Raw genomic sequence first — 57,671 nt, 5'->3', positions numbered from 1 at the left:
TCGAAGTCGACGTGGGGGATGGTCTTCCGGGCCGGCGCCGGTTCGGTGGGGGACAACAAGAGCCTTTCGGTGGATCGGTGCAGTTCAGCGCCGCTTCGCTGGAGTGGACGGCGGGGCGCCGGGGCGAGCCGGGCTCGTAGGCGCATGCGTTGCAGGAGTCCGGCGGGCGTCCAGCAGTGCGGCTCGTCCGGCGTCGGTGAGGGAGACGGGCTGGCCGGCGTGCACAGGGTGGCTGGTGTCCCGGACGGTGAGGCCGGCGCGTTCCAGCTGCTGCATCTGGGGATAGGGGATGCGGGTGCCGGAGGAGGCGGTCACGGACAGTCGGCCTGTCAGCAGGTGTTCGTGGAGCTTGGCACTGCCAGCGATGGCGAGCAGTGCCGCCCGGTCGTCGGTCGAGAGTCGTCCTTCGTCGGGCGTCGATGCTGCGGCGGCGGCCTCGATGGGCTCCAGGGCGGCGAGCACCTCTTGGGCGGCGGCGTCGCGCGCGTTGGCGGCTTCCTCCAGCTGGTCCACGGTGCGGTCGATGCGTACGAAGAGGGCACCGTCGACAGGGAACTCACCGCTCGTGAGACGGTTGAGCAGCTTGAGGTAGAAGGTGACGCCGATCTGGGCGTTGGCCAGGGTGCGGTGCCGGTCGACCAGCTGGGTGTGTGGCTCGTCGAGGGTGCCGCGGTCGCGGTAGGTCCACAGGGTGTCGATGTCGTGGCCGGTGACCGCTTCGAGGCGGTGGTCGAGCTGCGTGACCGCACGCCGGGTGGGTGTCGGCGCGGGTTGAGGGGGCATGGGCGGCGCTCCGTGCGTTCAGCGGGTGGGATGGTGCGCGGGGTTGGGTGCGGGACGGGGCAGGCCCGGCAGTGCGGCAGGCGGCGGACCGGGCCGGGGCTTGGGAGGACGGGTGGTCAGCTGCGGGGAACGCGAGCGGGCCGCGTGCGTCCGAGCGCTCAGCGGCCGGCGGGTCATCCCCAGGCGGCGGCCGACCTCGTCGTAGACGTCGTTGCCCGCACGCGGCCGTACCGCGACGACGTGGATCTCCTTGGGGTGGGCGGATTCCGCGGGCGCCGGGCGGACGCCGTAGACGACGCGCCAGTCCTTGCGGCGGTCCACGAACAGCTTCCGGAATCCCTCCAGGTCGCCGTCGAGACGCTGTCCGAAGCGCTGGGCGTTCACGACTTCCTGCAGGTAGGCGAGGGTGAGGTCGCGGATATCGCTGGGGGCCTGGAGGAGATCGGTCAGCGCGCGGGGGTCGAAGCTCAGTCCGAAGGCGGGCTGTCCCGCTCCCGCGGTCATGGCGTCGGCTCGCCCGGCTCGGCAGTGCCAGCGCCATCCGCCGTGGCCGCGGTCTCGGTGCGTACGGACGGCGGCGGGCCGGGCAGGAGACGGTGCGCGGGCCGGTCGGGGGAGGTCATGCAGGCCGACAGCGGTCCGCCCGGCGCGCGGATCGCGGCGACGGCGTGGGTGAGGAAGTCGCGGTGCCACACGAACAGGCCGGAGAGCCCGGCTTCGGGGTCCTTGTGCTGCTGGTAGGCGAGCCAAAGGGCGTGGAGCCAGGCCACGACGTCGTCGTGTTCCTGCCACTGCAGGCACCAAGGTGCCGCGGTGGTGACCTCCGCTCCGTAGACCGGGAGGAAGAAGTCGTCGACCCAGTCCGAGAGGGCGTCGAGTTCGTCTTCCCGTTCCTCCCCGTCGAGTTCCAGGATCGGGCGAGGCTCCGGCGGAACGGCGGCCGGAGGCCCGCCGAGTCCCGGCATACCGAACGCGGCGAACGGTGACCCGCTCGGCGCCGGCGCGGATGCGAGGTGGTCGAGCTGCTGAGCCTGTTGCGCCGACTGCTCCATGAGCCGCCGCACGCTCGCCTCGATTCCCTCCAACTGCGGATCCGGAATACGAACCGGCTCCAGCTCCCCATCGTCAGACGGCCTTGCGGATTCGGACATTGAAAGTTCAGCCTCCTACGAGACACGGGTTGGGAGAAAGGCGAAGGCGTCCTTGCACGGACCGGGCAGTGAAATTGCACGTCCGCTCCGGCGGTGCTCCGCCGCCGGCTCAGCAGGGAGCCGGTTGCCTTGGCGGCAGGAGAGGACGCAGCTCAGGTTGCGAGAACCACGTCGTCCTTGGTGAGGGTGGCGCGGATCGTCTCGGTGAGCCGGTCGGCCGCGATCGACGCGTAGTGCTCGGTCTTCTCCACGCCGATGAAGTCCCGGCCTTCCAGCAGGGCGGCGACGCCCGTGGAGCCGGAGCCGGCGCAGAAGTCGAGGACCGTGCCGCCTTCGGGGCTGATCTTGACCAGCTCGCGCATCACCTCGACCGGCTTCTGCGTGATGTGCTGGCGCTTGGACCCCGAGGGCTGCGAAGCCGAGTACATACCCGGTAGGTAGACCGGGTTCCGGGAGCCGTCGATCGGCCCCTTGGACGCCCAGACGATGAATTCGCAGTTCTGGGTGAACCGGCCCTTCTGGGGCCTGGCCTGCGGCTTGTGCCAGGCCAGCACACCCCGCCACAGCCACCCGGCCGCCTGGATCGCGTCCGTCGTCGTGGGGAGCTGACGCCAGTCGGTGAACAGCAGCGCGGTCCCGCCGGTCTTCGTCAGCCGGTGCGCCTCAGTCATGATCTGCGTCAGCCAAAAGCCGTAGGAGCGCTGGTCCATGTTCTCGCCGGTGAAGTCGGCAAGGTCGTTCTTAGAATCGGCGGAGGTGTACTTCTGCTTCGCGGAGCGGGTGGTGCGCTCCTTCGCGGTCCGGCCGCCACTGTTGTACGGCGGGTCAGTGATGACGGAGTCGACGCAGCCGTCCGGAAGGCCGGAGAGAACGGACAGAGCGTCGCCCTGGTGCAGGGAAAAAGGCAAAGAGGAACCCCTATTCGAGTGCGGAATCGCGGAGGGAAACACCGCCTCGCACAAGCGTCCTCGCGGGCCGGAACCGGGCATACAGAAGCCCGTGGCCGCAGACCGAGGAGGGCGAGGGGGAGTCAAAAAACTGTAGAGGCGAATCCGCCGACGACCAAGAAACCCTTACCGATGTACCGGTTTCCGGCACCTCACGCCGAGCTTTTTGGTCAACCGCCGATCCGCACCTACTGTTTTTGAACCGCCCGGCGCACACCGCCGCTGGCTACATCCTCGCCACACCTCATGGAGATACCCCTGCCCCGGCACACCTAGCTCACAGCACGGCCGCGCGGAGCGAGCGGCAACTCCCCCGCACCGGCCCGCCTCCGATCGCCCACCCCGGCTGCCACGCCCTTCCACCACGCCTCGCGCACGCGACACGCCGGACACCACATCCCGAAGGACTCGTTCATGACGTCTGACCACCCATCCATGCCCGAACCCGCTGACCGGCGAGCGGTCCGCTCGGGTTGAAGGCACTCGTCGCCAGCATCGGCGTCGTCTTCCTCTCCCCGATCCTGCTAGCCGGCACCGGCATGATGCTCGCCTCCTCCGCCGAAGCCGTACAGAGCAGCAGCTCCTTCAGCAACTGCCTGACCGACATCGACAGCGACAAGGTCGCCGAGCAGGTCACCAAGGTTCTCGACGGCGCGTCCGGCAAGGACGTTGACATTGAGGGCCTGGACCTGCCCTCCGAGCAGGTCCCCAACGCGGCGACGATCGTGGCCGCCGGCCTCTCGCTCGACGTTCCCAAGAAGGGACAGATCATCGCGCTCGCCACGGCGATGCAGGAGAGCCGGCTGCGCAACCTGGGCTACGGGGACCGCGATTCCCTCGGTCTCTTCCAGCAGCGTCCGTCCCAGGGGTGGGGCAGCGCCCAGCAGATCCGCGACCCAACCTACGCGAGCGAGCAGTTCTACAAGCACTTGCTCAAGGTGGACGGCTGGCAGCAGATGGCCGTCACCCAGGCCGCCCAAGCCGTGCAGAAGTCCGGCCTGCCGGACGCGTACGCGCAGTGGGAGAACCTGGCCACCGCGCTGCAGGCCGCCATCGTCAAGACCTTCCCCGGCGCCGGGGATGCCACGGATGACAAGGACGAGAAGCCGTCGACCAGTACGACCGGCTGCGCGCCGGGCCAGGACGGTTCCGGCTTCGGCCGCATCCCCGAAGGGAGCGTCCCCAAGGGCTACTCGATCCCCCAGGACGCCGACCCGAAGGCCCGTAAGGCCATCGAGTGGGCGATGCACCAGCTCGGCACGCTCTACCAGTGGGGCGGATCCTGCACCAACGCGCACGGCCCCGACCCCATGGGCCGCTGCGACTGCTCCAGCCTGATGCAGCAGGCGTACGCCCATGCCGGCACCACGCTCACCCGCACCACATACACGCAGGTCAACGAAGGCAAGGCTGCCTCGCCCGCTCACCTCAAGCCCGGCGACCTGATCTTCAGCCGCGGTACCGCCGCACGGCCTGAGCACGTCGGCATGTACATGGGCGAGGGCCTCGTGATCGAGGCGCCGCGCACCACCAAGCCGGTGCGGATCACCCCGATCAAGGACTGGGACATTCTCGCCGTCCGCCGCGTCCTCTGACGCCGCCCCGCCCGGTGTCAGCCCGGGCGGGCCGGGCTGACGCGGCCACTTCCGTGCCCTTCGCTCGCCTCTCCCTCCGCTTTCACCTTCCCGTTGGGCCTCGCCGGGCCCGCGTATGCAAGGAGCCTCGCACCACCTATGTCCGTCCCTCTCGCAGACCGCGTCATCCAGCTCGCCTACGACCCAGGAATCACGCCCAAAGGCGGCGGGTTGCCTGGCCTCGCCGTGCTGAAGAACGTGGTCAACAGCATCAACATGTTCGGGATCATCGCCGTCGTCGGCGCCCTCGCCGTCTCGCTCGGCGTATGGGCCTGGGGCCACCACACCGGTGGACACCAGGCCGAGGCCAACGGGAAGAAGGGCGCCGTCGTCGCCGCCGGCGCCGCCCTCGGTCTGGGTGCCGCGAACGGCATCGTGGCCTTCTTCTCCGGCCTGGGATCGCAGGTCCACTGATGCGGAAACGCTTCCCCTCCTCTTCGCTGTCCTCGTACGGGTCGGGCTGGTCGACGAACCAGCGCATCGCGATCGGCGCCACCGTTGTCGCCGTTTTGCTTGCCCTCGCCGGGGTCGTTGCCCTGCTGACCGGCGGTGGCAACGGCCAGCAGACTCCCGATGCCGCGCCACCGGCTCCCACGGGCGGCCCGTCCCACTCCGAGGCTGCTCCCAAGCCTTCCTCCGGGTCCGGGTCGGTGCCCAAGCCGCCCCAGATCGCCGAGCCGGTCGCCTACGCCAAGGCAGCGGCCCAGATGCTCTGGTCCTACGACACCCGCGACACCAGCCGCGACCAGCAACTCGCCGGCATGCGCGCCTGGATGACCACCGAGACCAAGTACGCCGACTGGACCTCGGTCGCAGGCCAGGTCCCCGACCCCGTGCTGTGGTCACGAATGGCCGACCAGGACCAGCACGCCACCGCCCACATCACCGAAGGCCACTACCCCGGCGCGTTCAAACAGGCGCTGGCCGAGGATCCGTCCGCGATCACCGAGGCGTACATCTACGTCGTCACCGTCAACGGCAAGCAGACCCTCAGCTGGAAGAAGGGCGGCGGCGGAGCCGAGGAACGCGCCGTGACCCTGGCCGTCCAGTGCCGCCCGAACCACGACTGCACCCTGGCCGCCATCGCACCGAGCGTCACGCAGTGACCCGCGCCTGAGACACGAAAGGAGGAGTAACTCCTCGTGGGCTTCTGTGATTTCCCCCTGGCGGACAAACTGTGCGCCGTCGGCGACGCGGTGGACTTCGCCTCGGACCCGGGCAAAGCCATCGGTGACTGGATGGCGAAGTCCGCCGGTGAACTGGCAGCCGCCGCAGCCGACCTGGCCGCCGAAGCCGTCAACACCACCACCAAGGTCGATCTGAACGCCGGGTGGTTCCGCGACAACTACGAAATGCTGTTGCCGCTGGGCCTGGTCCTGCTGGTCGCCACCTTCTGCGCGCAACTGGTCCGGGCCGCCATCAGACGCGACGGGCAAGCCCTTACCCAAGCATTCACGGGCACCGCGTCCGGAGTCCTGTTCGCCTTCTGCGCCATCGCCCTGACCACAGTCGCCATCGAGGTCGTGGACGCCGTCAGCGACGGCCTGTTCAAAGCCGCACACCTGAACATCGAATCGGCCGTGCGCCGCGTGGTGAAGGTCAGCCAAATCGGGGCGCTGTCCGGTCTCGGCTGGCTCGTCCCGGTCGTCACCGGGCTCGGCGCCGCCATCGGCGCCTTCCTCTACTGGTGCGTGATGATGGTCCGCAAGGTCGGCATCCTCGTCATGGTCACCCTCGCGGTCTTCGCCTCCGCCGGCGGCGGCTGGGAAGTCGCCCGGCGCTGGCGCAAGGGCTGGATCGAAGCCACCGCCACCCTCGTCGTCTCCAAGCTCCTGATGACCGTCATCTTCGTTCTCGGTATCGCCGCCATGGGCAAGACCGAAGCCAATGACGGCATCGCCGCGCTCGCCGACGTCATGTCCGGCATCGTGATCATGGTCCTGGTGCTGCTGTGCCCGTACGCCGTCTTCAAATTCGTGCACTGGGCAGCCGACGGCACCGACGGCGAGTCCATCCACCGTGCCGGTGGCGCCGGGGCCCAGATCGCCAAGGCCCACGCCGAGAAGGCCGCCCGCAAGGCCGCCGCAGCCGCAGCCACCGCCGGAACCGGTGGCGCCGCAGCCGGAGCAGGTGGCGCTGCCGCCATGGGGAGTGCCGCACCGCAAGGCCCCGACGGCGGCGGATTCCCCGGCGACGTCGCCACCGACCCGACCGGCGGCGAAGGCAAGGACGGTTCGCAGGGCGGTGGTACGGGAAGCTCGCCCGGCGGCGATGCCGTCAAGCCCGGCCTGGAGAAAGCCGTCCAGCCCGCGCCGACCAGCGTGTCCGACGACACCAGCGGCCAGGTGGGAGGCACCCCAGGTTCTGGCGGATCCGGCGCGAATGCCGCGTCCGGCCAGGGCGGCGGATGGCAGACCACTCCGCCGACAACGACACCGCCTCCACAGGGCGCACCCCCGTCCTCCGGCTCACAGGACGCCGCGTCGAGCGGATCGGCACCGCCGCCGCCTCCGACCGGCCTCTGACCCCTGCCCGACGCCCAGGGGCGAGACGTGCACACCACCTCCCGCCCCCGGCCTCCACCCGCGTCTCCAGGACCCGCCCCCATGACTGACCTCTCTGTTGCTCCGGTCACGGTGAAGTTCCCCCACCGGAGCCGCCGCGGCATCCTCCTCGGCCTCTCCCTGCCCCAACTCGTCCTCGTCTCCTGCTCACTGGCCCTGCTGCTAATGACGGTGATCTCCACCGGGCTACTCGGCGCCGTTGCCCTGGCACCGCTGTGGGCGGCATCCGGCGCACTCGTCGCCATCCGCCGCCACGGCCGCTCCCTCATCGACTGGGCACCGATCGTCACCCGGTACACGCACCGCCGCCGCACCGGCCAGACCCTCTGGCTCGCCCGGCCCGTCACCCGACCAAGGCAGGACGGCGTCCTCCACCTTCCCGGCACCGCCGCCTCCCTGAAGGTGGTCACCCCCGGCGACTCCGCCAACCAGGCTGCGGCCGTCCACGACCCGCACCAGCAAACCCTGACCGCCATCGCCCGCGTCACCAGCCGCGCCTTCGCCCTCCTCGACCCCGCCACCCAGAACCACAACGTCACCAGCTGGGGACGCGCCCTCGCCGGCATCGCCCGCACTGGGCACGTCGCCACCGTCCAGATACTGGAGCGCACCGTGCCCGACAGCGGTGACACGCTCACCCGCCACTGGACCCAGAACGGGCAACCCCAAGCTCCCGTCGCTGGGCAGATCTACTCCGAACTGGTCGCCTCGGCCGGCCCGGCCGCCGCTCCGCACGAGACCTACCTCGCCATCTCCCTCGACCTCAAGGCCGCCCGGCGCCTGATCAATCAGGCCGGCGGAGGGCTGCCCGGTGCGTTCACCGTCATGCAGCAGACCACCGCCTCCATCGCCCAGGCCGCCCGCAACGCCGGCCTGATGGTCACCGGCTGGCTGAGCGCGCGGGAGATCACCGCCGTCATCCGCACCGCCTACGACCCCAAGGCGCTCGCCGCGCTCCAGCAGTGGTCCGAGACCGGCCGTGCCGAGGCCGACCCCGCAGCCGCCGGGCCCGTCGTGCAGTTCGAGGAGTACGACCGCCTCGCCACCGACAGCGCGCGGCACGCGACGTACTGGGTGGAGAACTGGCCGAGGACCGAGATGGGGGCAGGGTTCCTGCACGGGATCATGTTCACGGCCGGTGTGCGCCGCAGCCTCTCCCTTATCTACGTGCCGCAGGGACTCGAGTCGGCACTGCGGGACGTCCAGCGCAAGAAGGCCGCGATCATCGCCGACGCCAACGAGCGCGCCCGCCGCGGGCAGGTCGACTCCGAAGAGGATTCCGTCGAGTACGCCGACGTCAAGACCCGCGAACGCCAGCTCATCGCCGGGCACGCGGACGTGGCACTGACCGGCCTGGTCACCGTCACCGCCGAGACCGACGCACTCCTGGACGCCGCCTGCGCACAGATCGAGACCCACGCCGTCACCTCCGGCGTCGATCTCCGCAGGCTCAACTACCAGCAGCCGGACGCCTTCGCCCTCTCCGCGCTCCCGCTCGCCCGCACCGCCCCATGAACCAGAGCGTGCCCTGGCCCACTGCCCTCCGGATCACCCGCGACGGGACTCCCGTCGCCGCCCTGCCGACCGGCAGGAAGGACCACCACCTTTGACCTCTCCCCCGCGCCCCGACGACGCGCACCCCTACCTCCGCGCCGCGAGCGCCGGCATCCGCCACCACGCACGAGCCCTGGCGCCGTCGGACGCAGACCCGCCCAGGCCCGTGGACCGTCTGCACCTCGACGTACTGCACGCCCACCTCACCGCTCTGCTCCAGCTTCTGGACCTGCTCGCCGACCACACCCGGCCCCCGCACCCGGCCGCCGGACGCCACCTGGCCACCGCCCACACCAGGCTCTGGCAGGCCACCACCGAAGTCCACGCCGCCTTCCATCTGCTGCCCGGCACGACCGAGGCCACCACCGCGACGAGCGCCTGTCATCCGGAACGGCTCCCCGAGGGCCGGCCCGTGCTGACGATCTGCCAACGCCACCTCGCCGCCGGACACGTCGTCCGCCGCAAGACCACCCCCACCGACCTCCGCCCGCACGCCACGGCCTGCGTGCGATGAGCACCACCCGCAGAATCGAGGGCCCCCGATGAGCCACCGGCCCGCCCGTCGCGCCCGCCGCGCGTCCGCCAGCCCGCTGTTCACCCCCCACGGCACCGACCGCGCCAGCCGCAAGGCCGCCCGCCGCCAGCTCGCCGAGGCCGCCGCCAAAGCTCGCGCCGAAGCCAGCGCCCACCAGAGCGAAAGCACCCGCCCCGAGCAGCAGATGCCCGTCCCGCTCTACCCACCGAGCGGACGCCCCGGTCCCGCCTCCGCCCGCGGGAACCGGCTGAAACTTCCGGCCCACCGCATGACCACCGCCGTCGCGGCCGGCGCCTATCCCTTCCTCGCCGAAGGCGGACTCGGCGCCGAGGGCATCTACATCGGCCGCGACGTCCACGCCGAGGCGTCATTCGTCTTCGACCCGTTCGCGCTGTACGGCAAGGTCGAGGGGTTCACCAACCCGAACCTGCTGCTCGCCGGCGTGATCGGCCAGGGCAAGAGCGCGCTGGCCAAGTCTTTCGCGCTGCGGTCGGTCGCCTTCGGATACCGCGTCTACGTCCCGTGCGACCCGAAGGGCGAGTGGACGCCGGTGGCCGAAGCCCTCGGCGGCCGGTCCGTCGCCCTCGGTCCCGGACTGCCCGGACGCCTGAACCCCCTGGACGCAGCCCCGCGCCCGGACAGCGTGGCCGAGGCCGACTGGGTCGGCGAGATCCGCAAGCGGCGCCTGCTCCTGCTCGGCTCCCTGGCCCGGACCGTCCTGGGCCGGGACCTGATGCCCATGGAGCACACCGCCCTGGACGTCGCCCTCGACGCCGTCGTCACCCGCGCCGCCGACACACACCGCACCCCGCTCCTCGGCGACATCGCCGCCACCCTCAACAACCCGACCGACCTCGATGAGGCCGCCGGGATGATGTCGGGCCAGCTCGGCGACGCAGCCCGCGACCTGGCCCACGCCATGCGGCGCCTGGTCCACGGCGACCTGGCCGGCATGTTCGACGCCCCCTCCACCGTCGCCTTCGATCCGAATGCGCCGATGCTCACCATCGACCTGTCCCGCCTCGGCGGCTCCGGGGACGACACCGCCCTCGTCCTCGCGATGACCTGCGCGAGCGCCTGGATGGAATCCGCCCTCTCCGACCCCGGCGGCGGCCGGCGCTGGATCGTGTACGACGAGGCATGGCGCCTGATGCGGCACGTCGGCCTCCTCCAACGCATGCAAGCCCAATGGAAGCTCTCCCGCGGCCTCGGCATCGCCAACCTCATGGTGATCCACCGGCTGTCCGACCTGCTCACCGCTGGCGACGCCGGATCACAGGGGCGCGCCCTGGCCGAGGGCCTCCTGGCGGACTGCTCCACCCGGATCATCTACCGCCAGGAGACCGACCAGCTCCACGCCGCAGCCTCCCTGCTCGGCCTGACCTCCGTCGAGATGGACGCCATCGCCCACCTCAACCGAGGGCGCGGATTGTGGAAAGTCGCAGGTCGGAGCTTCATCGTGCAGCACCTCCTGCACAGCCACGAATTGGCGCTCTTCGATACCGACGCCCGTATGCACTGAGGAGCAAAAGGCCCGTGAAGCCCGATTTCCAACGCGACCTGATACCGCGCGACGACGCGCTGCACCTTATCGGCGCACTCAACGCCATGAAGGACAAACTGCACGACGCCGCCCAGCGGTGGGAGCTGCTCGACGAGAACGGGCACGTTCCGGCCGCGCCGTCCTACACCGCGCTGCTCCAGCACGCCACCGATGCGCAGGACCTCTCACGCGAGGTCCTCCGCCTGGCCGACGCCTTCGCCCGGAGCCCTCACCACACCACCCGGACCGGCCGGACCGTCCTGAAGCAACTCGCCACGGCCGCGACCATCTCCAGCCACGCAGCCCCGCACTTCACCGAGACCGCAGAGGCCGCCCTGTCCGTGCCCCGTACCACCAACCCCACCGACCGGCACTACCTCACGAATCGCATGGTCATCGACCACGCCTCAGCGCGAGCCTTTCTGCGGCGTGCCTCGGAATCCCTCCGCGACGCAGCCAAGGAACTCGACGACCACCTCGGCGTCCAGCGCTTCCTTGCGCCTCTGACCCGCCGGGAGGGACCGCCGGAACCACCGCCGTCCCGGCCTGGCGGTCTCCACCGCTGACCGCGCCAGAGCCGTGAACTGCTCGTGCAACAGATCGCCACCTCGGTGCAGTCCGCCCGCAACGACCTGCAGCCCGCACCAGCCCGAAGGACTCCTGCATCATCCCCCGCGACCCAGACTTCGAGCTCTACGACAACGTCGGCCGCGACGCCGACCAGATCCAAGCCGCCCGGTACAACCTCGCCACCCGCGGCGACTTGAAGCGGTGGGCACAACGCGATGCACAGCCCTTCCGCGCCGCGTACCCCCTACCCGACCAGCCCTGGCCAGCGCCCGACCTCACCCCGTACCTGGACGCCCTCGCCGCAGCCCGGACCCCGGCGGAGATCGACGCGGTCACCGACCACGTCCTGGACGCCGCCGAACCCGCACTGCGCGCCCTGAGTGACTACCTCGTCGCCGCAGCACGGTGGAAGCAGGAAAACCGCGACGCGGCCAAGGGATCGCCTTCGCACCTGCTGATGACAGCGGCCAGCCGGGCGCTGTCCGCCCTCGCTCTCGCCGACGAAGCCGGTCTGAACAGGCTGCGCGCCACCTATGACCCGGCCCCCGCCCCCACAGCGTCGGCCGACGCCTCGCGTGGAGCTACCGCGAGCTTGCCGCCCGCTCCCCCCTCCACCGGCCCCGGGCCTCGCCGTTAGCTCTTCTCCATCGGTCGTGCCCGTGCGCGCCCTGACCCACTGCACTCCGGCTCACCCCGACGCCACAGCCGTCGCCGCTCTGCCCGTCGGCAGCAAGGAGCACACCCTTTGACCTCTCCCCCACGCCCCGACGACCCGCACGCCTACCTCCGGGCCGCAAGCGGCGGCAGCCGCAGGAGGAGCCATGGCCGCTGACGAAACGACCACTCCAGAACCCGGCCAGGTACCGCTCGCGCCGCTGCCCGACCACCGCAACGTGCACACGCCGTGGTGGCAGGAGCTGTGGCGTCGCCACGCACACGTCATCACGCCGCTTCGGGCACGCGGGCTGCAGTGCGACATCGAATTCGGCCTCAGCACCTACAACGTGCGCGTCTCGCTCCCCGACGACAGCTACCTGGTCATCAGTCCGCCGCACGACCCGCCCTCCGAGCGACCGCCCGGAGACCCGGAGGGCTGGATCGCCACTCGCGAGCACCCCGACGACCAGACGCTGTTCGAGGTCATCTACGACTCGGCACCCTCCAACGACCCCAGTGCTCCCCAACGGCCCGAAAAGCGCCACGGCGGCAGCACCCAACCCCTGATCGAGGCGATCGACCGCCGCCTCGCCCAGCTCAGGCTGCTACCGCATCCCGTCTTGCCCCACGAAAACTCACACGTTCCCCCAGCCCAGCCGTCACCCCTCCCGCCAGGTGTCCTCCCGCCGGCATCGCCGAAAGCCGCCCCACCGGCCAGACGCACGCCCTGACTTCTTCCCCTTGCGAACCCTTGGAGCCTCCATCCGCACCGCCCGCCGTACTCTGCCGCTGATCATCGGCGTCGCCTGCCTCACCCTGGCCCTCACTGGCTGCTCCGACGAAGACGGCCCAGCCCAGGCCCAGCAGACGCCCAGCGCCAGCACCGCCCCGAAGCCCGCGCCCGCTCTCAGCACCTCCCAGGCCCGCGACGTCATCACCCGCTATTCCAAGATCAACGACGAGGCCAATGCGGACCGCGACCGGCGCCTCCTCGACACCGTCGAGGACGGGCCCCTGTACGCGATGTCCGTCTCGGACTACACCGAGACCGAAGGACTCCCCGCCAAGGACCGCGAGCCGTACGAGCGCTGGTCCTACGACCTCGCCAGCGCCAAGCTGTACATCCCCCGCCTGGCCCACGGACAGGACCGCTGGTTCGCTGCCGCCCTCTCCAGCGAGAAGGGCAAGGCCCCCTCCCGCCTGGCCGTGTTCGCCGAACAGCCCCAGCACAAGCGGTGCGAGATGGTGTCCGTCGTCGACCTCGACAGCCAGAAGCTGCCCGACGTCGCCCTGGACCGCGAGGGATACGCGACGGCGGTCGCCGCCAACGACAACAAGCAGCTGGCCGCCGACGCCGACCTGCTGCGTACTGCCGTGCTGGACAACTTCACCACCGGAGGCACGAACACCGGAAGCAAGGTGTTCGCGCCGACCAAGGCCAGCAAGCGGCAGGTCAAGGTCCACAGCGATGCCGCAACACGCTTCGGCGACAAGGGAACCAGCGTCTTCGACGAAGCCGACAACCGCTTCACGGACGCCTACGCCCTCAAGACGGAAGACGGCGGCGCGCTGGTCCTCTTCTCCCACACGCACACCCAGACCGACGCCGTCGCGCACTCCGGCCTGCAGATCAACCCCGGCAAGGAAGACCGGGCCTGGCTCCACGACGTGCCCCGCATGTCCATCCAGTACACGTTCGTGTGCAACGACGCCGCCACCGTCCCCGCGAAGGCCGAGCCCTCCCGCCTGATCGGCTACACCTGCGCCCGCACCGACGCCTCCGGCCCCCCGGTCCCCTCCTGGTCACACCGCGCGTAGCCGCACCCGCCCGCCACTTCGACGGCCACCGAGGACATCCCCCGCCCCCTGCTCGCTCCGGAGAACTCCCTGTCCACACACTCCTTCATCGCCCGCCCCACCGCCGGCACGGGGTACAGCGGCATCCACGTCCAGCTCGACGGCGTGCCCAGCAACCACCTCCCGCTCCTCCTGGCCGCCTACCAGTACAAGTTCGGACGCGACGTCGAGGCCATGGCCCAGCACTTCATCGACGACATCGCCGTCGGCTGGGACGAACTCGGCACCGATCTCCTCGACGACGCCCCGCCCACGCTCGTGGCCACGCTGACCGGCGGCGAACACTGGCCCAGCCGGACCCTCGATCGCCTGATCACTCCGGACGGCTCGCCCCCGGTGCGCATGACGGTCACCGACACCACCGCCAGCGACCTGGGCATGCCGTGGGGCTACATCCTGCATCCGCAGGGCATCGAAGTGATCAGCATGGCTCGCACAGGCACGGGCCCCCTCGTGGCCTGGGACACCGACCCCAGCACCCCCTTCAGCGACCACCCGGCGCACTGGCCCGCCATCACCACACGCCGGACGCCCACCACCTCGCGCACCGCGCGCCCACCGCGGCCCGCTGCCGGTGCAGCGCCGACCGGGCCTCGCACGGCTGCCCGCCGCTGACCCGCACCGCCCCTCATTGCCGGAGACTTCCCTGCCCGCTCCCCTGATTACGGTCGTCATCGCCACCCGCCTGCGCGACGACCGCCTCGACTACCTGACCGCCATGCACGCCAGCCTCACCCGGCAGTCCGTGCCGTGGGAGGCCGTGATCGCGCTCGACGGCACCACACCCGAGCGCCTGCCGACCGCGCTCGCGCAGGACTCTCGCATCCGCACACTGAAGCTGCCCCGGCCGGTCGGCGCCGCCTGCGCCAGGAATCTGGCCCTCACTCACGTGCGCACCCCCTACGTCAACTGGGCCGATGATGACGACCAGTTCACCGATGACGCCATGTCCGTACGGCTGGACATCCTGGAATCCACCGGAGTCGGCTGGTGCGCGGGCTGGAGCGAGGACCAGCACCCCGATGGCTCGACCCGTCTGTGGCGCTGCCCGACCCCGCCCGGCCGGCACGAGGCCGGCGACGTGTGGACCTATTGGAAGACGCCAACGGACACGATCCCCATCGGGCCGACCACGATCCTCGCCCGCACCGATCTCGTGCGCGCAGCGCCGATGGGCGGCCTCGTCCAGGGCGAGGACTACTGCGCGGCCCTCGGCGTCACCACGCTCGCGCCCGGAATCCTGCTTCCGGTGCCCGTGTACCGCTACCGCAAGCACCCCGGGCAGATGACGGCCCAGGTCGGATATGACCAGCTGGAGGCGGCGGCCCGGGAGCACGCCTGGGCGTACGGCCGCAGCCTGCGCGCCGTCCTGCGCGGTGGCGAGGACCTGGTCCGTGGCTGAGGCGCAGATCATCCTGTCGCACAGCCGGGAGTCGGGGATCGTCGCCATCGCCTCGGGCGAGCAGTATCCGTGGGCGCACACCGCCCTCACCGAGAGCGGCTTCCAGCGAGCCGACGACGGCGTCTGGCACCTGCCCGCGGACGGCACCCAGACCACCGTGGTCGATCTGGTCACGTGCGCGAAGCGGCACCGCGCCAGCGTGCACATGAGCAGCCGGCGGTACATCGGCGACGCCGCCCGTGACCTCGCGCGCCTGCTGCCCGGCCAGTGGCACGCCTCGGTCGAGATCTATGCGCACCCGGCCTGGCAGGAGGACCTGGTCCCGTGGATCTGGGACAGCGGCGACCTCGGCCGCGCCGTCCAGAGCGAGCGGATCCCTTACGCCGCGGTCCTCACCGACGCGGCGCAGGGCACCACTCTGTTGTTCGTCGAGCGGCCCGGCCATCATCTCGGCTACCTGGTGGGCGCCTTCTCGCCGGAAGGGCTGGAAGGAGGCTATGGCGATCCCCACGCTCCGCCCAGCATCGTCCTGCCGCCGTTTCCCGGGCGGGCTGCCCAGGCCCTCACCGACCGGTACCTTCCCGCCTACGAGCAGGCCGTCCATGCCCGCCAGACGGCGGCCATCGCCGGCGTGCTCGCAGACATCCGCTCCGAGCACGACGCCTGGCAGGCCATGAACGCCTCCGGCAGCTACAGCGACGCCACCCCGCTGAGCGCCGCCGCCCTCGGCGCCTCGACGGAGCTGTTCCTCGACCACGCCTGGCGCCGTTTCCTGACCGTCGTCGACCACGCCCCGACGCTGCTCGACCGGTGCCGGCCCGCGAACAGCCCGTGGCCCGACGACGCCTCAGCCCTCTCCCGTCTGGCCGACGCCGTGAGCGATGCCGAAGCCCTGCTCGACGAGATCGTCCACGGTGATGCCGTACCGGAGCATGAGCGCCGAGCACGCGCGTGGCCGGCGATCGAGACGTGGCTCACCGACGGCGACGCGTTCTTGCGCCAGGCCCGCCTGAGCGCACCCCACCGCCGCCCGGCCCTCCCCGTCACAGCCCCAGCCCGCCCCCTCGCTGCGGCCCGGCCGGCGTACCGCAGCCACTGACCGTTCCCCACGACAAGTCTGGAGATTCCCGCCCCTTTGCAACCCGGCACCCACTTCTCCTTCGGCGACCACAAGAAACACGGCTTCATCGCCTCCTTCACTTCCTCGATTCCCCAGCACCTCGCCCACTGGTTCCTGGAGCGCGAGCAGTTCGAGCCCGTTCCCGGTGAACCCGGGCTGTATCGCCTCAGCGAGCCCGAGCGCGACGGAGTCCGCCGCACCCGCCAGGCTGTCCATGACCTGCGGCGCCACGGTTACACCGTGCAGGCCGACATCCGCCTCAATCCGGCCCTCTCCGCCAGTCCGCCGCGCCCTGTCCGGCCCCACGGGCTCCAGGAGCGCCGCAGCAGGCTCGCCCAGGCCGCCGCCGGCCGAACGACGCAGCGCTCCAGCCCGCCCACCACCTACCCTCCGTCGGCCCGGCCGATCCCGCCGAAGCCCACCTACGCTCCCACCGTCCACCTGACGGCCGCAGCCGGCGGGCGGTCCCGATGACACCCACGAACAGCCCAGCCCCCGACAGTCCTTTGCCGACGGCGTCCGAACTGGCCAGCAAGGCACGCGACTTCCGGCTGCGGATGGCCGTCATCGACTGCGAGACCGATGCCGCCCTCGACAGGACACGGGACCGCCACGGCCGCACCGTCCACGCAGACGCCGCCGCAGCCGCACGAGCCCACCGTGACAAGGCGGCGGTGGAGGCGTACGTCACCCACCTCGCCCCGCACGCCGAGGCTCTCCTCGATGCCGCCCGACTCGCGCTCGACGATTTGCCGCCCGCCCGGCACCTGACCGGGTGGCGGGCCGTCCTGGACGGCCTGGCATCGTCCGCCGCCGAGATCCGCCGGGCCCTCGCCCGGCCGGCCGCGCCCGGCTCTCCAGCCGAACGTGCTCAGCACGCCGCTCTGTGGCCGCACCTCACTGCCTGGGCGGACCACAGCCCGATCGCCAGCAACCTCGCCGACCAGCGCGACGGCCGGCACCACCAGGCTCCGCTGACCGACGAGGAACAGCAACTGTGGACCGACAGGGCCCAGGCCGCACAGATACGTGGTGCGCTGGAGCTGACCGAGTCGTGGTACGCCGCCGACGGACAGCCGATCACCCTCGCTTACCTGGTCGAGGACGACGACTCCACAGTGGTCGCGCTGCGCGGCGACCCGGGCGTACCGGGCTGGCAGGTGATCGGGCACTTCGCCCACGAGTACGAGGCGGGCAAGGCCCTGCCCGCTCCGGTTCCGCCCGGCGTGCTGTGCTCGGACATCTCCCGGTTCAACCGTCCGGCTCCGGCCCCGGAGCTGTCCCTGCAGGACCTCATCCGCGACGTCGTCGAAGGCCACAGTGCCGGTGACGCCTCGAACGCTCTCCTGGGAGCTGTCCAGCGCGGCTACGCCGCCGGCCCGATGGTCCGCCTGCAAGAACTTCTGGAGACGACCAGCCAGTTCGCCAGCGCCCTGGAGACCGTGCAGGGCCGCCAGACCGCCGCCCGCCTCTCAGCGCTGGGCCGGCAAATCGAGTTCCTCACCCGCGAAGTCGAAGAGGCAGCCGAGGACCTCGGTGCGACCGTCGCCGTCCTGCCCCCGCACCGCACCCCCGTGCTGCGCACCCGCCCGCGCCCGGCCGTGGACACCACACCGCCCGCGCCGCCGCCCCGCGCCAGCACGACGGCCCGCCACCGATAGGAGATCCGCTTTGCCCGAAGCACCAGCAGAGCCGTTCATGCCGATCCGGCACACCATCACCGGCGAAATCACCACCACCAGCTACAACGCCGCCGCCCGGCGGATCCTGCTCCAGGACGGTTTCGAAGAAACGCCCGGCTGCGCCTGCCGAGCGACGGAACTCGGTACGGAGCAGGCGCACGGGGCTGCCCGGCAACCAGCCAGCTGCTCGTCGCCGGCCGTCCCGTGCCCCTGGACCGAGCCCTCGGCCAGCCGGTGAGCGCCGACGATACGCCCCGATTGGCCCGGTCGCCGATGTCGGCACAGCCCGTGATCCCCTCCGAGAGCGGCCCGCCTCTCCAGCGCATCGCCCACCCCGCCCCCACCCACACCTGTTGAAGGGTTCTCGTTTTGACCACACCCGGGCCTACCAGACCAGCGCGCACCAAGGGCGGCGAACTACGGGCCAAGGTGGCCCGACTGCTGGCCGACAGGCCGGCGGACAAGCTCACCATAGGGGACATGGCCAGGCAGCTGGGCCACTCCCACGGCGCCGTCCGCAACGCCGCCCTCACCCTGGTGCGACGCGGCGAGGCCGACCAAAGCGGGACCGGACAACCGCAGTTCCGCGCGAACGCGAAAACCGCCGCAGCCGCGCAGAGGGCTGTGATCAGCCCACCGGGCACCCACTCTCCCCGCGCCCAGGCGGCCACGACCCGTACGACCTACACCGCAGCAGCCGCGCCCAAGCAGACCGGCCCGATCCGCCGCGCGGGGGGCCAGCTCTACCACCCCCGGGAGCTGGCCGATCTGCCCGACGTCGAGGCGTTGAACCGCTTGCGCGACGCCGACGTGCCCGTGCTGCTCTACGGCCCTCCGGGCACCGGCAAGACGAGTCTGGTCGAGGCGGCGTTCCCGGACCTGCTCACCGTCGCCGGTGACGGCGACACCACGGTCGGCGACTTGATCGGCGAGTACACACAGGACGACGCGGGAGCCTACGTCTTCCAGTACGGTCCGCTGGTCACCGCGATGACCGAGGGCCGCGCCCTGCTGATCGACGATGCCACCTTGATCTCACCGAAGGTCCTGGCGGCGCTGTATCCCGCGATGGACGGACGCCGGCAGATCCAGGTCAAGGCCCACAAGGGCGAGACCATCAAGGCCGAGCCGGGCTTCTACGTGGTGGCGGGCCACAATCCCGGCGTCCACGGGGCGGTGTTGACGGAGGCGCTCGCGAGCCGGTTCAGCGTGCAGATCCATATCGGCACGGACTACGACCTCGCCCTGGCCTTGAGGATCGATGCCCGGGTGGTCCGGGTCGCCCGACACCTCGCCCAGCAGGTCGAACTCGGCGAGCTGGGCTGGGCCCCCCAACTGCGGGAACTGCTCAGCTACCAGAAGACCGAGGCCGTCCTCGGCACCAAAGCCGCGCTCGCGAACCTCGTCGGCATCGCTCCTGTGGAGGATCGTGACGCCGTCGCCGACGCCGTCACGAAGGCTGTCGGCATCAAGAAGATCGCACCTCTCACCCTCGGCAAGCAGCTCCCCGCCTCAGCCGCCCGGCAGCCTCCGGGCAGCACCGGCTCCGCACACCGGGGCCGCCCGCGATGAGCGCCCACCACCACATCCAGTCCACGCCGGAAGACGACGCCGACCTCGCGCGCTGGGACGACGACGGCGCCCCGCCCGCGCAACCCCGCTCCTCCCCGGCCGCGTGGCTGCGGGTTGGAGCCGAACTCGGCGACCGGCTGGTCGCCCTCTCCGGCCGCCAGGACCTCCTCGTCACCTGCAGCCCCGGCACGCGCAGCGGCGCCCCGGCCGCGTTCTTCCCCACGCTGGGCGAGGTCGAGTTCGACGCCCGCCTGTTCGCACCCCTCCAGCCCCACGAGATCCATCCGCGGATCGTGGGCGACGAGGAGCGGTATCCCGCCGCCTGGGGAGTGTTCGTCCACGAGGCCGCGCACGCGGCCCACTCCGTCTGGACACAGCCTGCCGAGGCCAACCCCCGCGTCGTCGAGGCCGCGCTCCTGCTAGAGGAGAGCCGCGTCGAAGGCGCGCACCTGATCATGCGGCCCACGGACCGCACGTACCTGCGCACCAGCGCCCGAACCCTGGTCATGCCCGACATCGCCCACCCCACCCTCCAGGGCATCGAGCAGGCCGCCGCCGCGGCAGCCCTGATCCTCGGCCGCCGGGACGTCGGCATCCTGGACGCCGGCGAGACCCGGGCCGTCGCCGATCTGTGCGAAAAGGTGCTGGGCGCCAACCTGCTGACCACCCTCACCCGCATCTGGACCGCAGCTCACCAGTGCGCCGACCACGACGCCACGACCATGCTCGCGCACGGTCAAGAATGGTGCGACGCTCTGGACGCCGCGGCCCCCGCCCTGCCCGTGCCGGAGGGCCTCTCCGATCTGCTGACCGGCGCCGTGGGGGTCGTCATGGACCACGCGGCAGCCACCGACGCGGCCGACCTCGCGGCGCAGGCCGCAGCGGCCAACGCCATGGCGTCGCGCTCCAAGGCGCAGGCTCAGGACCGCGCCCAGCGAGCCCGCCAGCGACGCAAAGCCGCCGCCACCGCCAAGTCGGTATTCAACGCCCGTAGCACCACCGTCCACCCCGACGGCACACCGGCACCCTCCGGCAACCCGGTCACCGGCACCCGCAGGCCCACCGCCGCCGAGCAGAGTGCCGCCGCGCGCCTGAGCCGCGCCCTGCGTGCCGCCGCCTACCGCGAGCGGACCGAGGAACGGACCACCAGCCCCACCCCGCCCGGCCGCCTCAACATGCGCGCGGCCCTCGCCCGCGACGCTCAGCGCGCGACCGGGTCGGTCCCCACAGCGGAACCGTTCACCCACACCCGCCGCCGGAACTCCCCCACCCCACCACTGCGTGTGGGGATCGCCGTCGACGTCTCCGGCTCCATGCGCGCCGCCTGCAAGCCCGTCGCCTCCGCTGCCTGGATCGTGGCACGCGCAGCAGCCCTGACCGACCCCGACTCCCGTACCGCCACCATCGCCTACGACAGGCACCTGACCGCACTGACCCGGCCCACCCACCGAGCACCCGAGCGCGTGACGACGTTCGATGCCACCGGCGGCCACCACAACCTCGCCAACGCCATCGACGCACTCGACCACGGCCTCGAACTCAGCCGCCCCGGCGCCGGCCGCCTCCTCGTGATCGTCACCGACGCCCACTACGGCAGCGACGAAACCGCTCAAGCCGTCACCCGCGTCAAGCAGCTCACGACCGCCGGCTGCGCCGTACTCCAGCTCACCCTCACCGCGGAATCCCGCCACTTGCCGGGGACCACCTTGCTGCACCTGCCCCAGCCCTCCAGCGCTCCCGCCGCCATCGCCAAGGCGGCCACAGACGCCATCCGCAGGACCCGCTGAGACGACGCAGAAGGCGGAAGCGTCCCCAGGACCACCGCCAAGCACTCCAGACCGCCCCCGTCCGTCGCATGACTCGTGCAACCCCAACCGTCAACGAAAGGCACTCGATTTGAAGCCCCAGAGCAGCAGCCCGACCTCGAACGTAACGCCCATCAAACGGAATTCCCCGGGGGTAAGTACGCACTGGACCGTGGAGCACGCCTGCTCCCACCGGGTAGATCACGACCTGTCCAACCGCCCCGCCGACAAGCGGGCTGGCTTCGCCCGTTGGCTCGCGTCGAAGGACTGCACCGACTGCTGGAAGGCGGCGCGCGACGCCGACTCCGCGTCCAAGGAGAAGTGGCTCGCGGAGAAGCGCGCCGAGGAGCAGGAGGCAGCCGCCACCTGGGCCAAGCAGTTCGACATGCCGCAGCTGGAGGGCCCGGCCAAGGCCCTGGACTGGGGTGAGCGCTCCCGCCATCAGCTGATGATGGCCGCGCACACCGCCCTGGTCGTCGAGGGCAGTTGGGACGAGACGGACTGGGCGGAGCTGGAGGAGAAGGCCCGCTCCATAACTCGTGCCGGTTGGTGGATCGACCAGCGTGACGCCGAAGGCACTGACCTGCTCGAACTCCTCGACGCAGCCACCGAGGCGGACCGCGGGACGGAGAATCCGTTCCGCTGACGGCGGGGCAACATAGCCGGGAAACGCCGGTTAGCCAAACCGGCGTTCCTCCGGACTATTGATGCTCCCACCCCGACAGCCATCGCGTGGAAGGAACCGCGTGCTCCCTCCGTCCTGGGACCATCAGCCCACCCCCGTCACCGCCCGCACCCCCGACCCGCTCACTCCCACTCGAGATATCACTCACGCCCACTTTCAGGCCGGAGACACCGTCGTCGTCCTCAAGGGGGTGGCCGGCGGAGAACTGTGGGGAGACTCCATGCGCATCGTCGCCCCCTCCTGGCACACCCCCACCGACGAGGACGGATGGCGCCTGCGTGACCCCACCGGGGGTGCCCAGTCCTACGTCACCGCTCACCCCCGCTACCTCGTGCACCTCTCGCGCCGCTGCCCGGACTGCCTGATCTACCTGCGGGCCATGGAAGACGCCCTCCTTACGCGGTTCGCCGGCCGCGACGAGCTGATCGACTGCGGCTGGTACACCACCACCGCCCTGGGCCAGCTCGTGCACACCGCAGACACCAGGGGCGGCCGGTGACTCCCCCCACGAACCGCCCCGACCGTGCCGCTGCGCTCCACAAGGCCAGGGCCCGAGCCACCGCAACTGCGGACGATCCTTCCTGGCCGCTGCACCTGGCCGAAGACCTCCACGGCATCCGGGCCGACTGGAAAACCTCAGCCGAGGTGTGCGCGGACGCCGCCTGGGCAGCACGGTCAGCCGGCCGCAGCGTCCTGGGCCTGCTGTCCCCGGAGGATGTCCTCGCGACGCACCGTGATCCGATCACCACCCGCACCTTGGCGCATCTGTACCTGAGCGCCCTGCGGTTCGACTTCCGCTGCCCCACCCTCCAGCGCCTCGTCGAACAGCTCGCGCAGACCGCACGTCAGCCGCTGGACTGCTACACCCGCGCCCTGTACGCCTTCGCGCTGCTTGGCCAGTCCTGCCCCGAGGGCCTGACGGTCCTGGACGAAGTCCTCACCGAGGCCGAGGAGCACCCCAAGACACTGCACGTCCTGCTGCACGGACTGTGGCTCGGCCAGGACCTGAACCAGGGTGCAGAGCGTCTCCTGGCCCTCAGCTCCCGGCCCGCCCTCGCCACCGGCACCGACCCGATCGTCCTCTTCCGCGTGGCGGGTGCCCTGCGCCGGCTGGGCCGGTACGACGAGGGGCTGAGCGCCATCGACAGGGCGATCGACTGTCTTCCGCCAGGAGACATCTCGGTCCACGCCGACCTGGTGCGCGAGCGCTCGCTGCTCTGTGCAGCCCGCGACCTTCATCAGCACCGGTCACCCACCCGCGTGTCGAGCGGGGTGCCGTCGTGATCCCCCGCCTGCATGCAAGGGCCCACTCGCCGCGCGAGCCGCTGGCCGAGGCGCTCGGGCGGTCCCCGAACGAGGGCCTGACGGAGTACACCGTGGTCGCCCACTGGCCGGGCCTGGACTACTACACCCCGGACGACGAGCAGAGGACCTGGACGTCCGTTGAGTGGGCCGAGCACCTCGAAGATCCGTACCTGGAGCATCCGTTCGCTGCCAGCCCGGACGACGACCGGCACGCGATCCTCCATCTCGACGTCCGGCTCCATCCGGACGACCGGGAGCTGACAGGTCCCGAATGGTCCGAAACCGCCCACCGGTTCGCGCGGGCCGCTGGTATCGAGGTACCCGGCGCCGCAGAGCACGGCTGGCGGTGGATCGCTGTCCAGGGCCAGCCCGGACGTCTGGATCTGATCGCCAACCTGATCCACCTCGACGGCACCTGGCGCACCCCTCCCGCCGACATCCTGCGACGGCTTGCGGACGAAGCGCGCCGCATCGAGCAGGACCTGCACCTGATCCCCGTCCGCACCGGCACCACGCAGTGGTCCGCTGCCCGTACGGTCCCGACCGCATCGGCGCAGCTCGCTGGCGTCCTCACGCAGCTCGCCGACGAACAGGCCGGCCCGCTGGCCACGGTCCGCGGACTGGTCGAGCACACCGCTTACCGGATCGCCCGCCAACCGGGGGCTGCCGGCACGGACACGGCGCACCGTCTGGAGCTGATCGCCCGCCGCCTCCACGCGATTCAGCAAGACCTGGACGCCACTGCGGCCCATCTGGCCCAGACCCGGACCGCCGCCGCACCGGCCGCGGCCCGGCGCACCACCCACCGATCTCCGTAGGAGAAACGTCTCTTTGCCCCGCACCACCGGCCGCTTCCTGGACATCCGCCGTGACCCGCACTCCGGCGAACTCCTCGCCCGCGGGGGCGACGCTGAGGCGCACAGCCTTCTCCAGCGCGCGGGATTCGTCGCGGTCGTCCGCCTCCACGAGAGCTACCACCGCGCCCCCGTCGGCCTGACTGAGGACGAGGAGTCCCGTCTCGCCATCGATGCCGTAGGGCGCCTGCGGGCCGTCGGGTACCACGCCGACTGCGACGAGCGCTTCGACACCGAAGCCCGCCCCGCGGCCTATCCCACGCTCGGCGCCTCGGTCTCCCACCTCGCAGAACGTCTCCGCGAGGCCACCGACACCGCCGAGGCAGCCGACATCCTCACCGAACTCACCGCGCCCCACGACGGCATCCTCGCCGGGTTCGAGGAAACCCTCGGCGCCCTGGCGGAGTTCTTCGACGGCCTCGGCGACGCAAGCGATCCGTACACCGCCGGGCGCCTGCGCTACCTCGCCGACGCATACGTCCGCGTCATCCGCTCCGACCTCGCGCACACCCGCGGACGGCTGGCCGACCGGCACGCCCCTCACCCCGGCCGCCGCGCCTGCACAGAGCAGGTTCCCGACCATGAGCCCGAACGCTCCGCGGTGTGCGCCTGCCCGCCCCCGCCGCGTGCCCTGCCAGCCCCGGCACCGCCACCCGTCGGTGCCACCCGCCTGCGCCGCTAACGCCCCTGCAACTGCCCAAGGACACCATGCACGACCACAGCGCCTCCGAGCGCCTCGCCTCCTACGCCGACGTCCTCGCCGGCGAACTCTCCGACACCTGGACCAGCACCCACCTGACGGGCGACGCCAAGGGCGACCTCGCCGACCTCACCGACCGCATCTGGGACCTGGACCTGGTCGCCGCCTCCCTCGCCGAACAGCCCCCGCAGCAGGCAGCCGTCCTCAGCCGCCCCGACGGCGCCCAGCTCGTCCTGATCGACCGGCACGACGAACGCGACGGCTTCCTCCTCGCCGCCGTCGCCCCGCACGCCCTGCCGGACGAGGCGTACCGCGGCGTCCCCGAGCCCAACGGCATCGCCCTGACCGACGACCCGTTCCTCGGCGCCGAGCAAGTCTCCGGCGATCTCCTCGTCCGCTACGACCGTGCGCTCGCCCAGGTGAGGCACAACGCCCTGGACGGCATCCAGCCCTCCCAGCCGGACCGGGTCGTCCTGACTTGGCAGCCGGACGGCAGCGTTGCCACCGCCCCCGCCGACGACCGGGCCGGCACCATCCTCGCCGCCCACGGCTTCATCCAGGACCCGCACAGCGGCATCTACCGCCTGAGTGGCGACGACACCCAGGCCCAGGCCCGCGCGCTGCGCGAGATCGGCCCGCAGCTCGACGCGCTCGGCATCGGCACCGCCCTCCAGCACCCCGCCGGACGTCACGCGCCCACCTCCGCCCCGGCCTCCATTCCGCCGGCCCCCGCCGGCGCCCGTACACCCACCGCCAGGACGCGATGAACCAGACGGAGCCCGACTTCTGGGTCCTGGAGTACGTCACCATCACCAAGGACCCCCGTACCGGCCTGGTCGTGGCCATCGGCGGCACCGAGCAGGCAGCGGACATCCTCCAGCGGACCGGCGGCTTCCTCACCTCTCCCGGACCCCGCGGTGACTACCACCGTCTTCCGCACGGCCTGCCCATCGAGCAGCAGCGCCTGAAGGCGACCGGCGCCTCCCACGCCCTGCTCGCCGACGGCCACAGCGTCCACCTCGACCCCGCCCTGAACATGCTGGCCGCCCCCGACGGCGACCGTGACGCCGCCCTGCGCTACCTCACCCAACTCGCCGAGCGGGCCTCGGCCGCCGAGACCAGCAGCGAGGTGGCCGAACTCCTGACCGAGGTCGCGGCCCCCGTGCACGGGCTGCTGCCCCTGACCAGAGAAGTGATCGTCCGCGCCTGGATCGCCGCCAGTGATCTCCACGGCGCCGCGCCCGGCGAGGAACCTGAGCCCATCGCACGGCTCGGTAGCACCGCCAACTCCCTGAGCGAGGCCGCCCGCGTCATCCCGCGCGCCCGCAACCACGCCGCCCGCCCGACGCAGCCGCCAGCGACCGCACCGGCCCCGACACCGGCAGCGGGCCGTGCACAGTCCCCGGTTTCCCGCCGCCGCTGACCCCGGAGAAGAAACGTATGGCCAATCTGGCCGACGAGTACGGCACAGACGTAGAGATCTACATCAAGGCCCTGACGACCACCATCCACGCCGACACCCCCGCCGGCGCCCCCGCCGGCCTCCACGACCTGCTGGAACAGCTCGGCCTCGAACGCCACGAATACCCCACAGGCGAGCCGCTCTACATCTGGCACACCGTGCCCGACCACCTCGGTGCCGAGGAGCAGAAACACCTGGCGAACGGCGCCATCCCCGCCCTGCTCCTGGCCGGATACACGGTCAACTGCGACCCAGAGGTCTTCGACGAAGCCCTCTACCAGCAGGCCGTGCACCGCCTCCAGCCGCGCGCGGCCCGACCCGCCCCGCAGCAACCGGCGCCCGCCAGTTCCCCCTCGCGCCCCGCACCGGCCCGCCGCACCCCGTAAGGCCGGGCGGCCCCGGCACCACGCTGGGGCCGCCCACCTCCCCGCCGCCCAACTCCACGGAGAAACCCGTAGCACAACGCACACCCGCACCGATCAGCGATCGGCTCAAACCCCGGCTCGCAACCGCCCTGTTCCGCCGCTATCTACGCGCCTGCATCACGGCCGGCCCCGACCGCGCCTCCCCACTGGCCGGCGCCCGCCCGCAAGCCGTCCCCACCGAGGCACAACGCGTCGGGCAGCGCCACCACCACTGACCGTCCACGCACCCGGAGGAGCATGTCCCACCCCGCCCCCTGCCCGGTGAGACTGGCCGACGAGATCACCCGCCAGCTCGGCCAGCTCTCCGACCACCTCTCCCAGCTACCCCCGCCCCAGGCAGCGCAGGTCATCGCCCGCGTCCTCGACCCGGACAACGGAGTCCTCGGCGGCGTCACCCACCTCGTCATCACCGGCAGCCACTTCGCCAAGAGCGAGGCGGAACGAGGCGCCCTGCCAGCGGAGGTATGGCTCGCCATGGGCCGTGCCGCCAACGAACTGCACGACATCAGCCTGGACCTGGACGAGCACCAGGACCTCCTCCAGCACCTCGGCACCCGACCGGCCACCAGCGCGGCGAAGCCTCCGGCTCCTGCCCCGCTCGTCGTACGGCGGCGCCGGTGAAGAAGAAGCAGTGGCAGGGCTGGGGGCCGGGCGAGCAGGCCGAGCAGCACTACCTGGTCCAGCCCCGTGCCCTGGCCGGCGGCGGTGACGTCCGGCACGTCTCGGAGTTCCTGCGCGCCTCGGGCTGGCGGGAGAAGTCCAAGAAGGGCGGCCCGCTGCTCATGGAGAGCCCGGACCGCACCGTCCGCGTCGCCTACGACCCCTACATCCTGCCGGGCGGATGGACCATCCACGGCCGGGCAGGCGGCGCGACCGGTGAATGGTCTGCGCACTTGGGTCGGCAGACTCCGGTGGAGATCGTCGCCGGTCTGACCGACGCCCTCACCCGTCCCCGCTCCGCACACGCCCCCAACGTCTGGGCACCTCTGCGGGAGCAGAACTGGCACACGCGGTTCGAGGGCCAAGACTATTCGGCGAGCAGCCCCGACGGCACCGCGTGGATGCAGTACCGCCAGGGCGTCGGTGGCTCGGCGATGTGGTGGACCGGAGCGCAGGACAAGCAGGGCAACGGCTGGACTGCCCACTTCACGCCGAACACGCCGATGCACCTGGTCCAAGCCTTCTCCACCGAACTTGCCGGCCCGGACCCGGTGATGCGCCCACGCGGACGTGTCCCGCACAGCGACCAGATCCGGACCTGGTCGGTCTCCGTCAAGCCCTCCCAGCTCAGCGCCTGGCAGCAGGCCCGGATTACAGCTGCCCGCGCCGCCACCTGGGCCCGCAACAGCGCCCGAAGCGCCCGGCCCCGCACCACCTCCCGTCCCTACGCCCCGGCCGGCGGTGCCCGGACCCGCCGCTGATCTCCATCCCCATCTGAAGGAGCCCGATGCCTGCCCCCACCCCGGAAACCCTGCGTGCCCTGACTGAAACGCTGTCGGACGTCACCGAGTACCTGCGCGAGAATCCCGACCCCGATGAAGCCCTCGCCCTCGTTGAGCCGCTCCTCGACGAGTACACGGGCCTGCCCGTTCAGCTCGCCGACACGCTGCGTGCACTCGCCCGCACCATCCAGGAACACCAGGCCATCCCACGTACCGCGCACGTCAACGTCCTGATCGCCGAGCTGCGTTCAGCCGCCTGGGAACAGACCGACCAGCACACCCTCCACTACGTCCTGGACGAGCTGCGTGCGCTGCACGATGACGCCGAGAGCGAGCAGGGGTGCAGCCGGTGCCGTTGAGCGAGCGCCAGCTCGACGCCTTCGCCGACAAGCACGCCGGGCAGATCCCCTTCGACACCAGCCCCCGCCACCTCGCCGGCCCGGGCGACGCCCGTCACGTCACCCACGGCCTGGCCGCGGCCGGATGGGCCACGGTCTCCGACCCGCTCAGCGCCGAGATCGTGATGGCCAGCCCCGATCACCGCTACCGCCTGCAGTTCGACCCGCAGTCCGCCACCTCCGCCTGGTGGCGGCTGCGGGCCGCCCCCGGCGACAACGATCATGGCTGGTACGCCGAGTTCGGTGAACTCGTGCCAGCCGAGGTCCTCGCCGGCCTCACCGACGCCCTCATCACACCGCCCTCATCGCAACCGGACCCCTGGCAGCCCGTGACCAGCGCAGGCTGGCAGTACGAGGATGCCGGGAGAGCGTTCTCTCCGGACTCGCTGTGCCGGATCGAACACCGCCCCATGAGTGAGTTCCATGAACGGCCGTCCTGGCACATCGAGGTCAGGACAAGCAGCGACGAATCATTCCCCGGCCCGCGGATCTGGCACGCCTTCCTCGACGAGCACGTTCCCGATCGCCTCGCCGGTGCCTTCCTGGGCGCGCTGGCCGACCAGAGCCCGCTGCAGCGCGGCATGTTCGACCGCACCGCCCACTACAGCGCCGTCAAAGAGCCGAGCCCGCTGCGCCCGCAGCAGGTAGTCGACGCGCACACCGCCCGGGTGAAGACGCTCCGCGCACAGGCCCGCGCCGTGCGCCGTCAGCAGACTGCCAACGCGACACCCCCGGCGCCCACGACCGCCGTCCAGTCGGCCGCCCGCCGCTGACCTCAAAGGATGCTCTCATCTCCCGCACCACGAACCACGGCCGCCGCCCCTCGCTGCGGCGCCTCAATCGCTATCTGCGCCACAGTGAACGGATCCTGGCGTCCTGGGACGCTTTCACCGCGTTCAACACGGACTTGGACGGTTGGCCCTTCGACGAGGACGCCTACGGCCGTCGGGCCGCCGTCCGTGACGCGGACACCGCCGCAGCGTTCGACGGCATCCGTCCTGGCGCTCGCCAATTGCTGGCCACCGCCCGGCTCCAGCTCCAGCACCTGCCCGCACACCTCACGCGGGACAGCTGGCCCGGGCAGCTGACCATCCTGGAGGAGGCACTGAGCCATCTCGACGCCTTGGACGCGCAGTGGCGCCAGACCCGGGCCCAGCTCCCCGAGGGCGCCGGTCCGGGCAGCGACGCGTACGTCGACGCGCTGGACGAGCACCACGCAGAGTGCTGGAGCTATCTGGACGACTGGGCCTGCCACGGCCGCGTCATCCTCGACATCCAGGCCGCCGCACGCCGCGCACCGTCCCGGCCGAAGCGCTCGCAGCTCCCCGCCCTGACGTCCCGGCGCAGCGGACACGGCGCGAGGGGGCGGTAACCATGCCCGAGGTCGCCGTCAACGTTGACATCGACTACGTCGCCCCGCGCCACCTGGCTGGCGGCGGCGATCCAGCCTGGATCACCGCCCCCCTCCACCGAGCCTGCGGCTGGAGCTACGGTCACGACCCCCTGATGCCCCGCGTCCTGCTTTCCAGCCCCGACCAGAAGGCACTCCTGCGGCTGGAGCCTGACCCCGACGGACGGTGGTGGACTCTGCAGCACGCCGCCGCGCCGGACCGGCCCGCCTGGTTCGCCAGCTTCGATGCCCGCACCCCTGTCGAGATGATCGCTGCGTTCACCGACGTGCTGACTGATCCCACTCCCGATCAAGGAGACAACTGGGATCCACAGGAGCCGCTTCTGAAAGCGGGCTGGTCTCCGGCCTACAGCCACCACCGGCTCGCCTCACCCGACGGCACCGTCCGCGTCGAGGCCGACATGACAACTCGGGCCTGGTGGGTCGACACCGCCCTCCGCGACTTCCGGACTCTCCTGTGGCAAGCCCACTTCAGCGAGCACACCCCACCCCACCTGATCACCGCGTTCACCGCCGCGCTCACCGACCCCCGACCGGTGCCGCGCACCGCAGGCCCCTCCAGCCTCCCGACTCGCAACCCGGACCTCATCACCCTCTCGCACCGGGAAGTACCCGCCCAGCAGGTCGCCGGCGCCCTGGAAGAACGCGTCCGCTCCCTCGCCGCACGCCGATCCGGCCCGCCGGCGACGAGTACGCCTCCTCCGCAACGGCCGCAGGCCGAGCGCCACCGCCTGCGCTGATCCCTCCGTCCCCGCCTGGAAGCACCTAGCCCTTGCCCTCCTCCTCCAGCAGCAACACCGACGGATACGACGTCGTCCTGCGCCTCCTGCTCGGCGTGCTCGCCGCCGGCGTCCCCCTGTCCCACCTGGCCTGGCTGTGCGGCAACCTCACCGCCTACCTCGCCGGAGGCAGCTGGGCCCCCTACCAGCCGACCAACGCCTTGCTCCACCCCGAGCAGGTCTGGCCCGAGGCCGGGGAGAACGCCCTGCTCATCGGGGCACGCATCGTTCCCGTTCTGCTTCTCCTGGCTCTCGGGGTGACGGCGGTCGCGCTGTGGGTCCGGCGCAAGAACTGCGGCGGCGGCCGGAAGAAGATCACCGGCATGGCCAAGGCCAGGGACATCGAGCCCTTGATGGCCAAGGCGATCACCGACAAGGCCCGCTCGCTGCGCCCGAGCCTGAAGGACGCCAAGCACATCGAAGCCCGCGACACCGGCATCCTCCTGGGCAACTTGCAGAACACCCGGCACGAGGTGCGCATGGGCTACGAGGATGTGGCCGTCGCCATCATGGCGCCCCGCTCGGGCAAGACGACTTCGCTCGCCATCCCCTCGATGCTCGCCGCGCCCGGCCCCGTCCTGCTGACCTCGAACAAGGCCGCAGGCGACGCATTCACTGCCACATACGAGGCCCGCTCCCGCGTCGGGCAGGTGTGGACCATGGATCCGCAGCAGATCGCGCATGCCGCACGCGAGATGTGGTGGAACCCCCTCGCCAGCGCGACAACCCTGGATGGGGCGAACCGGCTCGCCGGACATTTCCTCGCCGCCTCGGTGGACGCCTCCCAGCAGGGCGACTTCTGGTCCAAGGCCGGCAGCAACATCCTGTCCCAACTGCTGCTGGCCGCAGCGCTCGACGAGCGGCCCATCACCGACATCATGCAGTGGCTCGCCTTCCCCGCCGACCGCACCCCGCTCGACATCCTCCGCGACCACGACTTCGCCGCCGTCGCAGCACAGCTCAAGGGCACCGTCGAGGGACCCCCGGAGACGCGCGACGGCATCTACGAGACTGCCCGCCAGTACGCCGCCGCACTGCTGAACAACGAGATCGCCGCCTGGGTCACCCCGCAGGAGGACGTTTCCGAGTTCCGCCCGTCGGAGTTCGTCACCTCCACCGACACGCTGTACCTGCTGAGCAAGGACGGGGGAGGCGGGGCCTCGGCACTGATCGCCGCGTGCGCGGACTCCGTCATGCGCGCGGCCACCGCCCAGGCCGAACGCGCCGGCGGACGCCTGGACCCGCCCATGCTGGCGATCCTCGACGAGGCCGCCAACGTGTGCAAGATCAGCGACCTGCCGGACCTGTACTCCCACCTCGGCTCCCGCGGAATCATCCCGATCACCATCCTCCAGTCCTACCGCCAGGGCCAGAAGGTCTGGGGAGACGCGGGCATGGACGCCATGTGGTCCGCCTCGACCGTCAAGGTCATCGGCTCCGGCATCGACGACCCCGACTTCGCCGACAAGCTCTCCCGCCTGATCGGCGACCACGACGTCGAGACCACATCGACCTCGCACTCGGAGTCCGGCAAGAGCACGTCGGTGTCGATGCGGCAGGAACGGATCCTGCCCGCCGACGCGATCCGAGCCCTGCCCAAGGGCACCGCCCTGTGCTTCGCCACCGGCATGCGCGCCGCCATGCTCGACCTGCGACCGTGGTACCGAGAGCCAGGAGCCGCGGAACTGTCCGCGGCGTCCGCCCGCGCGTCGAAGGCAATCACGGCTCGCGCCGTCGCGAAGCACGCGCCGACACAGTCCGACTTCGGGACGGCCGCGTGAGCGACACTACCGCGGCCCGCTCGACGTGCCCGCTCTCGCCGACTTCACGACACGCCTGCGCGCCGCGAGTCCCCTGCCCGTCGTATCGGGCGTGGGGATCTCCACCCCGGCCCTCGCGGAACGCGTCGCGCCACTGGTGGACGCCGTCGTCATCGGCACCCCCGTCGTCCGCGCCCTGATGACCGCCCCCGAGCAGGCCCCGGCACTCACTACCGCGTTCGCCCAAACCCTGAACCCGCACGCCACCACGGAGACCCGTGCCTGACCCCGCCGACCCGGCCCCGGTCCTCGCCCGCATCTCGTCCGACGCGGCCTCGCTGCACCAGGCCCTGCATTTCCTGCCCGCCGAACGAGGCGCATCCGCATCCACACTGGCCGCGCGCCTCACTGACGCCCAGGACCTCGCCGGCACCGCTTTGCGGCTGTTTCTCACCCTCAGCCGCCAGACGACGCGGCCCTCCCCTCCGGACCTGCTGCTCCTTCACCGCGTCGCGCAGATCGCCAAGGCCGCCCAGGACGCCGCCGCCGAACTGACGGCTGCTCTTGCCCGCGCCGTGGAGAACCAGCGCCGCCAGGCCGCCGCCACATCACGGCGGGTGGTTCTGATCGGGCCGACACCGCAGCAGTTCATCGAGTCGGCCACCGACCTCGTCGACCGCATCCCCGCCCTCTGCGACGCCGTATCCCGCGACCGGCCGCAATCCCCCTGCCGCTGACGCGACCGCGATTCGAGTACTCCCTCCCCTTTCCCTAAACCCAGGACAGACCATTTCAGATCAGCCCCGATTCCGCGCCCTCTCCCTCGGTGCGGGAGTTCAATCCAGCACGCTCCTTGCCCTGTCAGCCGAGGGCATTCTCCCCAGGGTCGACTATGCGATTTTCGCCGACACCGGATGGGAACCAGAAGCGGTCTATGCGCACCTTGACCGCCTGGAAGAAGAGATAGCCGCCCCCGCCGGGATACCCGTACTGCGCGTGTCGGCCGGAAATATCCGAGACGACGCCCTGAACCCGGATCACCGGTTCGCCTCCATGCCGCTCCACATCCTCAATCAGGACGGTCGACCTGGGATGACCCGGCGGCAGTGCACCGGCGAATATAAGGTCAAGCCAATCAAGCAGAAGGTCCGCGAACTGCTCGGCTACCCCTATCCGGCACGCATCCCAAAGGGCGTTTTCGTCGAGCAGTGGGTAGGAATCTCCACGGATGAATTCCACCGCGCGAAGGACGCGGACGTCAAGTACATGCGTAACCGGCATCCCCTTCTGGACATGTCCTGGAGCAGGGCCGACTGTGCGCGCTACCTGATTTCCCGCGGTCTCGCCGATACCCCGAAATCGAGTTGCCTGGGATGCCCGTTCCATGGAAATGCGCAGTGGCGGCATATCAGGGACACATCTCCGTCCGAGTGGGCGGACGTCGTCGAATTCGACACGGCCATCCGGCAGGGCAACGCCCGCGCCAACGCCACCGGCAACAGACTGCTCGGCGAGGCGTTCCTGAACCGCTCCCGCGTCCCGCTCAGCGAAGCCCCCATCGATCACGTCACCGCCGCCGAGCGGGCCGCCCTGCGGATCAGCGCGGACGAGGCCGACGTCCTGGAGAACGGTGTCGAGGACGGCTGCTCGCCCTGGGCGTGCCGGGGCGACGCCGACGCGCTGACGCAGGACGACTTCGGGCTGGCCACGTGATACTCGACCTCTTCGCGGGGCCGGGCGGCTGGAGCAGGGCACTGCACGTCCTGGGCGGGCGCGACGTCGGCCTGGAATGGGACCCGTGGGCATGTAAGACCCGTGCTGCGGCGGGGCAGTTGACCATCCGGTGCGACGTGGCGAGGTATCCGGCCTGGCCGTTCCTCGGCCGCACCCGCGGTGTGATCGCTTCGCCGCCGTGTCAGGCGTGGAGCATGGCCGGCAAGCGCCTCGGTCTTCTCGACCAGCCGCTGGTGCACGCGGCGGTCGAAGACCTGGCCGCCGGGCGCGACACCCGCGAGCGCCTCCTCACCGCCTGCCGCGACGAGCGCTCCCTGCTCGCCGCCGAGCCGATGCGCTACCTGCACGCGCTGAACGCGGTCGGCGAGCCCGACTGGGCGGCCATGGAGGAAGTACCGGACGTGCTGCCCTTGTGGAAGCAGTACGCGGCCGTCCTGCGCGGGTGGGGGTTCTCCGTCTGGTACGGGATCCTCAACGCCGCCGACTTCGGCGTCCCGCAGACCAGGAAGCGGGCAATCCTTCTGGCCTCCCGCGTCCGCACGGCGCAGCCGCCCACGCCCACGCACGCCCAGCTCGCCGAGCCGGAATCGCTGTTCGGTCCGGGCCGTGCCCGCTGGGTCAGCATGGCCGAAGCCCTGGGATGGGGCGCGACCGACCGGCCCGTCCCCACCGTCTGTGCAGGAGGTGGGCCTGGCGGCGGCCCCGAGCCGTTCCCGTCGGGCTCTCGCAAGACGCTGTCCGACGCGCGGGAGCGCGGCACCTGGACGCCGCGGCCGGACGGGGTGGTTCTGCAGTCCCGCCGGGAAGGCGCGGGGTGGGCGGCCCGGCACGGCACGCGCGAGAATCGTGCGGCCGACGCTCCGGCGCCCACGTTCACCGCCGAGGCGCACCGCTGGTCCTAGTCCCTGCGCAGCAACAACCAGGCCAACGCCACCGTCCGGTCCATCCAGGAGCCGGCTGGCACGCTGTTCTTCGGGCACCGCGCCAACGAGTGCACCTGGGTCGCCGAACCCGCCACACCCTCGGCCACGGACACCGATGCGCCGGCCGTTCCCGAGCCGATCCGGATCACCGCCCGCGAGGCGGGCCTCCTGCAGACCTTTCCCGCCGACTACCCCTGGGCCGGGAACAAGGGCCAGCAGTTCTCCCAGATCGGCAACGCCGTTCCCCCGCTGCTCGCCGGCCACCTCCTCGCCCCGCACCTCGGCGTCACCCTCGACCCCGACGACTTCACCCTCGCAGCCTGATGCCCCACACCCCCGAACCCGACGAAGACGACCTTGACGCCGTCCCACCGCCCCAGCCGGTGTTCCACGTCGAGCAGGCCCTCCTGGGGGCTCTCCTCCTCGACCCGCACCGCCTGGACGACGTGAACGGCATCGCCGCCGACTCGTTCTCCACCGCCGCGCACGCCGCCCTGTATGCCGCGATCAGCACCCTGCCGCGGCCCGATCCCGCCGAGCACGCGAAGAACACCACGTGGCTCGACCGCGTACTCGCCACCGCCCTGGAGGAGGCGCGCGGACTGACCGCCTCCTACCTGCACGCCCTCGTTCAGGTCTGCCCCTGGCCCCGCCACGCCCCCGCGTACGCCCGGATGGTCGAGGCCGAGCACGCCCGCCGTCGCCTGCTGACGGCCGCCGAACGCCTCGTCCACACCGTCCACGACGCCTCCCTCCCGCACCCCGTCCAGACAGCGCTCGCCGAGGCGGATGCACTTGCCGCGGTCGTGGACGACATCGCGAACCGCTTCCCCCCGCGCTCCGGTGTCCTTCCCCGCACCCCGGCACCTCCTCCCACCGCCGCCGACGACACCGAGGCGGTCGAGGAGGAGCAGCTCCTGCTCGCGACCGCCACCGCCCGCCCGGACGACATCGACGCCGTCTGGTGGCTGCTCCCCGACGACCTCACCCTGCCCCTGCACGCCGGCCTGTGGCAGTGCCTGACCACCCTCGCCCGCCGCGACGAGCCCATCGACGCCGTCACCGTCCTGTGGGAAGCCCAGCAGCGCGGCCTGCTCGACTACGGCCGTGAACCAAGCGAGGTCCTGCGCATGCTGGCCGAACCCGCCGGATCCGTCGAGCACTGGGCCGAACGCGCCCTGCGGCGCTCCCTGCTGGCAACGGCCGAACACACCGGACGGCGCGTCGAGGCGTACGCCGGCGACTCGGCGAACACCCCCTTCCAGTTCGTCGCCGGGGCCCGTCGCGCTCTCGCTGACATCGCCGCCGTCCGCACCCGCTGGCAGCACGCCGCCGGAGCCACTCCGCCGCAGCAGCGGCGAGCGGCCCCTGCCACCCGCGCCGGCCCGCCGACCACCACGGCCGCACACGCCGCCCGGCCCACACGAGCAACCCGATAACTCCCGATTACGCCGGTGGCCGGGCCCGCGAGTCCGGCCACCGGCAGAACGGATGAGACCCCCACGTGACTGCCTCCATCGACGCCCATGTCCGCCTCGACACCCACCCCACTCACCCGAGCGCCGTGCAAGCCCACCTGACCGGCACCCAGGCCCACGTCGCCTCCACGGCTCTGGAGGCTGCCGGCTGGAGTGCCGCCGCCACAAACGTCCTGGTCCTGGCCCGCATCGATCACGAGGAGCCCTACTGGGCCGCCGACGCCGCCCAGCACCCGACCGCCGAAGGCATCACCGTCGAGATCACCCCACGGCTCCAGGAGGCCATCGACGAGGAATGGACCTAGCCGAACTACCCGATGCCCTGGTGCACGCGCAGCGAAATCCGCGAGGTCTCCAACCATGCGCAGAAGATCCACGACGACATCCGCAACGGCCACCTCCTGATACACGCCCACGCCCACGACGGCCACACCACCGTCGCGGTCGGCACATACCTCCACCAGGGCGGCAAGACCGTCTACCTCCACGGCGAGGACCATCTGCGTCAGATCGCCGACACCTTCGACTCACCCGCGGAAGCACTGGTGGCCTTCGAGAACGCCCACGCGGCCGAAATGCGCCCCGGCCCAGCGCCCCTGACCGACACCGAACGCGCCGCCACCGCAGCGCGTTCCGTCTTCGACATCACCACAGCCAAGCCCGAACCGCCCCGCCCCCAGCTGGAGGCCGTCCCCATCTACCTGGCCGATGCCGGCGACCACGACGCCCTCCTCGACACCTTCCTCGACACGCACGGCGAGTTCGAAAAGTGGCGCACCTGGTCCGATGAAACGACCCACGCCATCCACGAATCGCAGACCCTGCGCATCGAACGCGTCCACGAAACCCAGGCCCGCGAGACCGCCTGGACCGTAGCCGCCTACGAAACGCCTGTCTCCGACCGCATGTGGCACCTCACCGCGAGCGGCGCCACCCCCGCCCCAGTACTGCAGAACCTGCTGAACCACCTCGCCGACGGAGACGGCTGGGACACGGTCATCGGCGTCCCAGTGGGCGAGAGGACGGTCACCACAGCCACGCAGCCGCTCACTGAGGCCGGGTGGAAGCACACCCTGACAGGGCACGGGATCCGGTGGACGTCCCCCGACGGGCAGGCAGGCGTCCGGTTTGACCCACTGACCGCGCAGGCCCCCCAGAGCCCAGCCACCTGGACCATCTGGGCCGGCCCCGACCCGGACCGGCCCACCTGGGCCATCACCGCGTCCCCGCACACCCCGAGTTCGCTACTGGCCGACCTCTCCGAAACTCTCGCCCACGAGACCGGCACACGCCAGCCCCAGCCGGGCCGCCGCGATCACAGGACCCGCCTCGCAGCCAGTGCGCCGGCGGCTCCGGCGGTCACGTCCGGCCGACCCGCCAGCCGTTCACGCTGATCATCACCCCCGCACGAGCGGGGCAACATAGCTTGGGATCGCCGGTTGGCCAAACCGGCGATCCCACGCACCATAGATAGTCCACCGCCACGCCCTGCCCGCACGTCGAGAGGCTCCTCCCACGACCGCAGACACCACACGTAGCGCAGCCCGTCACGAGGCCGGGAGCGCCGGGCGATCACGCCGCCGCGTAGCTCGCCCGGAACAAGTCCTGCGCCCGCTCCACGTCCCTCAGCGTACGGAGCTGGACCTCCAGATCACCCGTGCCGTGGTGACCGAGACCGGACACGTCCCGAGTGAAGCCCGGAACAAGATCGACGTTCTTCGGATCGACCTTCAGATAGACCAGCAGCTTGCTTCGCTGCGGCGGGCACAGGCAGGCAAAGTTGCGCAGCCGCTGATACGCCCGATAGGTCTTGCGCTCCACCCGGTTCACACCATCCCCGAGCCCGAGCAGGACCTCGTCGACCGCACCCGCCAACTCGCGCATCGCCGCGCCCTGGACATCAGCCGCCGACTGGGCAACCGCCTGGCGCCGTGCCCGGCGGGCCACCTGCACGCCGCCGCTCACGGAGGCCACGGTCTCAAGCCCGAGCAGGTCCCTGCCGAAGAGTCGGTAGCGAACCAGGTCGATCGACCTCCGGTGCTCGCGCACGGCATGCACGTCGTAGCGGGTGAAGTCGCCGGCGATGCAGATCAGGCGTGGTCCGCTCCACAGGACCTGGGACGCGGCCGTCACCCCGAGCCGGTCGCGGACCAGGTGCTCGAACTCCGCCCGGTGGTCCATCAGCCAGGCCAGGTAGAACAGGCCCTGGTTGATGACGCCGGCGTCCGTGCCGCGCTTGTACTCAATGATGACCGGCGATCCGTTCTCGTCCAGCCCGAGCGAGTCGATCCGGCCCCCGTGGGCGGGCCCCGTGCTGTACTCGCTCGCCAGGAAGCGGACGCCCAGCAGCGTCTCCATGTGCACCTCGACGAGAGCCTGCACATCGGCCTCGATCTCAGCAAGACGCGGCATGACCTCCGTCATGCCGCTGTTCGTCGTGTCCGTGCGGAACAGCTTCAGGCCCGACACCTTCCCCTCCTCGGCTCGGTGATCACCAACGCCGACGGGGTGCGGGATTGTTTCCGCGAGAGCCTTCGGGGGCGTGAAGATAGTGTGAGACCCTACGTACTGCTCGACCAGGGAGCTCGCGCCCCCCCGGTCACCGGGAATCCGTGATCCCCCCATGTGTCCCCCGCGACCTGGGGGACAGCTCCCCCTTCTTCGCATGGATGCACCTCCGGAGCGTGCGGGAACAAGAACCTAGATAGCCCTGATTCTCGCTGGTCAGAGGCAATTGCACAGTCTTGCCAATCCATCCGCGCATTGTTGCTGCCCGAACGGACAGCACCGCTGTGTTTTTGTGGGCGGCCCCAGTGAGACCTCAAGCTGCGAAGCGGTTAAGGCGCTTTTCGAATGCGTCGATGTCGGCGAGGTCCGGGGCGTTGGGGCCGCGCAGGCGTTCGGTTGCTTCACGCAGTTCCGCGACGGCGCGGCGGGCTTCGGGGAAGCGTTCACGGGCCGCATAGAGGCGAGCGAGGTTGGCGAGGGCGTCCAAGTGGCGGTCGACAGCTTCTGTGTCGTCGGGCTCCCGGGCATGGGCGGTGTAGGTGCGGAACGCTTCGATCGAGGCTGTCGACTCACCAAGGGCCATGCGGCACTGAGCGGCGTAGTAGAGGCAGAGTAGGGCCTGTTCGTCGTCGGCACCGTAGCGGGCACTCCAGGCAGCGCCGACCTCGTCAAAGAGCGCGGCGGCTTCGCGGTGGGCGCCGGCCAAGAATCGGACTTGGGCCAGGGAGAACGTGAGGTCGTCGTGCAGGACGCCGTCCTGGGCGCGGTGGATAGCACCGGCTAGGAGGTCTGCTGCTTGGACGAACTTGCCGTCCTGAGCGAGCTGTGCGGCGAGATCAGCGGCTTCGTTGGCCTCGGCGTCGGTGAGGAGGGCGGGGGCTGCCTCCGTGACAGCGTTCGGTTCGGCCAGGACGATTTGCGTCGGTGAGTAACCGGTCGGAGCGGGGCGCTTGGACGGGCCGCTGAAGGGACGGTGGAAGGGCTGGCGCGGGTCGTACTCGGCCCGCATAGTGTCGGAGTCATCCTGCCTGTAGACCCAGGGCAGCAGCGCGTCGTAAACCTGGGAAGCGGCCAGGCGGCGTTCGGGTTCCTTATTCAGCATGCCCAGGAGGAGGTCCTCCAGCTCCTGGGGAAGGTCGCGGCGCCTAGTGCGGATCGGCGGTGGGTCGGTACGCACGTGGTGCCAGGCGTGGGAGCCGTTGGCATCGGCAATAAATGGCGGTCGGCCGGTGAGAAGTTCGTACAGCACGCAAGCCAAGGCGTAGATGTCGGAGGCCGGGCCGACTTCGTTGGCAAGGCTCTGCTCAGGGGACATGTAGGGCGGGGTGCCGACCGTCATGCCCTCTTGGGTAAGGCGGGGGTGGTTGCCGGAGCCGCGCAGAGCGGCAACTCCGAAGTCGAGGACCTTGACGACGCCGTCGGGGGTGATCATGAGGTTGGCGGGTTTGATGTCGCGGTGCACGACGTCGTTGCGGTGCACCTCGTCCAATACGGAGGCGATCTGTACGCCTGCTGCTGCGGCCCAGGAGATGGCCAGCGGTGAGACGTCGTAATCCGTGTCATCGATGAGGGCCTGCACTTCGCGTCCACGCAGCAGCTGCATGACCACATAGAGCTGGTATGTGGTCTCGTCGATGCCCGTGTCGTAGATGGCCGGGATGCCGAGGTGTTCCAGGGCTGCAGTGGTGCGGACTTCACGCAGGAAGCGGTCGCGGCGGTTGGCCAGCATCTCGCTGGCGCCGAGGCCGGGGACGCCGGGCAGACCGCGGGTGTCAGTGAGCATCATCTTGACCGCGACACGGCGGTCTAGGCGCTCATCGTAGGCATGCCAGACCTCGCCCATGCCGCCGGCGCCGATCGGTCGGTCCAACCGGTAGCGTCCCGCGATCACGCGGGACGACGGCCCTCCGGCGCCCTCGGTCAGCGCATCATGGAGCCCATCGTGCGGCACTGCAGCGATCCCTTCGGCCACGGTGCCTGCCCAGCACCGGAGTTTGACATGAGGCGGGACTTTCGTTGCAGGTTACGCATCGGCCGGCAGGGTGGTTCCCGCTTCGCCAGATTTGATCGCTGCGGCCCGCTCGGCGGTGGCTCGTCGCTCCGCTTCCCGACGAGCAGGCCGGCGAATGAGCCCGTACGCCTGCTGGGTAGCGACCTGTTTGAAGATCTTATTGATGAGAGGGTCGTCGTAATACCGCACGAGCAGGGCGTCGTTGGACTTCGCCTGGTCAATCACGATGCGGTCCATGTCCTTGTCGACCTCGCGTCGGAAGGTCTCCTCGTCGTTGTGCAGACCGATTCGCTTCAGGTCCGGATCCTCCGACACGGCGACGACAAGCTGGCCGAGAAGGATCTGGTCGGTGGTGGACAGACCGATTCCGTACTCGTCGTTGACCGACTCGATGACCTGGGCGAGGGACTTCTCCTCGACCTCCGGGCCTGCGCCAGCGGGCTGTGGGACAAGACCGGGCAACAGTTGGAGACCCTCCGCCTTCAGGTTGAGCTCGGCCGTTCCGGTCTTGCGGACATTCATGTGGCTAGGAGTGACCTCGCCAATGTCCGCGCTTGCTGAGCCGACCGGGAGCCGGAGGCGGCGTACCAGGAACCTCCCGTATTGGTAGAGACGCTCCAGGTCCTCGTTCTCGAAGCCGATGACGTGGGAGAGCCAGCCGTACGCTTTGACGTAGGAGTCCAGGGCGCGTCGGAACTCCTGTGCTGCGTCCGGCTCGTCCTCGGCCAGGGCGTTGAACCGGTCCACGGCGGGCTGGGTATAGGCGTACAGCTTCGAGTGTGCCTTGGAGACCGCAGCGTCGGTGGCCGTGCCGTTCTTGAAGGCGGCGAAGTAAGCGGTGACGAAGGCGTCCATCTCCGCCTCGATCAACAGCCGATAGGCCATCACCTCGTCGTGCCGGGTGAACAGAAAGTCCGGGTCAGTCGGCTCGGAGATCGACGCCTCGTAGTACTGCTGAAACGCCTCTTCGATCACCTCGGGTTTGTTCGCGAAGTCCATCACGAACAAGTCCTCGGCCGACTTCAAGGGGTGCGTGCGATTCAGCCGAGACAGCGTCTGCACGGCGGCGAGGCCGGCGAGTAGCTTGTCCACGTACATCGTCGTCAGCAGGGGCTGGTCGAAGCCGGTCTGATACTTGTCGGCGACGACCAGGATGCGGTACTCGGGCCGGGGCACGGACGGCGGCTTGGGGTCGTCCAGGCGACTGTAGGCGAAGGCTTCGGGCAGCTTGCCTTCTGGGAAGCCGTTCAACTTCGCCTCGGTGTACTCGATCTCGTCCAGACTGAGGGTCCCGGAGAACGCCACCAGAGTGCCGCAGTCGGTGTAGCCGCAGCGCTCCACGTAGCCGCGGATCGCCTGGTAGAGGCGCACGGCGTGCTCGCGGCTGGGAGTGACGACCATGGCGCGGGCCCGGCCGCCGAGCCGATTCGCGGTGTGGGCGCGGAAGTGATCCACAATGATCTTCGCCCTGGACTCCAGGGATGCCGCGGACATCAGCGCAGCCCGCACCAGCTTGGCCTTCGCCTTGCGCGGGTCAACCTGCCGCTCAGCCTCGTCCGCGGCGGCCTGCTGCAGCTTGAAGTACGTGCCATAGGTGACGTAGGTACCGAGCACGTCGAGGATGAAGCCCTCCTCGATGGCCTGCCGCATCGAGTAAATGTGGAACGGCTCCATCTGGCCCGTGAGGGCTGCCTCGGTCCCGAACAGCTTGAGGGTCTTGTCCTTCGGGGTTGCGGTGAACGCGAAGAAGGACAGGTTGGGCTGCTTTCCGCGGGCCAGCGCGGCCGCAGTCAGCGGATCCCCGTCCTCATCGACCGAGCCATCGCCCAGCTTGCCCAGCATCCGCTTCAGCGCGTCAGTGCCCTTACCTCCCTGAGATGAGTGCGCCTCGTCGATGACGACCGCGTAGCGGCGCTCGCTACCAAGCCCGGACGCTTTATCCAGGATGAACGGGAACTTCTGGAGTGTCGTGATGACGATGCGGGCAGTCGCCCCGGTCAGTGCGTCAGCAAGCTGCTGGGAATCATCGTCGACGCGCAGCACTACGCCTGGAGTGTGGTCGAACTGGTAGATCGTGTCCTGAAGTTGCTTATCCAGCACCCGCCGGTCGGTGATGACGATGACCTTGTTGAAGACCTGCTGATTGGGCCCGAGACCCTTTGCCTGGGCGGCGTCCGGGTCCAGGAACGCGGGGTCTTCGGGAGTGTGCAGGGAGGCTAGACGATGGGCGAGCCAGGCGATCGTGTTCGACTTGCCCGATCCTGCTGAGTGCTGGATCAAATAGTTTTCGCCCGCACCGTGAGTGGCCGCGTGGTTCGTCAGCTTCCGCACTGCGTGCCACTGGTGGAACCGCGGGAAGATCAGCGGCTGCTTGTGTGCGGAGCCGGGACGGTAGCGGGGGGCTTTGCCGGCCTTGGCCGCCTCGTCCTCCACATGCAGATACCGGTGCAGCAGATCGAGCCAGTTGTCGCGCTGCATCACCTGCTCGAACAGGTAGGAGACCGCGTACTCCGCCCCTGGAGCAGCCGGCGGGTTACCTGCGCCTCCGATGTTGCCCGGACCGCCGGTGCCCATGTTGAACGGAAGGAACCGCGTCCTCGCCCCGGCCAGACGCGTGGTCAGGAACACCAGGTCGGGATCAACCGCAAAGTGCACCAAGCTGCGACGGGCGAAGAACAGCTCGTTCGGGTCGCGGTCGGTGCGGTACTGCCGCTTCGCATCCTCGACCGACTGCCCAGTGAGGGGATTCTTCAGCTCGGCCGACGCGATGGGCAGTCCGTTCACGAAGAACGCTAGGTCCACGGACTTGGTCGGCTCCGCAGCGGAGTAGCGGAACTGCCGCACTACTGTGAGCCGGTTCGCGCTGTACTCATCCAGCGCTCCCGCGGCCAGGGTGTGGGCGGGCCGGAAGTACGCCAGCCGCAGCTTGACGTGGCGCTGGACCACCCCGTGACGCAACACGTCCAGCAGTCCCCGCTCATCTATCTGCTTGGCCACATGCGCGGCGAACCGCTTGATCGCGTGCTCCTCCGTCTCCCCGTACGTCTCCATCAATCGCTCCCACGCCTCAAGCTGAGATTCACGCAGAAACGCTGACAACTCCGCGGTGTCGATGCCGAGCTCGTGGCTGTATGCCGTCGCCGGACCCCGCTCCCACTCGCTGCGGAGCAGGGCCGCCTCGACGGCGTCCTCGAAAGCGCCCTCGGTGTGGGCCTCGTGCGCGCGTGGAGGAGTAGTGGGCATATCAAGGCTCCGTACGTGATCAGTGGGAGGCTGGTCGTTACGCGGGGGTGTCCTGGCGGGCTGTGGTGACGTCAAGCTGACCAGTTACTGCGGCGGTGATGAGGGCCTGGCGTCGCTCAATGAGGACAGACAACTGTCGGTCGACGGCTGCACGAAGTCTGTTCGTGCTCTCGGCGCTGCGCTCCACTTCAGCGACAAGTGTGCGCTGTTGCACAGGGGTAGCCGTAGGGATTGGCCACTCTTTGATGTCCTCGCCACGAAGCTTGACCATGGACTGCGACGAACCCCGCGCCGCTGATTCGATGAGCAACCGGACCCGGCTGCTGAGGGCCACCTGGGCGACGAAGGCGGCTTCAACCCCTCGCACGAGCCCGATTCGGTAGATCAAATCGGGTAGCAGCAGGCGCTGGGCATCGTCGGTGGCCACGGCGACATCCCCCACCAGACTCGGTGTATTGGCGCGCGTTACGAGAAGGTCTCCCGGGCGGACCTCGTAAGCCCGGGTTGGGGCAATTTCTTCGGGGAGCCGCTTATTCTCTCGGTGATCGAATCTTCCTAGCTTCACGGCACTGAGCTTGAGGACACCCCACTCATATTTCCCTTGCCGAGGCACGGCCTCACATTGAGGACTCTCCCCCTGCTCAACCTTGGTGACGAAGCGCCGCAAGGGCAGCTCTCCACATGACGAGGCAAGTTCGTCGATCAGACTGTCTCGAAAGGCTCGCTCCCGCTCATCCAACTTGTTCCGTGTACTGAGCTGCAGTGTGACCAGTTTGTCAAGGCGGGCTGTTTCGGCGTCGAGGTAGTCAGCGATGCGGCGCTGCTCCTCCAGCGGTGGGAGCGGCAGCGGAAAACTTTGGATCTTGCTGCTATTCGTTGATGCCAGGTTCGTGGTTCTTGTTCCTGTGCTCTCGAAGTAGCAGCGCCCATACAGCGACTGGGTCAAGTAAGCGAGAAATCGACCACTGAGACGCTGCGGATCGGGGCGAATCGCGAAGATGTGGTTCTGGTGCAGGCAACCTTCCAGCTCTCCTCGCCAAACCGTTCCACGGCCGAGTTTATCTAGGTCTCCACCTTCGGTCATGAGAACGTCGCCGGGACGAAGCGTGCTGCGACGGGCAATGCTTCGGGGCACGGTGATCTCCGTAACCGATTCAAGGTTAAGGCTTCCTGCTTGGACGTTGGCGACACGCAAGTACGGGCGCGTGACGACGTCGCCTGTGACGTCTCGTTTGGCGTCGACGGTCAGCCCGTTCTGCAAACGGGCGACGTAGCCGAGGCGCACCAATTCATAGTTTCCAGGGAGCCTGAGCGAACGCGGGTCGAAAGATGCAACGTTCACTGGGCTACTTCTCCGAGTAGGACCTGAATTTCCATCTCAAGAGCCTTCAGCTCTGCGTCAATCTCCGCGAGGGGCCGCGGTGGCGTGTACACATAGAAGTATCGGGTGAACGGAATCTCGTACCCCACGCGGGAACGCACGGTCTCCTTGTTCTTGGGGTCCTTTGACTCTGCGATCCACGCTTCTTCGACGTGCGGTTTCACCTCCCGCTCGAAGTATGCGTCGATGTCTTCGCCTAGCGGCACGTTCTCCGCGTCCCGTAGATCAGGGTCGTGCTCGACCTGTCCCTTCTTGACGTATTGGACCTCGCCTTCCGGGTCCGGGACGCCGACTGCGTCGCGCATCGCTTTGTCGAACGGCTTGCTCTTTGGCCAAGTGATGCCTGCCTGTTCCATCACCGCGCCTAGAGCGATCCACGCCTCGGCTTTGGTCTTCCAAGTACTGCCCAACAGGGACTTGAGCGCGCCTGCCAACTTCTCCGGCCCGCCCTCTCCGAGCTCCTTTTCCACCGCCTTGGCCGCCCGCAGCACGTCGAGTGAATCCTCAGTAACCTCGAACCGCAGTTTCAGTGGCCGGTCTACAGTAATGCGCTGGTAGCCGAAGTCATCTGCGTCGAAGACTTTGACCTTGTCCGGCACGGAGTGCTGCGAGCCGTCTCCAGAGCGGGTGAGGTGGTATGCCTCCCCGTACCAGGCGCAGATCTCCTTTCGCTGGTCTTCCCTGATCTCCTTGCGCTTGTTGCTCAGCGACTTCCGCATCTTGGACCACTGGTCCCGCGCGTCGATGAGGATGATCCGGTCCTTGAGGTTCTTCGGCTTGCGGTTGGACACGATCCAGACGTAGGTCGAGATCCCAGTGTTGTAGAAGAGCTGGTCGGGCAGGGCGACGATCGCTTCCAAGTAGTTATTCCTGATGATCCAACGGCGGATCTCGGACTCGCCCGAGCCGGCGCCGCCGGTGAAGAGCGGGGAGCCGTTGAAGACGATCGCGATGCGACTGCCGCCGATCTCTTTGCCTTCGGCGTCCTTCTTCAACGGCCGCATTTTGTGGATCATGTGCTGCAGGAAGAGGAACGAGCCGTCGTTGATTCGAGGTAGTCCGGCGCCGAAGCGGCCGTCGTATCCGCGATCTTCATGCTCTTGCTTGACCTGCTTTTCGACCTTCTTCCACTCCACGCCGAAGGGCGGGTTGGCGAGCATGTATTCGAACTGCTCGTCCTCGTGGCCGTCCTGGGTGAAGGAGTTGCCGAAGTGGATGTTGGAGGCGGCTTGGCCTTTCAGCAGCATGTCAGAGCGGCAGATCGCGTAAGACTCAGCATTGAGCTCTTGCCCGAAGACGTTCACGCGCGCGTTGGGGTTGAGGGCTTTGATGTGGTCCTGGGCCGCGGAGAGCATGCCGCCGGTGCCGCAGGCAGGGTCGAGGATGTCGATTACCGGCGCTGCGCCGGTGAGGCGCTCGCCGTCTGGAGCCAGGAGCAGCTCGACCATCAGCTCGATGACCTCGCGCGGGGTGAAGTGCTCACCGGCGGTCTCATTCGAGGCGTCCGCGAACTTGCGGATCAGCTCTTCGAAGACGTAACCCATGTGGTGGTTGTCCACGGCCTCGAGGCTCAGGTCGATGCCAGCGAACTTCTGGACCACGAGGTAGAGCAGGCCGGCCTTGGCCAAGCGGTCGATCTGCAGATGGAAGGCATAGTGGTCGAGGATCTCGGTGGCCTCTGAGGAGAAGCCGCCGATGAAGTCCTTGAGGTTCTTCTCGACCTTTTGCGTGTCCGGGTCGGCACCGATGGTGGCGAAGGTCTGGCGGGAGAGGTTGTAGAAGTCGCGGCCGGCTGTGGCACGCAGGACCGCATCCTTGTTCTGACCCGCGAAGGACTCGGCACGTTCCCATACGGCCTCGCGGGTGTCCTTCATCACGCAGTCCATGCGGCGTAGAAGCGTCATCGGCAGGATGACCTTGCCGTACTCGGAGCGCTTGTAGTCGCCCCGTAGCAGGTCGGCGACCGACCAAATGAAGTCGGCCAGCTCCTGATTCTTGTCGCTCACACGCCACCTTCTTGTGTTGTTCCGCATGGAGGGTTCGGCTGATCGCACCGTACCGGAGAGGTGTGACAGGGCTAGCGTACGGAAACCGGACGGGCCGCAGGGCTGCGGTCGATGATCTCAAGATGGCCGGAAGCATGCCCGTCAGGGCCGCCGACGCTGGGCTGCGCCCGCCTGGTCACCTACCAGCCAAATTCCATCTGGATGGGGATGCCGTCCACAATCTCGGTCTGTGCGTGTGGAGTGACCTCGACCGGCACGCCAAGCTGGGTTGCGATGGGGGTGTACAGGTCGGTGGAGACCTCTGGCGTGCGAAGGGAGATCAGGAGGGCGTAGCTGACAGGGCGACCGATTCGGTCATTTCGCTTGTTCGCCTTCCACCAGCCGCCGACAGGGTAGACCGCGAGCGTGCCGCAATCGGCGAGCTCGGTCGCTGATCCGCGCCAGATGTCCGCGTGCAGGGAGCCGAGATTGCGGAATCGTGGGCCGACCAGCCAGTGACTGTGGGACTCGAACGCTTTCGGGTTGCCGATCCCGTCGCTTTCGTGTTCTGCCTGTTCAGCCAACCGCCTCTGGAAGGCGTCGCCTGATTCGGTGGGGCCCTTAATGGCGAAGCGCAGGCCGTGTGAGGCGTAGCTGTAGCGGCCGAGCATGCCACGCCGGCCGGGGTTGGGCTCGATCATGTAGGCGAGCGTCACGCGCAGGTCCACGGTGGTTTCGGCCAGCTCGCGCAGTTGCTCCAGCGGCCACGGCAGTTCGTGCAGCTTGAGTTCGGCCAGCCGGACCTGCCCGCCCTTGACCCTCTTGAACGGAACCAGGGTGTTTTGAATGATCATCGTGACGGCGTTGGAGGCGCTGCTGCGGATGCGTTCGGCGGTGGGCACGCCCCAGCCGTAGCGGCGGATCACCTGCCGCATGACCTCACCCTTGGCCAGTCTGGGAGTCCCGGTCTTCTTGAAAAGGCCCTGGTCGACCATGGCCGGCGTCCATTGGGCCTCGTGGACGAGCAAGGCGCGGACAGCCTCCGGTCGTAGTCCGGGATAAGTGCTCATCGCCGTGGCGGCCAGTGCTGCCGCCTGTGCGGTGGCAGCACTGGTGGCGTTCGTCCAGGTCAGCTGACGCGCGGGGTCGTGGTGGGTGGTTGCCACGCTCACCAGTTCGTGCTCGTCCAGGAAGCTGTCGTCTGGCGCGACGAGCATATTGCCGCCTTCCAGGACGATGTCGGGCTTGGTGATGGCTGCGTTTGTGAGCGCCACCGAGGTTCGACTGAACGGCGACAGGCCGCCTTGGACGACGAGTGGCCGATACCCACGGAACAAGGGAGTGTCCGGGACGGTATCCAGGTGCGTGCAGGCCCCCACGGTGAGCACGTTGTGCGCCTGGGCAGGTTCCTCAATACGCGACAGGTCGGAGAGCAGCAGGGGATCCAGTGTGCCTTCCTCAGTGCGCATCTGATGGGGCACGGCACCACGGACGTTGCCTGCGCTGACGATGATCAGCCGCGACGCCTCAGGATCCGGTGCGCCGATCAAATCGATGCGGTCGTCTCGCACGGTCACGTCCGTGCCCGCCGCCAGAGCATCCAGGGTGGCCGACCACAGGGTTGCTGTGCCGTCGACACCGTTCTCGCCTTCCCCGGACTGCCGCGTGACAGCCATCGAGAAGACGCGGGCGGACGGCATGGGACCACCATTGCCGATTTCGGCGGTCGCTACAGCGTTCGCGGTCGTCTCGGCGCAGGTCCGCGGCGACTTTGCCGGCGCGTAGCTGTCGTCGAGGATCTTCACGGACTCCAGACCGTGGCTGAGAACCACTGGGCCTTTCGACTCAAGGGCGGCAGCGAAGTCCCCGAACAGGGCGAGGCCGGCCATCTGCGTGCCGTGTCCGCTGCGGTCGGCTGGTGTACTGCCTGGCAGCACGCTGTAGGCCCGCTCGTGCAGTGCGCGCTTGAGTAGCGAATGTTCCTGGGCTATGCCCGTGTCCAGGATGCACACCGCGGGGGCCTGCGGATCGGCCGGCTCAATGCGCTCGGCGAGATCTTCGACGAGGTCCACGCGGAAGGCGCGGTCAACAGCGTAGAGGCCCTCAGCGAAGGTCGGCCTGCGGATCTCGACAGGGCAGGCGTTCGTGGCCAGCAGGACCGTGAGCTCTTCGCCGGTCGTCGCGACGTGCGCGACAAGACGCTCGCCCACATGGATCGCCCGGTCGCTCAGGCGCCACTGCCGCTCGCCAGCAAGGGCACGCAGGGTGACAACCGGATCCGTCGGCGGGATCCGTGGATCAAACCACAGCTCCCACCACCGCTCCTCGTCCATGGGCGGCAGATCCTGCCGCTCCTGCCAGAGGTGCTCCAGAAGCGCTCGGTGGACCTGCTCCATGTTGGCCACCAAAGGGGCTTGCTTCGGGTTGCCCCCGTCGGTGTCCTCGGTGAAGGCATGGATCCGCTGCGTGAACGAGGTGACTTTGTCGAATGGGACCCAGACCAGCGCATCCTGCGGACCGTCGTCTGTCTGCGGATGGCTGCTCATGAGGGTCAGGCCCGAGCCGTCGAGACGCTCCAGCGACAGCGGGTGGTCACGCGCTGCTTCGATCCGCACTGCGAAACCGTCAGGTTGGAACGCGTCGGGGGTCTCGTGGATGAGCTGGGCCGCTTCGCGTTCGGCTTTCTCAAGGCCGTCCACCAGCGCAGCAGCGTGCCCGTGACGGTCTTCGCGCTGGGCTAGGTCAGGTCCGCCTCCGCCAGAGGGCTCGGGGCGCGGGGTCAGCGTGGCGGCCCGCCAGGGCACCACCAAGTGCGGAGTCGCTCTTGCGGGCTCAGGCATGGTGGGAGGCGTGCCGCTCGCTCAGCGCTTCCAGCAGCAGCTGCTCGTCCACTACGTCTCGTCCGGCCAGGATGGCCCGCTTGGCTGCCGCTTCCGCCGCTTTGACCAGCTCGGCATGGCTCAGACCGGATGCACTGTCTGTCACGGCGTCCCACCGTACTGTGCCTGTATCCATTCCGGCTAGCCGTCGGCGCATGACCTCCACGGCTTGCTCGGGCGTGGGGGGACCGTACGTGGCGATCATGTCGAAGCGGCGGAAGAGCGCCCGGTCCAGAAGCTGGTGGTGGTTGGTGCCGGCGACGACCAGGCTCTCAGAGGGAGCCTCGTCCAGGAACAGCAGGAACGAGTTCAGGATCCTGCGCGCCTCGCCGACGTCGTTGCCTGCCGCTCGCTCGGCGCCGAGGGCATCGAATTCGTCGAACAAGTAGACAGCGCGGGTCTGGGCGACCGCGTCGAAAACCAGGCGCAGTTTTGCTGCGGTCTCGCCCATAAACCGACTGATCAGCCCGTCCAGGCGGATGGTGAACAACGGCAGCTTCAGCTCGCCGGCCAATGCTGCGGCGGTCATGCTCTTTCCGGTTCCTGGAGGCCCGGACAGCAGGATGCGGTGCACTGGAGTGAAGCCAAAACGCTCCAGCCGGGCGCGCTGACGCTGCTCGTGCAGCACGCGGTCCAGAGACGCTCGTAGCCCCGCGTCCAGGGTCATGTCGTCAAGTTGGGTATCCGGGTAGCCCGCTGTCAGAAGACTGGTGAGCTCGCCACGGGGCTGCACTACCGGGGTTGCGGCACTCCGGCTGCTGGCTCTGCTCTGCTTCTGCTGCGCGGTCTCAACCAGCTCACGCAGTTCCACAGCGAACTTCCCCTGCCCCTGGCGAGCGGACTTTGCCGCCACCTGCAGGGCGACGCTATAGAAGAGGTCGTCGTTAGCTTCGGCGTGCGCTCGCACGAGAGCTTTCAGGTGCTCGGCGTTCGCCGCCATACGCCTGTCACCCTTCCGATGCCAGCTATCTGTGAGGGGGGTCTACCCAGGAGCCGATGGCCACCTGCGCCGCCTGCATCGTACGGCTCAAGGCGGCAGAGTGTTGCCTGGACGTTCCCGCTCACCGCCCGTAGCAGCGCACTGTCGATCAGACCCATGCGGCGAAACCTGCCCCACAGAGTGGCCATCAGAGCGTCTGAGCAGCGACACAACTGGCCTGACACCCCATCAGAACGAGCGTCAAATGAGCGTCACGAGCGTCATTTCAGCGTCAAGATATCGCCCGTAACGCCCACACCGCACATAATGCGCACGCACAAAACCGCAGGTCAGGAGCCCTTTGCGGCCGGTTCGAGGATGGCGACGCACTCCACATGATGCGTCATCGGAAACAGATCGAACACCCGCAGCATCCGCACCCGGTACCCCCCGTCCCGGAAGTACCCCAGATCCCGTGCCAGCGCCGCCGGGTCGCAGGCCACGTACGCGATGCGCCGTGCGCCCAGGGACGAGAGGTGCTGGACCGTCTTGCGGCCCGCGCCCGCGCGCGGGGGGTCCAGGACGACGAGGTCCGCCTCGGAGATCCCCGTGCGGGGCAGGACCGCCTCGACCTTGCCCTGTTCGATGCGGACGCGGTCGAAGGCGGCGAGGTTGTGCCGGGCGTCCTCGACGGCGCGCTTGCCGGACTCGATGCCGAGGACCGCGCCCTTGTCGCCGACGCGGTCGGCCAGGGCGCCGGCGAAGAGGCCGACGCCGCAGTAGAGGTCGAGGGCCATGTCGCCCTTGCGCGGGAGGAGACCCTGCATGACCGCCTTGACCAGGGTGTCGGCGGCCTGCGGGTGGACCTGCCAGAAGCCGCCGCTGCCCACCCGGTGGGTACGGTCGTCGGCGCGTTCGCGGACGAAGGCGCGGCCGTGGACGCGGTGGACCCCGCCGTCCTTCTCCTCCACCCGCATGACCGAGACGGGCTTGTCGAGTTCGACGAGCGGGAGGCGGGCGCCGGGCCGCGGCTCCAGGATCACCATGCGGTCCTGGGAGCCCGTCGCGGCGATCGCCTCGACCGACTCCATGCCGCTCCAGTCCCGCCGCTCGATGCCCAGCTCGCTGACGCCCTCGGCGGCGATCATGCAGTGGTCGATCGGCTGCACCTCGTGCGAACGGTGCTTGCGCAGGCCCGCGCGCCCCTCGTCGTCCACGGCGTACTGCACGCGCGTGCGCCACGACGGGACCTGGCCGGCGGGCACCTTGTCGCCCTCGGCCGGCATCACCGTGCCGTCCCAGCCGGCCTCCTCGGGCGTGAGGCCCGCGAGGCGCTTCAGCTGCTCGGCGACGACCTCGCCCTTGAGGCGGCGCTGCGCTCCCGGCTTCGCGTGCTGCCAGTCGCAGCCGCCGCAGCGGCCGGGGCCGGCGAAGGGGCAGGGCGCCTCGATGCGGTCCTTGGACGCGTCCAGGATCTCGACGGCGTCGGCGCGCAGGAAGCGGGCCCCCTCCTCCCCCTCGGTGACCCGGGCCACGACGCGCTCGCCGGGCAGCGCGTGCCGGACGAACAGCACCTGTCCCTCGGAGGTGCGGGCGATGCAGTGGCCGCCGTGGGCGACGGGGCCGATCTCGACCTCGTACTCCTCACCGACCAGCGAGACCGCCCGGGACTCCGCCTGCGACTTCTTCGGTTCTGCCTGCATGGCGGGGTGACTCCAGAGAACGGTGACGACGGGGGACGGACGCCGGAGGGCGAGCGTCGAAAGGCAACAGCCGTCCAGTCTACTTCGACGTGGAGCCGTCCTTCGCCCGGTCGTGGTGGGCCGGGCCGCGCCGGACCGCGCCGGGGGCGTTCCAGTCCTGCCGTTTGCGGGCCCGGCGCTTGGCGGCCTCGGAGGACTGGAGCTGGTAGGGGACGGAGGTGACCATGACGCCCGGCGTGAAGAGCAGGCGGCCCTTGAGGCGCAGGGCACTCTGGTTGTGCAGCAGGTGCTCGTACCAGTGGCCGACCACGTACTCCGGGATGATCACCGAGACCGCGTCGCGCGGGGACTCCTTGCGCAGGCTCTTGACGTACTCGATGACCGGACGGGTGATCTCGCGGTACGGGGAGTCCAGGACCTTGAGCGGTACGGCGATCCCGCGCCGCTCCCACTCCTCGCGCAGTGCCTTCGTCTCCTGCGGGTCGACGTTGACGCTGAGCGCCTCCAGGGAGTCGGAGCGCATGAGCTTGGCGTAGGCGAGGGCGCGCAGGGTGGGGCGGTGGATCTTGGAGATCAGGACGACGGAGTGGACCCGGGAGGGGCGCACCATGTCGTCGCTCTGGGCCTCCTCGGGGTCCTCGGGGGCGGCGATCTCCTCGGCGACGCGGTCGTAGTGCTTGCGGATCGCCGTCATCGTCGCGAAGAAGATGCACATGCCGAGCAGGGCGACCCAGGCGCCGTGGGTGAACTTCGTGGCCAGCACGACGACCAGCACCAGGCCGGTGAAGAAGGCGCCGAAGGCGTTGATCGCGCGGGAACGGTGCATGTGGCGGCGCTTGGCCTGGTCACGCTCGGTGGACAGGTGGCGGTTCCAGTGCCGGACCATGCCGATCTGGCTGAGCGTGAAGGAGACGAAGACACCGACGATGTAGAGCTGGATCAGGCGCGTGGAGTCGGCCCCGTAGATGAAGACGAGGAGCATGGCCGCGCCGGCGAGGAGCACGATGCCGTTCGAGAAGGCCAGGCGGTCGCCGCGGGTGTGCAGCTGGCGCGGCAGGTAGCGGTCCTGGGCGAGGATCGAGCCGAGCAGCGGGAAACCGTTGTACGCGGTGTTCGCGGCGAGGAAGAGGACCAGGGCGGTGGCCGCGGCCAGGACGATGAACAGGAAGCTGCCCTCGCCGAACACGGCCTCGGCGACCTGCGAGATCACCGGGTGCTGGACGTAGTCCGCGCCGAGCGGGACGCCGTCGTGGAAGAGGTCCTTGGCGGGGTTCTCGGACATGCGGACGTCGGTGGCGGAGGCCAGCGCGATGATGCCGCAGAACATGGTGACGGCGAGCAGGCCCATCAGCGCCAGGGTGTTCCCCGCGTTCTTCGACTTGGGCTTGCGGAAGGCCGGAACGCCGTTGGAGATCGCCTCGACGCCGGTGAGCGCGGCACAGCCGGAGGAGAAGGCCCGCAGGAGGAGGAAGACCAGCGCGAAGCCGGCCAGCCCGCCGTGCTCGGGCTTGATCTCGTAGTCCGCCGTCGGCGCGCGCATGGTGTCGTCCAGCACCAGCCCGCGGAACGCGCCCCACGCGATCATGATGAAGACGCCCGCGACGAAGACGTACGTCGGGATCGCGAAGAGGCTGCCCGACTCCTTGACCCCGCGCAGGTTCATCAGCGTCAGCAGCAGGATGACGGCGACCGCGCAGAGGACCTTGTGCTCGACGACGAACGGGATCGCCGAGCCGAGGTTCTCGATGCCGGAGGAGATGGAGACGGCGACGGTCAGGACGTAGTCGACCAGCAGGGCGCTGGCCACCGTCAGGCCGGCCTTGGGGCCGAGGTTGGTGTTCGCCACCTCGTAGTCGCCGCCGCCGCTGGGGTAGGCGTGCACGTTCTGCCGGTAGGAGGCGACCACGGTGAACATCAGCACGACGACCGCGACGGCGATCCAGGGGCTGAAGTGGTACGCCGACACGCCCGCGATGGACAGGACCAGCAGCACCTCGCCGGGCGCGTACGCCACGGAGGAGAGCGGGTCGGAGGCGAAGACGGGGAGGGCGATGCGCTTCGGCAGGAGTGTTTCCCCCAGCCGGTCGCTGCGCAGTGCGCGCCCGATCAGAATCCGTTTGGGCACGTCGGTCAGTTTGGACACAACAGAGGATCGTAAGCGTTCGAACGAGCGCCCGCCCACCCGCCACCCCCGATCCCTCCTCCGTCTGCCCTCCGTCTGCCCTCCGGGTGAATTCGAGGGCGGTGCGGCTGCGGATTCCGTAGGTTGCGAGGTCTGCGTGTCTATATGGCTGCCTATATGACAAACACCGCCCGAATGCCGTCGAGGGCGCGGCCGTTGCCGCGTCTGGGAGGTCCCATGCACCTGAGCGCAGAGCTGATCGGCGGCGCCGCGACGCTCCTCGGCCTCGGATTCCTGACTGTCGCCAGCATCCGCAGCATCGGCCGACGGGGGTCCTCCGCCGGGGGCTGAGGCCAGGGGCTGAGGCCGGGGGCTGAGGCCGGGGGCTGAGACGGTCCTGCGGGCTCCGGAGGCTTGGCACTACGTTGGGTGCCTGCGTGTGGTGGATGCGGGCAGGAGATCCGGTTCCCCCCGGGCGGGGGCCGGCTTCCGGCGGAGGGGTCCGGCTCCACGGACGGTGGGACCGGGCTTGCCGGCCAGGGGGAATCCGGCTTCCCGGGCCCCGAGAGGGTCCGGCGTCGCCGCCCACCGGCATGATGTTCCCCTGCGGCCCGCACACCGGCCGCGACGTGTCGCCAGGCGAGCCGAAAGAGAGACATGAGCAGGACATCCACAGAGGCCGGCGGGCGCCCCGCAGGAAGCGGGGTGTGAGGCGATGCACATCGTCATCATGGGCTGCGGACGCGTGGGCTCCGCCCTCGCGCAGACCCTGGAGCAGCAGGGGCACACGGTCGCCGTGATCGACCAGGACCCGACCGCGTTCCGCCGTCTCGGTTCCACGTTCGGCGGTCGGCGGGTCACCGGTATCGGCTTCGACCAGGACACCCTGCGCGAGGCCGGCATCGAGGAGGCCGGTGCCTTCGCGGCCGTCTCCAGCGGCGACAACTCCAACATCATCGCCGCGCGCGTGGCCCGCGAGATGTTCGCCGTGGAGAACGTCGCCGCGCGCATCTACGACCCCCGCCGCGCCGAGGTCTACCAGCGCCTGGGCATCCCGACCGTCGCCACCGTGCGCTGGACGGCCGACCAGATGCTGCGCCGGCTGCTGCCCTCGGGCGCCGAACCGCTGTGGCGCGACCCCACCGGCGGCGTCCAGCTCGCCGAGGTGCACACCTCCGCGTCCTGGGTCGGCCACCGGATCAGCCGGCTCCAGGAGGAGACCGGGGTGCGGGTGGCGTTCCTCACCCGGCTCGGGGAGGCCATCGTGCCCACCTCGCAGACCGTGTTGCAGGAGGGGGACCTGGTGCACGTGATGATGCGCACCGACGAGGTCCACAAGGTCGAGGCGGCGTTCGCCCAGGGTCCCGAAGAGGAGGGCGGTCACTGATGAGGGTCGCCATTGCCGGAGCCGGTGCGGTCGGCCGTTCGATCGCGGGCGAGCTGCTGGAGAACGGCCACGAGGTCCTGCTCATCGACAAGGCGCCGACCGCGATCTCGGTCGAGCGCGTGCCGATGGCGGAGTGGCTGCTCGCCGACGCGTGCGAGATCACGTCCCTGGACGAGGCGGCGCTCCAGCGCTGCAACGTCGTCATCGCCGCGACCGGCGACGACAAGGTCAACCTCGTCGTCTCCCTGCTGGCCAAGACGGAGTACGGCGTTCCGCGGGTCGTCGCCCGGGTGAACAACCCGAAGAACGAGTGGCTCTTCAACGAGTCCTGGGGCGTGGACGTCGCCGTCTCCACCCCGCGGCTGATGTCGGCCCTGGTCGAGGAGGCGGTGAGCGTCGGCGATCTGGTCCGGCTGCTGCGCTTCAGCCACGGCGACGCCAACCTGGTGGAGCTGACGCTGCCGGAGGAGTCGGCGCTGGCCGGCACCCAGGTCGGCGACGTCGAGTGGCCCGAGGACACCTCGCTGGTCACGATCATCCGCGGTACCCGGGTCCTGACCCCGTCGCGGGAGGACTCGCTGGAGGCGGGCGACGAGCTGCTGTTCGTGGCGGCACAGGCCCGTGAGGAGCAGCTGGAGGACCTGCTGTCGGCACGGCGGACCGACACCGCGCGCTGAGCCGGGGAGGGACCCGCGGCGCGACGCGGGGACGCCGACGTCCGTACGACGGTGGGGGCGCCCGGAGATCTCCGGGCGCCCCCCCCTTTTTGCGGGAGTGGTATTTACCCTTTAAGAGGGGGTG

Annotated in this window: 54 protein-coding genes and 2 pseudogenes (1 of these 56 only partly in view); 42 read left to right on the top strand and 14 right to left on the bottom strand. The window is 69.7% G+C overall.

Annotated features, from left to right (window positions below; all coding sequences use genetic code 11):
- From AC07FV_RS24280 to AC07FV_RS24260, 5 genes are all read right to left on the bottom strand, one after another.
- Nucleotides 1–59: the 5' end (the start) of a hypothetical protein gene (locus AC07FV_RS24280; protein ID WP_479089373.1), read on the bottom strand. It extends 685 nt beyond the left edge of the window; only the first 59 of its 744 coding nucleotides appear in the window; the start codon lies at nt 57–59; its stop codon lies beyond the left edge, outside the window.
- A gap of 25 nt (nt 60–84) precedes the next feature.
- On the bottom strand, nt 85–783 hold the full coding sequence (locus AC07FV_RS24275; protein ID WP_479089372.1) for a hypothetical protein: 699 nt from the start codon (nt 781–783) through the stop codon (nt 85–87).
- Between the two features lie 18 nt (nt 784–801).
- A complete protein-coding gene (locus tag AC07FV_RS24270) occupies nt 802–1,287 on the bottom strand; it encodes a hypothetical protein (protein WP_054100375.1) in 486 nt (161 codons plus the stop codon).
- Nucleotides 1,284–1,835, bottom strand: coding sequence for a DUF4913 domain-containing protein (locus AC07FV_RS24265; RefSeq protein WP_179342576.1), 552 nt, complete (start codon nt 1,833–1,835; stop codon nt 1,284–1,286). The genes AC07FV_RS24270 and AC07FV_RS24265 overlap by 4 nt, the downstream gene beginning before the upstream one ends.
- 251 nt (nt 1,836–2,086) lie before the next feature.
- The gene (locus AC07FV_RS24260; protein WP_479089371.1) at nt 2,087–2,842 is read right to left on the bottom strand and encodes a DNA-methyltransferase; all 756 of its coding nucleotides are present in this window, start codon (nt 2,840–2,842) and stop codon (nt 2,087–2,089) included.
- 512 nt (nt 2,843–3,354) lie between these two features.
- On the opposite strand from AC07FV_RS24260, the gene AC07FV_RS24255 reads away from it, so the two are divergent.
- The 40 genes and pseudogenes from AC07FV_RS24255 to AC07FV_RS24060 all read left to right on the top strand — a co-directional run bounded on the left by AC07FV_RS24255 (nt 3,355) and on the right by AC07FV_RS24060 (nt 38,126).
- Nucleotides 3,355–4,476: a C40 family peptidase gene (locus AC07FV_RS24255; RefSeq protein ID WP_479089370.1), complete on the top strand. Its 1,122-nt coding sequence runs from the start codon at nt 3,355–3,357 to the stop codon at nt 4,474–4,476.
- A 138-nt stretch (nt 4,477–4,614) separates the two neighbouring features.
- Nucleotides 4,615–4,929 (top strand): DUF6112 family protein, encoded by a 315-nt coding sequence (locus AC07FV_RS24250; RefSeq protein WP_054100372.1) that lies wholly within the window; start codon nt 4,615–4,617, stop codon nt 4,927–4,929.
- The gene (locus AC07FV_RS24245) at nt 4,929–5,621 is read left to right on the top strand and encodes a hypothetical protein (RefSeq protein ID WP_127433486.1); all 693 of its coding nucleotides are present in this window, start codon (nt 4,929–4,931) and stop codon (nt 5,619–5,621) included. Before AC07FV_RS24250 ends, AC07FV_RS24245 begins: the two co-directional genes overlap by 1 nt.
- 36 nt (nt 5,622–5,657) lie before the next feature.
- Nucleotides 5,658–7,040: an SCO6881 family protein gene (locus AC07FV_RS24240; RefSeq protein WP_442749427.1), complete on the top strand. Its 1,383-nt coding sequence runs from the start codon at nt 5,658–5,660 to the stop codon at nt 7,038–7,040.
- Nucleotides 7,041–7,121: 81 nt separating this feature from the next.
- Entirely contained in the window at nt 7,122–8,594 is a 1,473-nt protein-coding gene (locus AC07FV_RS24235; protein WP_479089369.1) for an SCO6880 family protein, read from the top strand.
- A gap of 91 nt (nt 8,595–8,685) precedes the next feature.
- Nucleotides 8,686–9,147, top strand: a complete 462-nt coding sequence (locus AC07FV_RS24230) for a DUF6238 family protein (protein WP_442749425.1) — start codon at nt 8,686–8,688, stop codon at nt 9,145–9,147.
- A gap of 28 nt (nt 9,148–9,175) precedes the next feature.
- Complete coding sequence (locus AC07FV_RS24225; protein WP_345961581.1) at nt 9,176–10,690, top strand: VirB4 family type IV secretion system protein; 1,515 nt, start codon at nt 9,176–9,178, stop codon at nt 10,688–10,690.
- A 14-nt stretch (nt 10,691–10,704) separates the two neighbouring features.
- Complete coding sequence (locus tag AC07FV_RS24220) at nt 10,705–11,277, top strand: hypothetical protein (RefSeq protein WP_479089368.1); 573 nt, start codon at nt 10,705–10,707, stop codon at nt 11,275–11,277.
- 197 nt (nt 11,278–11,474) lie between these two features.
- The gene (locus tag AC07FV_RS24215; protein WP_442749423.1) at nt 11,475–11,918 is read left to right on the top strand and encodes a hypothetical protein; all 444 of its coding nucleotides are present in this window, start codon (nt 11,475–11,477) and stop codon (nt 11,916–11,918) included.
- A 184-nt stretch (nt 11,919–12,102) separates the two neighbouring features.
- Nucleotides 12,103–12,669 (top strand): hypothetical protein, encoded by a 567-nt coding sequence (locus AC07FV_RS24210; protein ID WP_479089367.1) that lies wholly within the window; start codon nt 12,103–12,105, stop codon nt 12,667–12,669.
- Nucleotides 12,670–12,679: 10 nt separating this feature from the next.
- Nucleotides 12,680–13,756 (top strand): DUF8094 domain-containing protein, encoded by a 1,077-nt coding sequence (locus tag AC07FV_RS24205; RefSeq protein WP_479089366.1) that lies wholly within the window; start codon nt 12,680–12,682, stop codon nt 13,754–13,756.
- Nucleotides 13,757–13,900: 144 nt separating this feature from the next.
- The gene (locus tag AC07FV_RS24200; RefSeq protein WP_358311708.1) at nt 13,901–14,410 is read left to right on the top strand and encodes a hypothetical protein; all 510 of its coding nucleotides are present in this window, start codon (nt 13,901–13,903) and stop codon (nt 14,408–14,410) included.
- 43 nt (nt 14,411–14,453) lie between these two features.
- Nucleotides 14,454–15,197 (top strand): glycosyltransferase family 2 protein, encoded by a 744-nt coding sequence (locus AC07FV_RS24195; protein WP_266073859.1) that lies wholly within the window; start codon nt 14,454–14,456, stop codon nt 15,195–15,197.
- Nucleotides 15,190–16,296, top strand: coding sequence for a hypothetical protein (locus AC07FV_RS24190; RefSeq protein WP_358481243.1), 1,107 nt, complete (start codon nt 15,190–15,192; stop codon nt 16,294–16,296). The genes AC07FV_RS24195 and AC07FV_RS24190 overlap by 8 nt, the downstream gene beginning before the upstream one ends.
- A 36-nt stretch (nt 16,297–16,332) precedes the next feature.
- Nucleotides 16,333–16,791 (top strand): hypothetical protein, encoded by a 459-nt coding sequence (locus AC07FV_RS24185; protein ID WP_479089365.1) that lies wholly within the window; start codon nt 16,333–16,335, stop codon nt 16,789–16,791.
- Nucleotides 16,788–17,978, top strand: a complete 1,191-nt coding sequence (locus tag AC07FV_RS24180) for a hypothetical protein (RefSeq protein ID WP_479089364.1) — start codon at nt 16,788–16,790, stop codon at nt 17,976–17,978. Before AC07FV_RS24185 ends, AC07FV_RS24180 begins: the two co-directional genes overlap by 4 nt.
- A 37-nt stretch (nt 17,979–18,015) precedes the next feature.
- Nucleotides 18,016–18,237: a hypothetical protein gene (locus AC07FV_RS24175; RefSeq protein WP_479089491.1), complete on the top strand. Its 222-nt coding sequence runs from the start codon at nt 18,016–18,018 to the stop codon at nt 18,235–18,237.
- 191 nt (nt 18,238–18,428) lie between these two features.
- Nucleotides 18,429–19,571 carry an AAA family ATPase gene (locus tag AC07FV_RS24170; RefSeq protein WP_479089490.1) on the top strand — a complete coding sequence of 381 codons (1,143 nt, stop codon included), beginning with the start codon at nt 18,429–18,431 and terminating at the stop codon, nt 19,569–19,571.
- Entirely contained in the window at nt 19,568–21,358 is a 1,791-nt protein-coding gene (locus AC07FV_RS24165) for a vWA domain-containing protein (RefSeq protein WP_479089363.1), read from the top strand. Before AC07FV_RS24170 ends, AC07FV_RS24165 begins: the two co-directional genes overlap by 4 nt.
- 190 nt (nt 21,359–21,548) lie before the next feature.
- On the top strand, nt 21,549–22,022 hold the full coding sequence (locus AC07FV_RS24160; protein ID WP_266073717.1) for a hypothetical protein: 474 nt from the start codon (nt 21,549–21,551) through the stop codon (nt 22,020–22,022).
- 100 nt (nt 22,023–22,122) lie between these two features.
- Nucleotides 22,123–22,560, top strand: coding sequence for a hypothetical protein (locus AC07FV_RS24155; RefSeq protein WP_164379527.1), 438 nt, complete (start codon nt 22,123–22,125; stop codon nt 22,558–22,560).
- Nucleotides 22,557–23,345, top strand: coding sequence for a hypothetical protein (locus tag AC07FV_RS24150; protein ID WP_358314025.1), 789 nt, complete (start codon nt 22,557–22,559; stop codon nt 23,343–23,345). Before AC07FV_RS24155 ends, AC07FV_RS24150 begins: the two co-directional genes overlap by 4 nt.
- Nucleotides 23,342–24,184 (top strand): relaxase/mobilization nuclease, encoded by an 843-nt coding sequence (locus AC07FV_RS24145; RefSeq protein WP_479089362.1) that lies wholly within the window; start codon nt 23,342–23,344, stop codon nt 24,182–24,184. The genes AC07FV_RS24150 and AC07FV_RS24145 overlap by 4 nt, the downstream gene beginning before the upstream one ends.
- A gap of 13 nt (nt 24,185–24,197) precedes the next feature.
- Entirely contained in the window at nt 24,198–24,902 is a 705-nt protein-coding gene (locus AC07FV_RS24140) for a hypothetical protein (protein WP_266073720.1), read from the top strand.
- Nucleotides 24,903–24,928: 26 nt separating this feature from the next.
- Nucleotides 24,929–25,687, top strand: coding sequence for a hypothetical protein (locus tag AC07FV_RS24135; protein WP_479089361.1), 759 nt, complete (start codon nt 24,929–24,931; stop codon nt 25,685–25,687).
- Nucleotides 25,684–26,343: a hypothetical protein gene (locus tag AC07FV_RS24130; protein WP_358314020.1), complete on the top strand. Its 660-nt coding sequence runs from the start codon at nt 25,684–25,686 to the stop codon at nt 26,341–26,343. The genes AC07FV_RS24135 and AC07FV_RS24130 overlap by 4 nt, the downstream gene beginning before the upstream one ends.
- 17 nt (nt 26,344–26,360) lie before the next feature.
- Nucleotides 26,361–26,768, top strand: coding sequence for a hypothetical protein (locus tag AC07FV_RS24125; protein ID WP_479089360.1), 408 nt, complete (start codon nt 26,361–26,363; stop codon nt 26,766–26,768).
- Between the two features lie 276 nt (nt 26,769–27,044).
- Nucleotides 27,045–27,428, top strand: a complete 384-nt coding sequence (locus AC07FV_RS24120; protein ID WP_479089359.1) for a hypothetical protein — start codon at nt 27,045–27,047, stop codon at nt 27,426–27,428.
- Nucleotides 27,425–28,228, top strand: a complete 804-nt coding sequence (locus AC07FV_RS24115; protein WP_358314014.1) for an SPDY domain-containing protein — start codon at nt 27,425–27,427, stop codon at nt 28,226–28,228. Before AC07FV_RS24120 ends, AC07FV_RS24115 begins: the two co-directional genes overlap by 4 nt.
- Before the next feature lie 26 nt (nt 28,229–28,254).
- Nucleotides 28,255–28,608: a hypothetical protein gene (locus tag AC07FV_RS24110; RefSeq protein ID WP_168723761.1), complete on the top strand. Its 354-nt coding sequence runs from the start codon at nt 28,255–28,257 to the stop codon at nt 28,606–28,608.
- The gene (locus AC07FV_RS24105; RefSeq protein ID WP_479089358.1) at nt 28,599–29,420 is read left to right on the top strand and encodes an SPDY domain-containing protein; all 822 of its coding nucleotides are present in this window, start codon (nt 28,599–28,601) and stop codon (nt 29,418–29,420) included. Before AC07FV_RS24110 ends, AC07FV_RS24105 begins: the two co-directional genes overlap by 10 nt.
- Before the next feature lie 134 nt (nt 29,421–29,554).
- The gene (locus tag AC07FV_RS24100) at nt 29,555–30,019 is read left to right on the top strand and encodes a hypothetical protein (protein ID WP_260612683.1); all 465 of its coding nucleotides are present in this window, start codon (nt 29,555–29,557) and stop codon (nt 30,017–30,019) included.
- Between the two features lie 2 nt (nt 30,020–30,021).
- Nucleotides 30,022–30,798, top strand: a complete 777-nt coding sequence (locus AC07FV_RS24095; RefSeq protein WP_479089357.1) for an SPDY domain-containing protein — start codon at nt 30,022–30,024, stop codon at nt 30,796–30,798.
- 32 nt (nt 30,799–30,830) lie between these two features.
- Nucleotides 30,831–32,618, top strand: a complete 1,788-nt coding sequence (locus AC07FV_RS24090) for a type IV secretory system conjugative DNA transfer family protein (protein WP_479089356.1) — start codon at nt 30,831–30,833, stop codon at nt 32,616–32,618.
- Between the two features lie 91 nt (nt 32,619–32,709).
- A complete protein-coding gene (locus tag AC07FV_RS24085) occupies nt 32,710–32,883 on the top strand; it encodes a hypothetical protein (RefSeq protein ID WP_479089355.1) in 174 nt (57 codons plus the stop codon).
- Nucleotides 32,876–33,334, top strand: coding sequence for a hypothetical protein (locus AC07FV_RS24080; protein WP_127433513.1), 459 nt, complete (start codon nt 32,876–32,878; stop codon nt 33,332–33,334). The genes AC07FV_RS24085 and AC07FV_RS24080 overlap by 8 nt, the downstream gene beginning before the upstream one ends.
- Before the next feature lie 52 nt (nt 33,335–33,386).
- On the top strand, nt 33,387–34,310 hold the full coding sequence (locus tag AC07FV_RS24075; RefSeq protein WP_479089489.1) for an adenine nucleotide alpha hydrolase family protein: 924 nt from the start codon (nt 33,387–33,389) through the stop codon (nt 34,308–34,310).
- Nucleotides 34,307–35,578 (top strand): annotated as a pseudogene (locus tag AC07FV_RS24070) (DNA cytosine methyltransferase). The gene AC07FV_RS24075 and the pseudogene AC07FV_RS24070 overlap by 4 nt, the downstream one beginning before the upstream one ends.
- Nucleotides 35,578–36,693 (top strand): DnaB-like helicase N-terminal domain-containing protein, encoded by a 1,116-nt coding sequence (locus AC07FV_RS24065; RefSeq protein ID WP_479089354.1) that lies wholly within the window; start codon nt 35,578–35,580, stop codon nt 36,691–36,693. Before AC07FV_RS24070 ends, AC07FV_RS24065 begins: the two are co-directional and overlap by 1 nt.
- Nucleotides 36,694–36,758: 65 nt before the next feature.
- Nucleotides 36,759–38,126, top strand: a pseudogene (locus AC07FV_RS24060) (SPDY domain-containing protein).
- Nucleotides 38,127–38,304: 178 nt separating this feature from the next.
- Here AC07FV_RS24060 and AC07FV_RS24055 read toward each other — a convergent pair.
- The 9 genes from AC07FV_RS24055 to AC07FV_RS24015 form a co-directional block, all read right to left on the bottom strand.
- The gene (locus tag AC07FV_RS24055; protein WP_479089353.1) at nt 38,305–39,201 is read right to left on the bottom strand and encodes a DUF5655 domain-containing protein; all 897 of its coding nucleotides are present in this window, start codon (nt 39,199–39,201) and stop codon (nt 38,305–38,307) included.
- Between the two features lie 352 nt (nt 39,202–39,553).
- Nucleotides 39,554–41,212 (bottom strand): protein kinase domain-containing protein, encoded by a 1,659-nt coding sequence (locus tag AC07FV_RS24050; protein ID WP_469643681.1) that lies wholly within the window; start codon nt 41,210–41,212, stop codon nt 39,554–39,556.
- A 51-nt stretch (nt 41,213–41,263) separates the two neighbouring features.
- Entirely contained in the window at nt 41,264–44,494 is a 3,231-nt protein-coding gene (locus tag AC07FV_RS24045) for a type I restriction endonuclease subunit R (RefSeq protein ID WP_478692955.1), read from the bottom strand.
- Nucleotides 44,495–44,531: 37 nt separating this feature from the next.
- A complete protein-coding gene (locus AC07FV_RS24040; protein ID WP_478692956.1) occupies nt 44,532–45,779 on the bottom strand; it encodes a restriction endonuclease subunit S in 1,248 nt (415 codons plus the stop codon).
- Nucleotides 45,780–45,832: 53 nt separating this feature from the next.
- Nucleotides 45,833–47,908, bottom strand: a complete 2,076-nt coding sequence (locus AC07FV_RS24035; protein WP_478692957.1) for a type I restriction-modification system subunit M — start codon at nt 47,906–47,908, stop codon at nt 45,833–45,835.
- A gap of 152 nt (nt 47,909–48,060) precedes the next feature.
- Nucleotides 48,061–50,559: a S8 family peptidase gene (locus AC07FV_RS24030; RefSeq protein WP_469643685.1), complete on the bottom strand. Its 2,499-nt coding sequence runs from the start codon at nt 50,557–50,559 to the stop codon at nt 48,061–48,063.
- Nucleotides 50,560–50,692: 133 nt separating this feature from the next.
- Nucleotides 50,693–51,679, bottom strand: coding sequence for an AAA family ATPase (locus AC07FV_RS24025; RefSeq protein WP_469643688.1), 987 nt, complete (start codon nt 51,677–51,679; stop codon nt 50,693–50,695).
- Between the two features lie 329 nt (nt 51,680–52,008).
- Entirely contained in the window at nt 52,009–53,361 is a 1,353-nt protein-coding gene (locus tag AC07FV_RS24020; protein WP_479089352.1) for a class I SAM-dependent RNA methyltransferase, read from the bottom strand.
- Nucleotides 53,362–53,440: 79 nt separating this feature from the next.
- Entirely contained in the window at nt 53,441–55,504 is a 2,064-nt protein-coding gene (locus tag AC07FV_RS24015) for an APC family permease (RefSeq protein ID WP_479089351.1), read from the bottom strand.
- A gap of 694 nt (nt 55,505–56,198) precedes the next feature.
- Here AC07FV_RS24015 and AC07FV_RS24010 point away from each other — a divergent pair.
- Nucleotides 56,199–56,870, top strand: coding sequence for a potassium channel family protein (locus AC07FV_RS24010; RefSeq protein ID WP_479089350.1), 672 nt, complete (start codon nt 56,199–56,201; stop codon nt 56,868–56,870).
- Entirely contained in the window at nt 56,870–57,547 is a 678-nt protein-coding gene (locus AC07FV_RS24005) for a potassium channel family protein (protein WP_356612574.1), read from the top strand. Before AC07FV_RS24010 ends, AC07FV_RS24005 begins: the two co-directional genes overlap by 1 nt.
- Nucleotides 57,548–57,671 lie beyond the last annotated feature (124 nt).

The sequence above is a fragment of the Streptomyces sp. NPDC045956 genome (assembly GCF_056430705.1).
This window is presented reverse-complemented; position numbering and strand designations above follow the sequence as displayed.

Excerpts from the sequence above, each read along its gene's own strand:
- AC07FV_RS24245 (WP_127433486.1), top strand. The coding sequence starts at position 4,929 with ATGCGGAAACGCTTCCCCTCCTCTTCGCTGTCCTCGTACGGGTCGGGC.
- AC07FV_RS24005 (WP_356612574.1), top strand. The coding sequence starts at position 56,870 with ATGAGGGTCGCCATTGCCGGAGCCGGTGCGGTCGGCCGTTCGATCGCG.
- AC07FV_RS24180 (WP_479089364.1), top strand. The coding sequence starts at position 16,788 with ATGACACCCACGAACAGCCCAGCCCCCGACAGTCCTTTGCCGACGGCG.
- AC07FV_RS24135 (WP_479089361.1), top strand. The coding sequence starts at position 24,929 with ATGCACGACCACAGCGCCTCCGAGCGCCTCGCCTCCTACGCCGACGTC.
- AC07FV_RS24225 (WP_345961581.1), top strand. The coding sequence starts at position 9,176 with ATGAGCCACCGGCCCGCCCGTCGCGCCCGCCGCGCGTCCGCCAGCCCG.
- AC07FV_RS24125 (WP_479089360.1), top strand. The coding sequence starts at position 26,361 with ATGGCCAATCTGGCCGACGAGTACGGCACAGACGTAGAGATCTACATC.
- AC07FV_RS24020 (WP_479089352.1), bottom strand. The coding sequence starts at position 53,361 with ATGCAGGCAGAACCGAAGAAGTCGCAGGCGGAGTCCCGGGCGGTCTCG.
- AC07FV_RS24065 (WP_479089354.1), top strand. The coding sequence starts at position 35,578 with ATGCCCCACACCCCCGAACCCGACGAAGACGACCTTGACGCCGTCCCA.
- AC07FV_RS24235 (WP_479089369.1), top strand. The coding sequence starts at position 7,122 with ATGACTGACCTCTCTGTTGCTCCGGTCACGGTGAAGTTCCCCCACCGG.
- AC07FV_RS24120 (WP_479089359.1), top strand. The coding sequence starts at position 27,045 with ATGTCCCACCCCGCCCCCTGCCCGGTGAGACTGGCCGACGAGATCACC.
- AC07FV_RS24265 (WP_179342576.1), bottom strand. The coding sequence starts at position 1,835 with ATGGAGCAGTCGGCGCAACAGGCTCAGCAGCTCGACCACCTCGCATCC.
- AC07FV_RS24275 (WP_479089372.1), bottom strand. The coding sequence starts at position 783 with ATGCCCCCTCAACCCGCGCCGACACCCACCCGGCGTGCGGTCACGCAG.
- AC07FV_RS24045 (WP_478692955.1), bottom strand. The coding sequence starts at position 44,494 with ATGCCCACTACTCCTCCACGCGCGCACGAGGCCCACACCGAGGGCGCT.
- AC07FV_RS24210 (WP_479089367.1), top strand. The coding sequence starts at position 12,103 with ATGGCCGCTGACGAAACGACCACTCCAGAACCCGGCCAGGTACCGCTC.
- AC07FV_RS24110 (WP_168723761.1), top strand. The coding sequence starts at position 28,255 with ATGCCTGCCCCCACCCCGGAAACCCTGCGTGCCCTGACTGAAACGCTG.
- AC07FV_RS24035 (WP_478692957.1), bottom strand. The coding sequence starts at position 47,908 with ATGCGGAACAACACAAGAAGGTGGCGTGTGAGCGACAAGAATCAGGAG.
- AC07FV_RS24250 (WP_054100372.1), top strand. The coding sequence starts at position 4,615 with ATGTCCGTCCCTCTCGCAGACCGCGTCATCCAGCTCGCCTACGACCCA.
- AC07FV_RS24165 (WP_479089363.1), top strand. The coding sequence starts at position 19,568 with ATGAGCGCCCACCACCACATCCAGTCCACGCCGGAAGACGACGCCGAC.
- AC07FV_RS24025 (WP_469643688.1), bottom strand. The coding sequence starts at position 51,679 with ATGGCGGCGAACGCCGAGCACCTGAAAGCTCTCGTGCGAGCGCACGCC.
- AC07FV_RS24130 (WP_358314020.1), top strand. The coding sequence starts at position 25,684 with ATGAACCAGACGGAGCCCGACTTCTGGGTCCTGGAGTACGTCACCATC.
- AC07FV_RS24175 (WP_479089491.1), top strand. The coding sequence starts at position 18,016 with ATGCCGATCCGGCACACCATCACCGGCGAAATCACCACCACCAGCTAC.
- AC07FV_RS24095 (WP_479089357.1), top strand. The coding sequence starts at position 30,022 with ATGCCCGAGGTCGCCGTCAACGTTGACATCGACTACGTCGCCCCGCGC.
- AC07FV_RS24010 (WP_479089350.1), top strand. The coding sequence starts at position 56,199 with ATGCACATCGTCATCATGGGCTGCGGACGCGTGGGCTCCGCCCTCGCG.
- AC07FV_RS24270 (WP_054100375.1), bottom strand. The coding sequence starts at position 1,287 with ATGACCGCGGGAGCGGGACAGCCCGCCTTCGGACTGAGCTTCGACCCC.